This is a genomic window from Kitasatospora sp. NPDC086791, assembly GCF_040685975.1.
Classification (GTDB): domain Bacteria; phylum Actinomycetota; class Actinomycetes; order Streptomycetales; family Streptomycetaceae; genus Kitasatospora.
In genome coordinates this window covers 1-57671 of the sequence record NZ_JBFBOC010000001.1, presented here as the reverse complement: position 1 = coordinate 57671, position 57671 = coordinate 1, and the positions used below count along the sequence as shown (strand labels likewise).

Here is a 57671-nt window from a genome sequence, read left to right as displayed (position 1 = left end):
AGCTGATGTCGCTCGTGATCACCGCCGGCCAGCGCGGCGACTCCCCGCAGTTCCAGGTCGTCCAGGGCCGCATCCGCGTGCCACGCCTTGGGCCGGGACGGCCGCGCACCCGGCCGGACAACGTCCGCGCCGACAAGGCCTACGGCTCCCGCGCCAATCGCCTCTACCTGCGCCGACGCCGCATCGGCTGCACGATCCGGCGATCGCCCACGGCTTCCTCGCCGGATCGGGCGGATCGGGCGGGCCGGGTGGGTCGGGCGACCTCGCGGCCCTGCTCGGCCGCCCGCCGCGCCCGGCGCTGGAGGTCATCACCGGCGGGCGTTGAGCGGGCGGACCCGGCCGAGGGCGGTCGGCCGGAGCCGGTGAATCCCTGTCAAGGGGGTTGTCTCGCCGGGTGGTTTCACTGAATACGGAACGGCATTCCGGGCACTATTCAGTGAATGGCTACACGCGTTGATTCCATGTCATCAGTGACGCTTGACCTGCTTCGACTCGCTTCTTAATCGGTCCTTACCCTTTTCCGTTGACCGGTGTTCATCAGCTCTGCTTTCCTTCTTGCCCAGCAGGCGGCGAGAGGCCGACGGACAGTCAATTCCGGTTGTACGAATGAATTCGACCGGAGCCGGCTCCCGACGGAATCCGCCGTCCGCCCACCCCCACGAAGGGATCGTCCCCGGCCGCCCTCAGGGCCGCGGGGCGATCGGCAGAAGAGAGGCACCCTCACCCATGGGTCACTCCCCCAGGACCGGACGCGCGAAGTACGCGGCGCTCACCGGCATCGCGTCGCTCGCGCTCGCCGCCGCAGGACTGGCCGGCGCCGCCGGTCCGGCCTCCGCGCAGGACATCTCCAGCTCGCAGAGCAGCACCGCCAACGAGTTCAACCCCTGGAGCCCGCAGAACGGCCACCCCTACCGGCACGGCGCGGTCCCCGGCATGTCCCAGCACGAGAGCTACAAGAAGTGGCTGGCCGCCCACAACCAGGCCGCGGCGACCGGCCAGCAGACGCTGTCCTACGGCGGCGGCGTCGACGGCATCGGCGTGCAGAGCGGGCACTCCAAGGTCTACCTGGTGTTCTACGGCACCCAGTGGGGCACCCAGAGCACCGACGCCAACGGGAACGCCAAGTTCTCTGGCGACTCGGCCGGTGCGGCCGGTGCCACCCAGCAGATGTTCAAGGGCATCGGCACCAACGGCGAGACCTGGTCCGCCGACCTCACCCAGTGGTGCGACGGCCCCAACGTCGCGACCGGGGCCGTGAGCTGCCCGTCCAACGCCAACTTCATCCCGTACCAGAGCGGCGGCGTGCTGTCCGGCGTCTGGTACGACAACGCGGGCGCCTCGCCGAGCCAGGCCACCGGCAACCAGCTCGCCCAGGAGGCGGTCAAGGCCGCCGGCCACTTCGGCAACACCACCGCCGCCGCCAACCGGGACGCGTACTACATCATCCTGTCGCCGCACGGCACCAACCCGGACGACTACCAGAACCCCACCACCGGGTACTGCGCCTGGCACGACTGGAACGGCGACACCACCCTCACCGGTGGTGCGGCGAGCTCGCCCTACGGCGACATCGCGTTCTCCAACCAGCCGTACAACATCGACGCCGGCTCCAACTGCGGCGTCGGCTTCGTCAACTCGCCCGGCACGCTGGACGGCTGGACGATGACCCTCGGCCACGAGTGGCACGAGATGATGTCCGACCAGAACCCGGCCGGCGGCTGGACCAACCACGTCTCCGGCAGCAGCTACAACGGCCAGGAGAACTCCGACGAGTGCGCCTGGATCCAGCCCGGCAGCACCGGCGGCGCCGCCAACATCTCCTTCGGCACCTTCGGCAGCTACGCCGAGCAGGCCAGCTGGTCGAACGACACCAACTCCTGCGCGATCTCGCACAGCATCCTGACCCACGGAAACACGGTCACGGTCACCAACCCGGGCAACCAGAGCGGCACCGTCGGCACCGCGGCGAGCCTGCAGATCAGCGCCACCGACTCGGCCTCCGGCCAGACCCTCAGCTACTCGGCCACCGGCCTGCCCGCCGGCCTGTCGATCAACTCCTCGACCGGCCTGATCTCCGGCACCCCGACCGCCGCCGGCACCTCCAGCGTCACGGTCACCGCGACCGACACCACCGGCGCCGTCGGCAGCACCGGCTTCAGCTGGACCGAGTCCACCGGCGGAGGCGGCGGCAGCGCCGTCACCAACGGCACCTTCGAGACCGGCAACCTGACCGGCTGGACCGCCGCCGGCTCCACCTCCGCCCCGTCCTCCGCCGCCCACACCGGCAGCTACGGCGCCATGGTCGGCTCCACCAGCCCGACCGGGGACTCCTCGATCGCCCAGACCTTCACCGCGCCGACCGGCTCCAGCAAGCTGTCCTTCTGGTACAGCAACACCTGTGACGACACCGTCACCTACGACTGGGCCACCGCCACCCTGAAGGACAACACCACCGGCACGACCACCACGGTCCTCGCCAAGACCTGCACCACCACCGGCACCTGGACCAACAAGACGGCGGCCGTCACCCCGGGCCACTCCTACACCCTCACCCTGAGCAACCACGACGACAACTACCCGGGTGACCCGACCTACACCTACTACGACGACGTGACCGTCTCCTGACGATCACCGCGCCGAACGCACCGGGGTGGGCCCAGCGCCCGCCCCGGTGCCGTTTTCCCGTACCGGTGCCGTTTACCGCCCCCGGTGTCGTTTCTGCCCCGAAGCCGTTTTCCTTCCCCGGGGGGGGGATCCGATCGGGCCGTCAATACGTCGAACCGGCACCACTCGCACCTCGGCAGAAGGAACCACCGTGAACCTGAGCAGACCCGCCGCCCTGGCCCTGGCCGCCGCCCTGATCACCCTCACCGGCTGCGCCTCCACCGGGACGGGCCCCTCGGCGACCGCCCCCGCCCCGGGCGCCCCGAGCCCGGCGGCCGTCACGGTGGACGAGCACGCCGACCGCACCACCGTGAAGGTCGCCGTCGGCACGACCGTCACGCTCGCCCTCCACAGCACCTACTGGTCCGCCGCGACCAGCTCCACCCCCGACGTCGCCACCCCGGACGGCACCCCGACCACCGTCCCGTCCCCGTCCTGCCGCCCCGGCGGCGGCTGCGGCACCGTCAGCACCTCCTTCACCGCCCACGCCCCCGGCACCGCCCGCCTCACCGCCACCCGCACCACCTGCGGCGAGGCCCGCGAGTGCCCGCCCGAGCAGCGCAGCTACCAGGTCACCGTCGAGGTCACCGGCTGAGCGTTGGTCAAGGCGGCCACTGCGAAGGCCTCTCGAACTCGGCCCCCGCGCTGGACGGTACTGCGACGCAACGGCCTCGGTACCGAACCGCTGGGCGCGATCGCCGCGCCGAGCCGGGCCCGGGCGGGGTGATCAGCGCTCCGCCCGGGGACGGGAAGCCGGCGGCGGTGGCCCGGGCGGGCCTTGCGGAGGCGGCCCACCTCGGCCGCGCTCCCCGCCTGCCCCTGGAGGTCATCACCGCCGGGCGATGACCGGTGGGTGCGACGGCACACCTGCGCTTGTCCGCAGTGTGATTGTCGACACGTTCACAAAGTGGTCGTCAAGTGATCAATTCAAAGCACCTGTGCGCAAAAGCCGTGCACGGCGCGTAAGTGATCAAGAAGTCCGAGTTTTATCAAGTTCAGATAAACAAGCGCCGTATTCTCTGATCAACATCTAGTCAAGGCATGTACATGTAGGGGAGATTCAACGTCGCCCTTGTGCGCACGAACCTCTCCAGGAGCAGACATGCCCCGCCGTCACGGCAGCTCGCGTCGGCACCACCTCTTCTCGTCCCGCCGACGCTGGGCGCGAGCAGTCGCGCTCGCCGTGCTGACCTCGATCGCCCTGCTGCTCACCACCGAGTCGGCGATGGCCCAGGGCGCGACGCTCCCTGCGCCGTCACTGGCCTCCGTGCGCGCCTGGTTCGCGGACCTGTGGTCGGACAAGCCCGCTCCGGACTGGGGGAAGCTGCCGCAGCAGGCCTCGGGGACGGCAGCGGGCAAGAGTCATGACGCCCCGGCGAGCGAGACCAGCAACACAGGTGAGGCCGACGGCCGGCCGGCCGGTCACAGCCCGGGCGAGCTGCCCGCCTACCAGCCCCCGACGGCCAAGGTCCCGGCCGGCGTCAGCGCCGCTGCCGGCGGCTTCGACCCCAAGGCCAGCAAGCGCCGGGCGGACAAGTCCACCGAGACCTCCGACTACTACGAGAACCCGGACGGCTCGTACACCCGCGAGTTCCACCAGAGCGCGGTCAACGTCCGGGAAGCGAATGGCAACTGGCAGAAGCCCGAGCACCAGCTGACCCAGGGACAGGGCGGACGCTGGCAGCAGAAGCCCGCGGGCAACGCCGGAAGCACCGTCGACTTCGCCGGCAACGCCAAGGACGACCACCTCGGCAAGGTCGTCATCGGCGGCGACAAGTCCTTCGCCTTCGGGCTGCAGGGCGCCGCCGACGCCGCCGCGGAGCCCAAGGACGACACCGTCCGCTACCAGCAGGTCGGACCGGACACCGACCTGCACCTGACCGCCCGCCCGAGCGGCCTCAAGGAAGCCATCGTCCTCAAGTCCGCCCAGGCCGGGAACCGCTGGGTCTTCCCGCTGGAGCTGCACGGCCTGACCGCGACCCTGACCAAGGAGGGCGGCGTCGACCTGCGCGGCGGCGACGGCAAGCCCGCCGGCACCATCCCGCCCGGCTACGCCTACGACTCGAAGGTCGACCCCCGCTCCGGCGATCCGGTCACCACCCACGCCGTGCGCTACCAGCTGGAGAGCTCCGGTGGACGCACCTCGCTCGTGGTCACCCTGGACGAGAAGTGGCTGCACGCCCCCGAGCGGGTGTTCCCGGTGACCGTCGACCCGTCCTTCAGCGCTGCCGGCGCCACCACGTACACCGAGACCAACACGCCGGTCGGCGACCACTCCATGGAGCAGGAGATCAAGGTCGGTTCGTACGACGGCGGCACCCACAACTCCACCTCCTTCCTGTCCTTCCCGAACCTCGGGCTGGACGGCTCCGGCGCCACCGTGCAGTCCGCGACGCTCAACCTCTTCATGACCTACGCCGCGAGCTGCACGCCGCAGAGTTTCGACGCGGCGGCGATCACCGTGCCGTGGACCCCCGCTGAGGTCACCAGCGCCCCGGGCCCCGGGTACGGCGCCTCAATCGGCAGCGTGAGCCCGACCCCGTCGGCGGCCTGCGCCAACTCCGCCGGAGACCTGTCCAAGGGTGACCACATCACCGTCCCGCTGGCTCCCGCGACGCTCAACGGCTGGGCCCAGAACGGTGCCCCGGACTACGGCGTGGCGCTCTACGCGGCGACCAACGACACGGCGCACTACAAGAAGTTCGGGTCGATGTACAACCCGGACGGCGCGCCGACCCTGAGCATCACCTACACCGGGGTGCTCCAGCCGCAGGTCCTGGTCCAGTCGCCGCCGAACGGCTACGCCGCGCCGACGCTCACCCCGTTGCTGGCGGCCACCGGGCAGATCGACCAGTCCGGCCGGCCGCTGACCAGCCCGAAGTTCGCCTTCCAGGTGTACTCCACCGACGGCACCAAGGTCGCCGAGTCCGGCACCGTCGACTCCAGCGACTTCCAGGCGAGCTGGGCCGTCCCGGCCGGGAAGCTGAGCTGGGGACAGACCTACTACTGGACCGTCCAGGCCTACGACGGCGTCGGCTACACGCCCAACCCGTCCTGGTACGCGCTGACCACCCAGGTGCCGCAGCCCGTCGTCACCTCCAAGCTGTCGCAGAACACCGACGACCACGGCCTCAACCCCGCGATCGGCAACTACACCACCCGCGCCACCGACGCCAAGATCTCCACCCCCGGCCCGAGCCTGGCCGTCGAGCGCGACTACAACTCGCTCGACCCGCGCACCACCGGGGCGTTCGGCACCGGTTGGTCGAGCGTGTTGGACGCCAAGGTCACCGAACAATACGACCCCGCCGGCACCCAGACCGGTGCGGTGGTGACCTACCCGGACGGTTCGGCGGTCGGCTTCGGTCGCAACGCGGACGGCACCTTCGCCCCGTCGCAGGGACGCTTCGCCACCCTCGCCCGCGCCACCGCCCCGGCCACCGGCTACACGCTCACCGACAAGAGCGCCACCGTCTACACCTTCGCCCAGCCGCTGACCGCCGGCGGCCTCGGCCTCACCGCGATCACCGACGCCAACGGGCGTGCGCTCAACCTGACCTGGGCCTCGGGCCGCATCACCACGATGACCTCGGCCGCCTCCGGCCGCAGCCTCGCGCTCACCTGGTCCACCCCGAGTGGCGCCGCCAACCCGCACGTCACCCAGGTCACCACGGACCCGGTCACCGCGGGCGACGCCACCACCGACCAGGTGTGGACGTACGGCTACACCGGTGACCAGCTCACCCAGGCCTGCTCCCCGGCGAGCGCCACGCAGTGCACCACCTACGGCTACACCGCCGCCTCCCAGTACCGTAGCCTCTCCCTCGACCAGGACCCGGCCTCCTTCTGGCCGCTCACCGAGACCAGCGGCACCACCGCGCCCAGCGCCGTGATCGCCCGGCAGGGCAACGACAACGCCACCTACCACGGCGTCACCCTCGGCAAGCCCGGCCCGCTGGCCGGCACCACGGCCACCGCGGCCGGCTTCGACGGAGCCACCTCGTACGTTCAGCTGCCCAAGCTCGGACTGGGCACCACCTCCTCGCAGAGCGTCGCGATGTGGTTCAAGGCCGACGCGGGCTCCGGCCCGGGCGTGCTGTTCTCCTACTCGGACCGCCCGATCGCCGCGACCTCCGACCGCGGGAACTTCACCCCCGCCCTGTACATCGGCGACGACGGCAAGCTCCACGGCATCTTCTGGTACGGCGACACGCCGGCCCCGATCGCCACCGCGGGCAAGGTCAACGACGGCAACTGGCACCATGTCGCACTCACCGGCTCCTGGAACGCCCAGACCCTCTACCTCGACGGCAAGCAGGTGGGCAGCCCCGCCCCGGGCTTCGGCGCCCTTGGCTACACCAACGCCCTGCCGTGGATGTACAACCAGGTCTACCTCGGCACCGGCTACCTCGGCGCCAACTGGCCCAACCAGCCGCACCCCGGGCCCAACCCCAGCACCGTCTACGCCACCTACTTCAAGGGCGCCATCGCGCAGGCCGGCTGGTACACCAAGCCGCTCGACAAGGACGACGTCAACGCGCTCTACCAGGCCGGCACCACGCCGGCCAACCTGCTGAGCTCCGCCCTGCGCCCCTCCGGCAAGACCTTCGCCTCGGTCACCTACGACGCCGCCACCGCGGGCGTCACCAAGCTCGTCGACGAGAACGGCGGCAGCTGGACCCCGGCCGCCCCGACCGTCACCGGCTCCAGCCAGGTCTACCGCGGCGCGGTCATGGGCTCCGCCCCCGCCGCCTACTTCCGGCTGAACGAGGGAGCGGGCGCGGCCGGCGCCGTCAACGAGGTCAATTCCGGTCTGGCCACGTACAACAACGCCGCCCTCGGCGGCGACGGCCCGTTCGCCGACGCCAAGGCGGCCGGGTTCGACGGCACCTCCTCCTTCCTCAAGCTGCCTTCCAGCATCCAGGTGTCGACCGCCAACGACTCGGTCGAGCTGTGGTTCAACATGAACAGCGGCTCCACCGCCGGCGGAGTGCTGTTCGACTACGCCGGCGCTCCGGTCAACGGCAATGACCCGCGCGCCAACAACTGGGTCCCGGCACTGTACGTGGGCACCGACGGCAAGCTGCACGGCAAGTTCTGGGACCAGTACGGCACCAGCTGGCAGTTGGTCAGCCCCGCCACCGTCAACGACGGCAAGTGGCACCACACCGTGCTCGCCGCCAACGCCACCAGCCAGACCCTCTACCTGGACGGCAAGCAGGTCGGCATCACCAACGGCACCCGGAGCGCCTCGGCCTCCGACTACGTGTACATCGGCGCGGGTGAGTCCTACAGCTGGCCCAGCGGTCCGACCAACGTCCTCGGCTACTTCCCCGGCAGAATCGCCGAAGTCGCCTACTACCGAGCTCAGCTGACCGCGGCCCAGGTCGGTGCGCACTGGACGGCGGGCGCCAACTCCGGCGGCCTCGCCCCCGTGCAGACCATCGGCGTCACCGACCCGCGCGGCGGCACCGTCAAGTACGAGCACGACCTGCGCAACGGCAACCGCATGATCGCGCAGACCACCGCGCTCGGTGCCCGTACCACCTACGGCTACGACACCTCCGGCTTCCTGCTCACCGAGACCGACCCCAACGGCAACGTCACCACCACCGGCCACGACGCCCGCGGCAACGTCATCACCAAGACCACCTGCCAGGACCAGGCCCGGCAGAAGTGCTCGACCACCTACTCCTCCTTCCTGCCGGACGCCACCACCACCAAGCTCACCCCGAGCCCGCTCAACGACCTGATATCCAGCGTCCGCGACGGCCGTTCCGCCGACGCCGGCGACACCAGCTACCAGACCTCCTACAGCTACGACGCAGCAGGCAACCAGACCGGCGTGACCACCCCCGCGGTGGCCGGCTTCCCCAACGGCCGCACCACCACGATCGCCTACACCGACGGCACCACCGCCGCCGCCGACTCCGGCCTCGCGCCCAAGGGCCTGCCGTACCGGACCACCTCACCCGGCGGTGCCGTCACCACCATCGCGTACAACCACAACGGCGACATCGCCTCAGTGACCGCGCCCAGCGGACTGGTCACCCGGTTCACGTACGACAACCTCGGCCAGATCCTCACCAAGACCGCCGTCTCGGACACCTACCCGGCCGGGCTGACCACCAGCTACACCTACAACAAGGCCGGCCAGCAGGACTCCCGGACCGACCCGCCCACCACCAACCGGGTCACCGGCGCGGTGCACCAGGCGAGGACCACCAGCGTCTTCGACGCCGACGGACTGGTCACCTCGCAGACCGTCACCGACCTCAGCGGCGGCGACGCCCCGCGTACCGTCGGCAACACCTACAACGCCTACGACCAGCTGGAGACCACCACCAACGCGGCCGGAGGCGTCACCCGCAACACCTACGACCCCAGCGGCGTCCGGACCAGCGAGACCTCGCCCGGTGGCAACACCACCGCGACCGCCTACGACGCGCTGGGCCGACTGCTGACCCAGACCCTGAAGAACTACACCGGGGACCCGGCCGACCCCTCCCCGGCCAAGGACCTGGTGCAGTCCTCGCGCGCCTACGACCCGGCCGGCCGGCTCGCTTCGCTGACCGACGTCAACGGCAACGTCACCAAGTACACCTACACCGACAACGGGCTCACCGCGACCGTCACGCGCACCGACCCGACCGGCGCCCAGTCGTACGTCCTGCAGTCCAACACCTACGACGCCGCGGGTAACGTCGTCGAACAGCGCACCAACAACGGCGCCACGGTGACCCGCAACGTCTTCGACGCGGCCAACCGCACCACCGCCACCACCGTGGACCCGAACGGCGTCAACCGCACGACCACGCTCAGCTACACGCCGGACGACCACGTCGCCGCCCAGCAACTGCGCGACGCGACCGGCGCCACCCACACCACCACCAGCACCTACGACGCGACCGGCCAGCAGACCAGCCGCTCGGTCCAGTTCGACAGCGCGGGCAACCCGGTCGGCTGGTGGGTCCTGGACCAGGCGGCCGGCGGCACCGTCCCCGACGCCTCCGGCACCGGCAACAACGCGACCACCGCGGGCGCGGTCAGCTGGCCCGGCGGCGCGGCCGGCTTCGACGGCACGGGCGGCACCGTCTCCACCAACGGCCCGGTGCTGAACACCGCCACCTCCTTCACGGTCTCCGCCTGGGTCAACATCGCGGACACCGACACCTGGCACGCCGCCGTGATGCAGGGCGGCACCAACCAGCTCTCCATGCTGCTGGGCTTCGACCGCTGGAGCGGCTGGGCCTTCACCGTCTCCGGCCGGGACGCCGCCAACTCCGGCTTCAGCCAGGCCTCCTCCGGCCTCGCCGCGGTCAAGACCAACACCTGGACCCACCTGGTCGGCGTCTACGACTCCGCCACCGGCGCGATCAGGCTGTACGTCAACGGTGCCCTGGCCGGCTCCGGCACCAACCCAGCCCCGTGGAGCGGCGGCGGCGCACTCGTCATCGGTGCCACCAAGGCCGCCACCGGCCCCGCCCGTGACCTGATGAAGGGCCAGGTCGCCAACGTCCAGGCCTACCAGCGGGCGCTCGGCGACGCCGACGCCTCGGCCCTGTTCACCACTGGACGCGGCGGTGGCACCACCAACGCGCCGCGGCCGGCGGCGGCCGCCTGGAGGCTCGACCAGACCTCCGGGCTCAACGTCCCCGACGGCACGGGCAACGGCTACCCCGGCACCGTACCCAACACCGTCCGCTGGACCGGCGACGCGGCCGCCTTCGACAACAACGGAGCCGTGATCGCCAGCACCGGCCCGGTGCTGAACACCGCCACCTCCTTCACGGCCTCCGCCTGGGTCAACATCGCGGACACCGGCACCTGGCACGCCGCCGTGATGCAGGGCGGCACCAACAACCTCGCGATGCTGCTGGGCTTCGACAAGAACAGCGGCTGGGCCTTCACCATCGCCGGTGCGGACAACCTCAACACCGGCTACAGCCAGGCCTCCTCCGGCCTCGCCGCGGTCAAGACCAACACCTGGACCCACCTGGTCGGCGTCTACGACTCCGCCACCGGCGCGATCAGGCTGTACGTCAACGGCGCCCTGGGCGGCACCGGCACCAACCCGACGCCGTGGAACGCCACAGGCAAGGTCTACCTCGGTGCCACCCAGGCGGCCACCGGCAATGCCCGTGACCTGATGAACGGCCAGATCGCCAACGTCCAGCTGTACCAGCGGGCGATCTCCGACACCGACGCCGGCACCCTGTATTCCGCCGGACGCACCAGCGCCGTCCGGCTCAGCCAGCCCGCCGCCGCCTGGAAGCTCGACCAGACCAACGGTCCCACCGTGCCCGACGCCGGCGGCGCCAACCGTGACGCCACCGCGCTCAAGGCCGTTGGCTGGACCGACTCCTCGGCCACCTTCGACGGCACCGGCGGTGCCGTCAAGACCGCCTCCGTGCTCAACACCACGGCTTCGTACACCGTCTCGGCCTGGGCCAAGGTCTCCGACTTCTCCGACTACCGCAGCATCGTCACCCAGAGCGGATCACAGACCGCAGCCTTCATCCTCCAGTACTCCCCGGCGGTCGGCTGGGCCTTCCACACCACCTCGACCGACGCCTACAACCCGGTGTGGTGCACCGCCTCCTCCGGCACCGCCGCGCCCAAGCTCAACACCTGGACCCACGTGGTCGGCGTCTTCGACGGCCCGACCGGCACCATGCGGCTCTACGTGGACGGCGCCCTGGCCGGCACCGGCACCAACACCACCGCATGGAACGGCACGGCCGGTACCGTCATCGGCGCCACCATGCCGGCCAACGACTGGCCGCGCGACCTGATGAACGGCCAGGTCTCCAACGTCCAGCTCTACCGCTGGGCCCTCCAGGCGGGCGACATCGCCAACCTCACCAAGAACGGCCGCACCGGCGGCACCATCACCTCCACCACCACCCAGCAGGCCACCGTCAGCTGGAAGCTCGACCAGCGCGGCCTGCCGGTCGAGATGACCGACCCGGTCGGCAACAAGACCAGCTACCTCAACGACGAAGCCGGTCACCAGGTGCTCACCAGCGCCCCCACCGTCAACGTCGAGACCGGCGGCGGCACCCCCGTCGCCATGCACCCCACGACCACGGTCGGATACGACACCTTCGGCGACGTCACCGAGACGCAGGACCCGAACGGCAACACCGTCACCACCGCCTACGACGCGGGCGGCCGGGCGACCAGCGTGACCCTGCCCGCCTACACCAAACCGGACGGCAGCGGCACCATCACCGGAGCCAAGTCCACGCGCGAGTACGACCCCGACGGGCACATCACCAAGAGCACCGACGCGCTCCAGCGCGTCACCACCTACCGTTACACCCAGCTCGGTGACCTGGCCGTCACCATCGACCCGAAGAACGGCACCACCCGGACCGTCCGGGACGCGGCCGGCCAGGTGCTCTCGACCATCAGTCGCGGCGGCGCCGAGACCCGGGCCACCTACGACTGGCTCGGCCGGCGGATCACCGCCACCACGCTGGAGCGCTACCCCAGCCCGGTCTCCGCCACCACCACCTACTCCTACGCCCCCTCCGCGAGCAACCCCGGCGGCGCCTTCCCCGCCTCCGTCACCAGCCCCGGCGGCATCACCACCTCCACCGGCTACAACCAGGTCGGCGAGGCCGTCTCCACCACCGACGGCGCAGGCAACATCACCCAGGTCCAGTACGACGCCATGGGCCGGCCCGCCACCAGCAGGGCGCCCGACGGCACCTGGACCAAGCTGACGTACGACCAGCTCGGCAACGTGGTGCAGACCCGCAGGCTCGACCTGGACGGGACCACCGTCCTCGCTGCCAGCACCGCCACCTACGACGCGGGCGGCCGGCTGCTCTCCACCACCAACCCCAATGGCCGCACCGAGCGCTACACCTACGACGCCTCCGGCGCGCTGACCAGCCAGACCGAGCCGATCAGCGACACCTCCTCGATCACCACCGGGTTCGGCTACGATGCGGCCGGCCACCGCACCCGCATCACCGACGGCCGCAACCACAACTGGATCTACGGCTACAACAGTTGGAACCTGCCGGAGAGCGTCACCGAACCGGCGGTCTCCACGGCCGCGTACACCTACACCGCCGACGCCGACCGCACCAGCCGGACCGTCTACGACGCGGCCGGCCGTCCGACCCTGCAGATCGCCCCCGGCGGGGTGCGTCAGCAGCTCGGCTACGACGACCTCGACCAGGTCACCTCCCAGAGCGGCAGCGGGGCCGAAGCCGAGACCGCCACCCGCGCGTTCGACTACGACTCCGACGGTCGGATGACCAGCGCGTCCACCGCCGCCGTGGGCACCACCATCGCGGCCACCTCGGAGACCTTCAGCTACAACGACCGCGGCAGCCTGCTCACCGCGAGCGGCAGCGGGGGGTCCAGCAGCTTCGCGTACAACGTCGACGGCCTGATGACCTCGCGCACCGACGCCGCCGGCACCGCCACCTACGGCTACGACGGCGCGGGCCGACTCAACGCGCTCAAGGACCCGGTCACCGGCACCTCCCTCAGCCTCGGCTACAACGCACTCAACCAGCCGGCCACCATCACCTACGGAACCGGCGGCAACGTCCGCACCTTCGGCTACGACAAGCTGCACCGGCTCACCAACGACACCCTCGCCAAGCCCGGCGGCGGCACCATCGCCGCCATCGGATACGGCTACGACCCCGCCGGCAACCTGACCTCCAAGACCACCCAGGGCTTCGCCGGGCCCACCACCAACACCTACACCTACGACCACGCCAACCGCCTCACCTCCTGGAACAACGGGACCACCACCACGGCCTACGAGTACGACGCCTCCGGCAACCGCATCCGGGTCGGCGGCAACGTCTACACCTACGACGAGCGCAACCAGCTCACCGGTGACGGCAGCGCGATGTACACCTACAGCGCGCGCGGGACCCTGACCAACGTCAAGGCAGGCCTCACCAACGCCGCCAACGGCTCCGACGCCTTCGGCCAGCAGGCCGTGCAGGGCACCCAGCGCTACACCATGGACGCCCTCGGCCGGGTCGTCACCGGCCAGACCACGGGGGCCGGCACCCGGACCTTCAGTTACTCGGGCCAGGGCAATCTGATCGCCTCCGACGGCGCCAGCACGTACGGCCGGGGCGTCGCGGGCGACCTGATCGGCATCGGCACCGTGGGCCAGCCCACCACCAACACGCTCGCGTTCACCGACCAGCACACCGACGTCGTCGCCAACTTCACCGCCACCGGCACCGCCCTCACCGCCTCCGTGGCGTACGACCCCTTCGGTGCCTCGATCGGCGCCAGCGGAGCCTCGATCGGCCAGCTCGGCTACCAGAGCGGCTGGACGGAGCAGTCCACCGGCCGGGTCAACATGGCCGCCCGCTGGTACAACCCCGGCACCGGCCAGTTCATGAACAAGGACACCTGGTCGCTCAGCCCCACGCCCAACTCGGCCGCGGGCAACCCGTTCGCCTACGCCGGCGACAACCCCTTCAGCGGCACCGACCCGAGCGGGCACGGGCTCTGGGGCAGCATCAAGAGCTTCGCCGGAAAGGCCGTCAACAAGGTCGTCAGCGTGGCCAGTTCCGCCTGGAACGCGGTGACCAGTGCGGCCAGTTCGACGTGGCACGCCGTCACCGAGACCTACCACGCCGCCACCAGCTGGGTCGCCGACCGTGCCAGGGACGCCTACAACTTCGTCGTCGACACCTACCACGACGCGGTGAAGGCGGCCGTCCGGCAGGCCGAACGCATCCACCGGGCGCTCGAACAGGACATCGCCCGGATCAAGGACAACATCGCCAGACTCCAACGACAGACGGCCGCCTACGTCAGCCAGGCCCGGCAGCAGATCGCCCAGGCGTACCACGCCACCGAGCAGTTCGTGGCCACCGCGCGCGACACCGTGGTCGAGACGGCCAAGGGCGTCACCCAGTACGTCAAGGACCACGCCGCCACCATCGCCTCGTTCGCCGTCTCGGCCGCCGTCTTCATGGGCTGCGAAGCCGTGGTGACGGTCGCTACCGGCGGCACCATGTCCATCCCCGGTGCCATGGCCTGCGGCGCCCTCGCCGGCGCGGCCGGCGGGGCCGTCGACCAGGGCGCCAAATGCCTCGGCGGCCAGCAGGGCGCCTGCTCCATCGGGAACTTCGCGATGGCCGCCGGCCTCGGCGCCCTCGGCGGAGCCGTCGGCGGCGGCATCGGCGGAGCCCTCGGCGGCAAGCTCGCCCAGACCGTGGTGGGCAAGGTCCTGCCCCGGGCCGTCACCACCGTCCTGGAGGAGACCGCCATCGGCGGCTTCTCAGGAGCCGCCACCGGCGCCCTCAACTACGGCGTCACCTGCGGCTCCGCCCAGGCCGGCTGCAGCTGGTCCGGCGCGGGAAACGCCACCGTCAGCGGAGCCATCGACGGAGCCGTCGGCGGGGCGGCCGGCGGTTCCTTCGGCGCCGGCGCCCGCGCCGCCAAGGAGCGCTCCGGCTCGGGGTCGGGCGGCCGACGGGCGGAGGCCTGCGAGACGCACAGCTTCACCGGCGCCACCCCGGTCCTGATGGCCGACGGCAGCACCAAGCCGATCGCGCAGATCAAGGAAGGCGACGAGATCGGCAACTCCGTCCCGGGTACGGAGGGTACGGAGACGCACAGGGTCGACAAGGTCATCGTCACCACGACCGATCACGACTACGTCGACGTCACCGTCACCCCCGACACTCCTGACACCCCCGACACCCGCGGAGTCGCTCCCGAGGCCGGCGGAACCCGCCGGTCCGGGGCGCTGAAGCGCCTCGCCCTCGGCCTCGCCGCCGCGGTCGCGGCCTTCACCACCCTGTCGGCCACTCCCGGCGTCGCCCCCGAGGCCTCCGCCGCCACGGCCACCGCACCCGCCGCGTCGACCCTGACCACCACCGACAACCACCCCTTCTACGACGTCACCCGGAACGCCTTCGTCCCCGCGAAGGAGCTCCGCCCCGGCGACCGCCTCCAGACCCCCACCGGCACCGCCACCGTCCGGGGCACCCGCCGCTACGAGGCCGGTGCCACCACCTACGACCTGACGGTCGACGGCCTCCACACCTATTACGTCCTCGCCGGCACCACCCCGCTGCTGGTCCACAACTGCGGCGGCGACCACTACGACTGGGACGGGAGCGTCAGGTTCGAGGCCCCGGACGCGCAGGGCCGGCCCGGCACCATGCACGCCTCGGTCAGCAAGCCGATGCTCGACAAGGGAACCGCGGCGGACAGCGCGGAGCTCCCCCCGGGCTGGCGCGGTCACGGCACGAACTGGAACGAGGGGCGCGGCCACCTGCTGGCCAACCGGCTGGGCGGCCCGGGCAAGGGACCCCTCGCCCAGTACAACCTGGTCACCCTGACGCAGAACCCCATCAACACGCCCCTGATGCGCGACCTGATCGAGAAACCGATCTACCAGGCAGTCAAGAACGGTGAAACCGTCCAGTACTCCGTGACCCCGGTCTATGAAGGCGGAAATCCCGCGCCGATCCGCCTGGAATTCTCTGCCTACGGAAACAAGGGGTTCCAGTTGTCCGGATTCCTGGACAATCCGGCCGCCAACCCCGTCACCTCGGGGTTCCGTCTCTGGTGAGACGCTTTCCGGCCCGCGCGCCCCGCGCGGGCCGGAAAGCATGCGCTACAATGACGCGACTTTTGCCACTCCGGAGGCCTGCATTGTCCCGCACCACACCGGCCCGGCCGATGGACATCGAAGCGCTCTTTCCCGGGCTTCGACACCACGCGACCACCGCCACCCGCCTCCACCCGCGACCGGGTGACCCAAAGGCGTCCGACAGCTCCGTCGGAGGCATGCTGCTGTGGCCTTCGAACGAGGTCTGGCCCACCTGCACCGCCGTACACCGGAAGTCCAGGGGTGAACTCGTGGAAAACATCCGGAAGTCCAGGCGATTGCTGGCCGAAGCTTGGAGCCGACTCGACTCCGAAGGCCGGCCCACCGGGCCCACCGACGACGAGCGCCTGGAATTGAAGGCCCTCGCCAAACGCGGGAAATACGCGCCGGAACTCTCGGATGATTCCCCGATCCCGCTGCTTCCGGTACTCCAGATCTTCCGTTCGGATGCGCCGACCCTGGGATTCCCGGAGGGAACGGACCTGCTGCAGCTCCTCTGGTGCCCGTTCGACGCGCACGGGGAAGACCACAAAATAGACGTCCGACTGATCTGGCGGAACTCCGCGGAGGTCACCGACCCGCTTCGGGAACCTCCCCGTCTGACGGTCGTCGGCACGGACGGCTACCTTCCGGAGCCATGCCTGGCGCATCCGGAGCAGGTCACCGAGTACCCGGACATCGAACTGCTCCCCGAGGCGCTGCGGGCATCCGTCCGCAGCTGGGAGGAGCAGCGCGGCCGGAGCTTCCCCCGGTACCAGTACGACCTGTCCATCGCTCCGGGCTGGAAGGCCGGTGGCTTCGCCTCGTGGCACCTGACCGGCTACAGCCCGATGGTGTGCGAGTGCGGCGCGGCGATGCGCCTGCTGGTCACCGCCGCCACCACGGAGTGGGACGGCGGAAACATCAGCTGGCGTCCCGTCGAGGAGGCGGACGACCTCACTGACGGACTGAACACCCCGACCCAGGTCGTCATGGGGCGGGACGGCTCGCTCCGGGTGTTCGTCTGCACCGTGAACCCCGAGCACCCGCACCGGCTCAATGAGCAGTAGGTTTTGGAAGGCCGGGAAGCGGCGGACCGTCTCCGCGGCCCTGGCCGGCGCCTGCCTGGTCGGGACCGTCGGTGTGGCCGTCTGGCTGGCCCCGGACGAGGCGGCGGAACCGCCGGCGCGGGCCCGGCAGTACGCGGTCACACAGGCCTGCCTGCTGACCGACCAGCAGGGGGTCGCGGCGGCGGAGGCAGCCGTGGTGTGGGGAGCCATGCAGGACAGCTCGGCGGCCACGGCGGCCAAGGTGTCGAGCCTGCCGGTGATCGGGGACCAGTCCGTCGGCAACGCCGTGCCGTACGCGAACACGCTGGTGGCGCGGAAGTGCGACGTCGTACTGGCCGTCGGGAGCACCCAGGTCGCGGCGGTGACGCAGATCGCCCCGGCGAACCCCGCGGTGCGGTTCCTGGTGGTCGGCGACACCGAGGCGAGCGGGAACGTGACCGTGATCGCCCCGGGCGCGCAGACCCGGGCCAAGGTGTCCGAGGCGCTCGCCGCGGCGTTCGGCGGCAGGAAGTAGTTCTTCACCAGGGCGTGCTTGAGCGTCGGCGCCGGGATCCGCCAGCCCGACGCGTTCCGCGTGATGAACGGTGGCACCCGGGCGCTCGTAGGGCGCCGCGTCATCGTCCGGGACGGCGTACCCGCACTGATCGAGGTGGACGCGTGCCCCCGCCGGCCGCCCGACCCGACGCTGCGGCAGGTGCTCGACTCGATTCGGATGGCCGGGAACGGCAGCACGCCGGCGAAGGCCCCCCGCGGCCGATCCGGCCCCTTTCCCTCACCCCTGACGTCCTTCTCCCGGAGCTTCTTCCCGAAGCTCCTTCCCCGAAGGCCGAACCGCCGTGTCCCGACCCCGTCGCGCCCTCGCCGGGTCGGCTCTGTTCCTGGTGAGCTGCCCCCGCGTGGGCGCCTGCGGACCGGACCGCAGGTTGCCGGACCGTCAGGCAGCGCCCTCGGCCTCGGCGACCCAGTCGGGCAGGGCTTCGCGGCAGGCCAGCCACTCCGCCGGCACCTGCGCAAGGCCGGTGCGGGCGGCGACCACGCCGCCGGTGATGGCGCAGGTGGTGTCCACGTCGCCGAGGCCCTCGGCGGTGGTCCAGAGGGCGTCGGTCAGGCTGTCCACGTGGTGCGCGGCGGACCACAGGGCGAAGGGCACGGTGTCGCTCGCCCGGACCCGCTGCCCGTTGCCGAGCAGGTCGGCCGCCCGCCACGGCTCGGTGGCCGGGGACAGCCCGGCGGCCTGCCGCAGCCCGTCGCGGACGGCGCCGGCCGGGGTACGGTCGGCGACCTCGGTCAGCAGTTCCGCGCCGACGGGCGCGGGCCCGGAGCGGCCGCGGGCGGCGAACGCCGCCGCCAGGGCGACGGCCACCGCCCCGGCCACGCCCTCGGGGTGCGCGTGGGTGACCTCGGCGGACAGCGACGCCTGCTCCGCGGCCTCGTCCAGGTCGGTGTGGAACCAGGCGCCCAGCGGGGCCACCCGCATCGCCGCGCCGTTGCCGAGGCTGCCCTGGCCGTCGAACAGCTCCCGGGCCCTGGTGCGCCAACTCGCGGGCTGCGCGGCCAGTTCGGGCAGCAGCAGGTGCATGCCGCGCCCGTAGCCGCGGCCCGCGTCCGCCCGGTAGGTGGCCCCGAAGGCCTGGGCGAGCCGCTCCTGGTGCACCGCGTCGAAGGCGGTCAGGATCCCGTACACCGACAGCGCCATCGCGGTGTCGTCGGTCCAGTGCCAGGGGCCCTCCTCCGGCGTGCGCCGGTCCCGGATCTGCGCGAACGCGTCCTGGGGCGACCGGAACAGGGGGAACCAGCGCTCCCCGAATCCGTCCCCGAGGGCCAGGCCCTCCAACGAGTCGCGAGCGGCGGAAAAGGATGTCATCCCGGCATCCTGACAGCGGTGACGGGCCCGGCGCACCCGGTTTCGGTCAGCGGTCACCGGTCCTGCCGCCCCCGGTTTCCCGGAGCCCGCAGGACCGGTGACGGTCAGTCGCCGAGGACGGCGATCCGCCCGGTGCTCAGCCCGTCGGCGACCCGCCGGACCGCCTCCGCGGCCCCCGCCAACGGCACCCGGTCGCTCACCAGGGGCCGGACCGTGCCCTGGTCGGCGAGCTTCGTCAGCTCCTCGTGCGCGGCCCGGACGGCACGCGGGTCATGGGTGTTGTACAGGCCCCAGTGCAGGCCGAGGACGGCGTAGTTCTTCACCAGGGCGTGGTTGAGCGCCGGCGCCGGGATCCGCCCGGAGGCGAAGCCGACCACCACGATCCGGCCCTCGAAGGCGACGCACCGCGCGGAGCCCGTGTAGGCGTCACCGCCGACCGGGTCGAAGACCACGTCCGCGCCGCGCCCGCCGGTGGCCTCCTTGACGGCGGCGACGAAGTCCTCGGCCCGCCGGTCCACCACCAGGTCGGCGCCGAGCGCGCGGGCCGCCGCGGCCTTGGCCGGGCCGCCGACCACCGCGATCACCCGGGCCCCGGCGGCCCGGCCGAGCTGGACCGCCGCGCTGCCGACCCCGCCGGCCGCCGCGTGCACCAGCAGGGTCTCGCCGGCGCGCACCCGGGCCCGGCGGTGCAGCGCGAACCACGCGGTCTGGTAGCCGATGTGCAGTGCCGCGGCCTCGGCGTCGTCCAGTGCCCCGGGCGCCGCGAACGCGGCCGCGGCGTCCAGCAGCGCGTACTCGGCGAACGCGCCGTGCGGCAGCACCGGGTTGCCGATCAGCCGCTCGCCCCGCCGCGGCCCCTCCGCGACCTCGCCGCACAGCTCCACCCCGGGCGTGAACGGCAGCGGCGGCCGGACCTGGTACTGCCCGCGCACCATCAGCGCGTCCGGGAAGTTGACGGCGGCGGCCCGCACCCGGACCAGCAGCTGCCCCGGGCCGGGCACCGGCCGCGGCACGTCCTCGGCGAGCCGCATGACCGCGGCCGGCTCGCCGAGCTCTCCCACCTGCCAGGCCCTCACAGTACCTCGCTCCGTTCCAGCCCCTGCTGGAGCCGGTTCATCCCGGCGATCCAGCGGTCCGGCTCGGTGGCCCGGACCCGGTAGTACTCGGCGACCTCGGGGTGCGGCAGGATCAGGAAGCGGTCCTCGCGCAGCCCGGCCAGCGCCGCCTCGGCGACGTCCGCCGGGTCCAGCGCGGTCGGCGCGAGCAGGGCCTCGCCGACGGCGCCGGTGGCGGCGAGCATGTCGGTGCGCACGCCCTGCGGGCAGAGCGCGTGCACCCGTACGCCCCGGTGGCGGTAGGTCGCGGAGAGCCACTCGGCGAAGGCGAGCGCGCCGTGCTTGCTGACCGCGTACGGGGCCGAGCCGAGCATGGTGAGCAGCCCGGCGGCGGAGACGGTGGACAGGAAGCGGCCCTCGCCGCGCTCCAGCCAGCGGGGGAGCAGCAGGTCGGCGGCCCGGACGTGGGCGAGCACGTTGACCTCCCAGGCGCTCGTCCAGGCGGCGGCGGGCGCGTCGGCCCCGCCGACCGGGGCGACGCCCGCGTTGGCGCACCACACGTCGATCTCGCCGAGCGCCGCGCGGGCCCGGTCGACCAGGGTGGCGAGGCCGGCGGCGGAGGCCGCGTCGCCGGGCACGGCGGTGCCGGCGCAGTCCGCGGCGACGGCGTGGGCGGCGTCGGCGTCCAGGTCGTTGACCACGACCCGGGCCCCGGCGGCGGCGAAGGCGCGGGCCAGCGCGGCCCCGATGCCCCGGCCGGCGCCGGTCACCACGACGCCCCGGTCGGCCAGGTCGGCCAGGTCGGCCGGGTCGGCCGGGTCGGCCGTCACAGGCCACCGCCGAGCGTGACCCCGCCGTCGACCAGGAGGGTCTGGCCGGTGATCCAGCCGGCGTCCGGGGAGAGCAGGAAGGCGACCGCGCCCGCGACGTCCTCGGGGACGCCGAGCCGGCCGAGCGGGTAGGCGGCGGCGACCTGCTCCTCGCGGCCCTCGTACAGGGCCTCGGCGAACTTGGTCTTGACCACGGCGGGCGCGACGGCGTTGACCCGGATGCCCTGCGGGCCCAGCTCGGCGGCGAGTTCGACGGTGAGCCGGATCAGCGCGGCCTTGCTGACGCCGTACATGCCGATCCCGGCGGAGGCGCGGATGCCGGCGACCGAGGCGACGTTGACGACCGAGCCGCCGTGCTCGCCCATCCACGCGGCGTGGGCGCGGCGGGTCCAGGCCAGCGGGCCGAGCACGTTGACGGCCAGGATCTTGGCGGCGGCGTCCTCGTCGGTGCCCAGGACCGGTCCGTAGATCGGGTTGATGCCGGTGTTGTTGACCAGGTGGTCGAGCCGGCCGAAGGCCTCCAGGGTGCGGGCGACGGCCTCCTCCTGGTGCGCCGGGTCGTCCGCCTTGCCCGCGACGGCGATGGCGTTCTCCGGGCCGCCCAGGTCCTCGACGGCCCGGGCCAGCGGCTCGGGGTTGCGGGCGGTGAGGCAGACCTTGGCGCCGCGGTCGACCAGTTCGCGCGCGATGCCGAGGCCGATGCCCCGGCTCGATCCGGTGATGACGGCCACCCGGCCCTTGAAGGAGTGCACCACGGAGCGTCCTGCCTTTCCCACGGGGGTCTCGGCCGCGACGGACCCCGGCTGCGACGGGATCCCGGCGGCGACTGCCGAGCGCTAGCTGACTAAGCGCTTGCTCAGCATGGTGTCGGTGCGGGAGCCTGTCAACAGCCTGCCGACCGTCCGCCGGGGCCGTCCGGCGATCGGTGGGAAAACCTGTACGAGTCCCGGTCCGGGTCTCTGGGAGGATGACGCCATGACCAGCACCCCGATGGCCGACCTCTGGCCGACCCTGCCCGGCGCCGATACCCGCCCCGAAGCGGCGTACCGGCTGCTCCAGGCGGCCGTCGAGTCGTTCGCGGAGCGCGGCTTCCACGCCACCACGACCCGGGACATCGCCACCGCCGCCGGGATGAGCCCGGCCGCGCTGTACATCCACTACCAGTCCAAGGCCGCCCTGCTGGCCGAGATCAGCCGGGCCGGGCACGCCGCCACGCTGGCCCTGGTCCGGGACGCGGTGGCCGGCGGGGGCGGCCCGGTGGAGCGGATGCGGCGGCTGGTCGAGCAGTTCACCGCCTGGCACGCCCGGGCCCGGACGGTCGGCCGGGTGGTCAACTACGAGCTGCACGCGCTGCCCGAGGACGCCTACGCGGTGGTCGCGGCGCTGCGGCTGGACATCGAGCGCGAGGTCAGCGCGCTGATCGAGGAGGGCGCGGCGGCCGGCGACTTCCAGGTCTCGGAGGTGCGGACGGCGGCCCGCGCGGTCACCTCGTTGGGCATCGACGTCTCCCGCTGGTACACCGACCGCTCGACCGAGACGCCCGAGGAACTCGGCCGCCGCTACGGTGAGTTGGTGCTGCGGATGCTGGGCGCCCGGGTCTGATCCGGGTCCGGGTCGGGCCTGAGCCGGGTCTGAGGCCGGGTCCGGGCGGTCTGAGCCGGGACGCCGACCGGCCCGCCCTTGACCTGCCCGCGGGGTGCGAGCAGACTCGTATACGACGTACGTGTGCCTCGTAGGCGTACAGCGCGGGGACGGCACGCGCGGTGACACCGCGAGCCCTCCTCGGCGCACTCCCACCGCAGCCCCGACGCTGCGGATCGAAGCAGAACCACCTCCCGCGGCGACCACGCCCCCCGACCGGCGGCGCCGACGGGAGCGACCTCCGACCCGGGCCGGCCCGGCCGGTCGCGCCGCCGCGCAGACGGCGGCGCGGGAACGGCGCGCGCTGTGTCGTGCCGCCGCGCGGCCCGGGCGAGGGGAGAAGGGGAGGTGCAGCGATGCCCTTCCGACAATCGAATCCGGTCCGGCCCCGCTTCTGGCTGGAGACGGCCCTCGGCGGACTGTCCGGACTGCTCTTCCTGCTCACCCTGGTGTGGCCGCAGTGGATCGAGACGCTCCTCGGCCTCGACCCGGACGCCGGCAGCGGCGCGGCGGAGTGGCTGGTGGTCGCGCTGGCGGCCGCCGTCACCGCCGCCTGCCTGCTCGGCGCGCGGATCGAGTGGCGCCGGGCGCACCCGTCCTCGGCCCGCGCCGCGCGGTGACCCGAGAGGAGGATCGTCATGACGGACATGACACCCGGTGTCGCACCCGAGCGGCTGACCGAACTCGTCCGGCGGGCTCCGCTGAGCTTCGTGGGCACGGTCACCCGGGTCGGCGGCACCTCGCTCGCGGCCGTCCCGGCCGAGAGCCGGAACGAACGGACGGCGGTGGTCCGGGTGGACCAGGTGCTGCACGCGCCGGAGGCCTTCCGGCAGCTCGCGGGCAGCGAGGTCACCGTCCAACTGGCGGCCGACGCCGAGCTGATGGGGGTCGGCGACCGGGCCGCGTTCTTCACCCAGGGAATGGTGTACGGGGAGGCCCTGGGCGTCACCGAGGTGGGCCGGCTGCCGGCCGAGGCAGTCCAACCGCACGTGTCGCTCGCCGCCACCACGGCCGACGAGCTGCCGTTCACCTCGGTGCAGCGGGAGATCCGCCACCAGGACCTGGCCGCGCACGCCGCCGAGGCGGACGCCGTGGTCGTCGGCACGGTGGTCGGCCTGGAACGGGCCGGTGGTGCCGGTGGTGCCGGTGGTACCGGTGGCGTCGGCAGTGCCGACCGCTGGTCCGAGCACGCGCCGGACTGGTGGCGGGCGACGATCGGCATCACCCAGGTCGAGCGCGGCCCGGTGACCGGTGCGACCGTCGCCGTGCTGTACCCCAACAGCCGGGACGCCCACCACTTCCGGGTGCCCAAGCCCAAGGCCGGCCAGCAGGGGCTGTGGCTCCTGCACGCCACCCAGGACGACCTGCGCGAGCTCGCCCCGTACGAACTGATCCACCCCGAGGACTACCAGCCGGCGCACGAGCTCGCCGTGCTGCGCGAACGGAGGTGAGCCGACATGCCCACCCTCAAGGTCGTCAACATCACCCCGAAGGCGCTGAGCGGCACCGCGACCCAGGACGCCGAACCGTTCCTGGCGGTCGACCCGGAACAGCCCACCGCGATGGTGGCGACCGCCTTCACCCCCGACCCGATGGAGGGCCCGCTCGCGCCGGTCTACGTGTCCACCGACGGAGGCGACAGCTGGGCGCTGCACACCATCGTGCCCGGTGCCGCGCCGGGGCTCGGCACCGCCGACATCACGGTCGCCTTCGCGGCCCGGGGCGGTGCCCTGTACGCGGGCATCCTGAACGGCAGGGCCGCGCTGCACCGGCCGCCGATCACCAGGATGCAGATCCTGCGGGCGCCGGGCATCGGCTCGACCGCGCCCATGGAGCTCCTGGTCAGCCGGGACCGCGAGGACCAGCCGTGGATCATCGCCGACACGGTGACGGCCGACGGCGCCGACCACGACCGGGTCTACGTCGGGAACAACGGTCCGGGGCCGCGGACCGCCATCGTGGATGTCTCGGGCGACGCCCGGACGGCGCCCGCACCGGCGGGATTCCTTCCCACGGTGATCGAACACCGTGATCCGGCGGGCCAGGACGGGCCGCCGGTGCGCCTCGCCGTGCACCCCGACGGCACGGTCTACGCGGCGTTCGAGAGCTGGCGGACCAATGACGGCGGCAACCCGGTCACCGATGTCACCTTCGACATCGTGGTGACCCGGGACGACGGCGGAGGCCTCGGCGCCGACACCTTCCAGGACCTCAAGGACGCCACCGACAGCGCGCCTGGCCAGCGGGTCGCGACCGACCGCTTCGTCGCGTTCAACTCGACCATGGGCCAGGAGCGGCTCGGCGGCGACCTGACGATCGCGGTGGACCCCACGAACGCCGACCGGGTCTGGATCGCCTGGTGCGACCGTGCCGGCGGTCCGGACGGCGTCGACAACACCCTGCACGTCCGGCACTCCGGCGACCGAGGACAGACCTGGCAGCAGGTGCGTGACGACGTCACCGACGCCAAGAACCCGTCGCTGGCCGTCAATTCGGACGGGCTGGTCGGTCTGGTGTACCAGCGGTTCGCCCGGAACCAGTGGACGACGCTCCTTGAGGTCACCGCCGACAACTGGCGGACCGCGCCGGAGTCCGACGTGCTGCACCAGGCACCGGCGAACGTCCCGATTGCCCAGGGGCTGCCCTTCCTGGGCGACTACCTCCGGATGCTCGCGATCGGGAAGGACTTCTACGGGGTCTTCGCCGGCAACAACACCCCGGACCGGGCCAACTTCCCGGTCGGCGTGACCTATCAGCGCAACGCCGACTTCACCACCCACCAACTGCTCAGCACGGACGGCGTGACCCGGGTGCCGCCGTCCATCGACCCGTTCTTCTTCCACCGGGCCGCCTGAGCACCCGCCGAGCACGCGATCACGCGCCAGGGCGCCCGCCACGAACGGTCGTGGCGGGCGCCCTGCTGTCGGGCACTGTGGCTCGGGCTCGGGGTGCGTCAGGCGGTGACCGGGTCAGGCGGTGGCCAGGCAGAACTGCACCAGCCCGGCGTCCACGTCGAGGATGATCTCCTGCATCTCCGCCCAGCGCGGGTGGAACTCGGTGCCCCACTCGACGGTGAAGCCGAGCACCTTGCCCTGGTCGGGGTCGGCGAAGGCGCGGGAGTAGACGTAGTCGTCGCTGGTCCCGCTGGTCGGGTACAGGTGAAAGCCGGTCATCGGCTTGTAGGACAGGCCGCGTACGCCGTTGACGCCCTTGCAGAACGCCTCGGCGAGCAGCACGGCGGCGTCCTCGTCGTCCTTGGGGATGTACTCGGAGTACGCCGGGTCGCCGGGCAGGCCGCGCTTGCCGTCGTACTCGGAGTTGCGGAAGTTCATGTCGGGGTCGACCGACTGGTTGTCGTCGTCGCCCCAGTTGTAGAGCATGTCCTGCGAGTAGCTGTGCACGTCGACGAACCACCGGGTCAGCGGGAGCTGGTCCAGCAGCCACTGGACGTTGCGGGTCTCCGGCTCGGAGAACGGGCTCGGGCCGGCGTAGACCTGCTGGTCGCACGGGTCGGTCGAGACCTGGGGGGTGGCCTTCGGGTCGAAGGCGGTGACGAAGTCGAAGAGGAAGTCGTAGTTGCGGTTGAGGTCGACGCCGACGCAGTCCGGGTTCGGGTTGCCACCGGCGTTGACCGGGTTGCGGTTCTTGCGCCACATCGGCCGGACGGTCTGGCTGTAGTGCCGGCCGTCCGGGTTGACCAGCGGGTAGATCGCCAGGTCGACTCGCTGGAGCAGGCCGCTGACCTGGCCGGCGGTGAAGCGGGTGCCGCCGTAGCCGAGGCCGGTGCCGTCGCGGTGGGCCTCCAGCAGGTCGGCGGCCAGGTGGACGAGGATCTCGCAGCTGCCCCACTCGCGGGCGTGCACGCCGCCGATCATCATCACGCACGGCTTGGGGGTCGGCGAGGGTTCGCCGATCACCAGGGCGTGGGCGGTGCGGCCTTCGAAGGTGGGCTCGGGCAGGGTGACGAGCTGGGTGAGGTCGGGGTAGGCGGCGGCCAGGCTGGTCACGGCTGACTCGACCTCGGTGACGTTCAGGTACGTCATGACGGGCCTCCCGGGTCAGTCGGTGAGCTTGGCGGCCAGGCCGCGCGGGACGGCGTCGTCGGGGGCGAACCGGTCGCCGCCGCCGACCTCGGCCTGGGCGGCGCGCCCGGCCTCGCTGGCGTTGCCGGTCCGGGTGATCGTCACGCCTTCGCGTTCGAGGTCCGGGATCCGGTCGGCCGTGGTGTAGACGTCGATGCCGATGCGGCCGTCCGCCTCGACGTGCGGGCGTCCGCCGACGTCGGGGCGGTTCTCGCGCAGCAGCGCGCGCAGGGCCTCCGGGTCCTTGGCGGTGACGTGGAGGCGCAGGATGTCGTCGTGGGGTGATGCGTTCGGAACGGCGGACATGGGGGACTTCTTCCGGGCGCCGCGGGAGCGTGGCCGGACCGTTGCGGGAACCATTGCCGGAACCGTCGCGGGAACTGCGGCCGGAACTGCGGCCGGAGCCATGGCCGGCGGCTCGCTCGGTGGCGCCGATATCGGCGGATATGTCCGACGTGTACCTCGTATCCTCAGGATGCGTCGCCGTCGTAGAACGCGTCAAGGGGTGGCTGCGGCATCGCGTCGAGCAGGCTGTCGAGGCCGGTCAGCATCTCGGCCTCGTCGTCGAACTCGGCGAAGCGGGTCGCGAGGGCGCGCAGCCGGGGGTACTCGGCGGCGGGCAGCCGGTGCAGCCCGAGCCGCAGGACCGGCTCCGGCTCGTCCGGGTTGTCGACCACCTGGCGCTTGCCCACCAGCAGGAAGCCGAGGTTCCAGGCGACGAAGGTGCGGTAGACGGCCAGCGCGGTGGCGTCGTCGAAGCCGGCCCGGCCGAGCACCGCGAGGATGTGCTCGGTGAGTTCGAGCACCGGCGCCGGCCGGCGGGCCAGCGGGACGGTCAGCGGCCGCGTCGCGACCAGCGGCAGGATCTCGGGGTGGGCGTGCGCGGCGACGGCGAAGGACCGGGCGATCCGGCGCAGTTCCAGGCGCCACCCGGGCCGGCGCCGTTCGGACTCGTGCGGGCCGGCCGCGGCGCTGGTCCGCAGCCGGGCGTTGACCTCGGTGAAGAAGGACTCGATCAGGCCGTCGAGCAGGCCCTCCTTGCCCGGGGTGTAGCGGTACAGGGCCATCGACTCGACGCCCAGCTCGGTGGCCAGTCGGCGCATGGTCAGTGCGGCCAGGCCCTCGCGGTCGACCAGCGCCACGGCGGCGGCGAGCACCAGCGGGCGGTTCAGCCGCCCCCGCTTCTCGGTGCCGTCCCGTTCGGCCATGTCCGCACTCCTCAACTCCCGACGGTGTCGCCCCGCGGAGGTCACGCAACGGATACAGAACCAGGATACAAGGTATGAATCGGACGTAAACGGGCGCGCTGGAAGTGAGCGGCGGGCCAGACGATTCCGCTGGTCAGCCGACCGGTGGTCGGACGGCGGGCGGGCGGCGGACCCGGTGGGCCCGGCGACCGGGGCGGAGGGGGCGAGTGCGGTGAGTAGTCGGCCGCGCGGGCCGGTCGGCGCGGTGGCCGCCGTTCCGTCGGGTCCGGTAGGCCCTGGTCGGCAGTATGATCAGCCGCCGGAACCGGTGCGATGGGGGAGAGTCAGTGGACCAGATACTCAGCATGTGGTGGGTGCTGCCCGTCGTCCTGTACGGCAGCGGGTGGATCGTGAAGGACGCCCGGCAGGCGCTGAAGGTGCGGCACGAGCGGAAGATGGAACTGCTCGCCGCCACCGAGCGCCGGCACGCGGCCCTGGAGGCGGCCAACCGTCCGCCGGAGCCGATCTGCGGCTGCACCCACCACCTGGCCAAGCACGACAAGCAGGGCCGCTGTCACGAGGAAGTCGAGGCCCCGACCGCCTGGGACGCCGACCGCCGCCCGCTGCAGTTCGAGGCGCGGCCCTGCAACTGCCAGCAGTACATCGGGCCGGAGCCGCTCGGTACGGTCTTCGCCCAGGAGCTGGTCGACCCGCGCTGACCCTCCGGTCGGCCGCCTGGCCGGGCGCTGCTCCGCGGCCGGTGCTCGGTGGTCCGTTCAGCCCGTAGTCGGTGGTCCGTAGTCCGTTCTCCGCGGTGCCCGGTGCCCGGTGGGTGCCGGCCGCTTTGTGTCATGCGCCTTTCAAAGATGCGGGTTTGCTGTCACGCTGCTGCTCCCGGCCCGCTCCCCACGAGAGGTTCCGATGAGAAGACTCCTGCATGCCCTGACCGGCGCCGCCCTGTTCGCGGCCACCGGCCTCGCGGCGCTCGCCACCCCCAATGTGGCGAGCGCCGCGGACTGCACACCCGCCCAGGTGGTGGCCAACGGCGGTTTCGAGTCCGGCAGTTCACCCTGGACGGCGCCGAGCGGCGCGATCACCGCCGACAGTGGCCAGAGTGCGCACTCCGGCAGCTCCTACGCCTGGCTCGACGGCTACGGCTCGACCCACACCGACACGCTCTCGCAGTCCGTCACCCTCCCCGCCGGGTGCGGAACGGCGACGCTCGGGTTCTGGCTGCACGTCGACACCGCCGAGACCACCACCAGCACCGCCTACGACAAACTGACCGTCAAGCTCGGCTCCACCACCCTGGCCACCTACTCCAACCTGGACGCCCAGGACGGGTACGCGCACAAGACCGTCGACGTCTCCGCGTTCGCGGGGCAGACCGTGACGCTCGCCTTCACCGGGGTCGAGGACTCCAGCCTGCAGACCAGCTTCGTGCTGGACGACATCACCCTGGACGCCTCCGGCGGCACCACCCCGCCCCAGCCCGGTGACCCGACCCGCACCCCGGCCTCGCCCGGGTACACCGTCGACCTCACCAGCGACGCCTCCGGCGGCAGTTGGACCGGGCACGAGAGCGTGAGCTTCACCAACGCCTCGCCCGCCCCGCTGAACGAGGTGTACCTGCGGCTGTGGGACAACGCCCACGGAAGCTGCCCCAGCACCCCGATCACGGTGACCAACGTGACCGGGGGCACGCCCGCCCCACTCTCGGTGGACTGCACCGCGCTCAAGGTCACCCTGCCGGCACCGCTCGCCCAGGGGCAGAGCGGCACCGTCGGCTTCGACCTCGGCATCACCGTGCCGAGCGGCGCGGACCGCTTCGGCCACGACGGCGCGTACAACTTCCTCGGCAACGCCCTGCCCGTGCTGGCGATCCGGGACGCGGCCGGCTGGCACCTCGACCCGTACACCAACAACGGCGAGTCCTTCTACTCGGTGGCCTCCGACTTCACCGTCACCCTGGACCACCCGTCCGGCCTGCTGGTGCCCGCGACCGGCACCTCGGTGGACACCCCCGGTGCGGCGGGGCGGACCGTCACCAAGGCGACCGCGAGCAAGGTGCGCGACTTCGCCTGGGGCGCCGGGCCGTTCAGCAGGATCTCCGGCACCTCCGCGGCCGGCGTGAAGGTCAACGTCTACTCGGTGGCCGGGATCAGCGCGGCCGACGCCAAGTCGATGCTCTCCACCGCGACCTCGGCGGTCGACGCGCACGCCCAGCGCTTCGGGGCCTACCCGTACGGCGAACTGGACGCGGTGATCGACAACAGCTTCTGGTTCGGCGGGATGGAGTACCCGGGCTTCGTGCTCGACCTGGTCAGCACCACGGCGCTCACCCACGAGATCGGCCACCAGTGGTGGTACGGCATCGTGGGCGACGACGAGTACAACGGCCCCTGGCTGGACGAGGCCTTCACCGACTACGCCACCGACCTCGCTCTCGGCAAGACCGGCAACGGCTGCTGGAGCGGCGTCTCCTGGGCCTCGCCCGCGGAGAGGATCACCAACTCGATGGCGTACTGGGACGCCAACTCCTCCCGCTACTCCACGGTCGTCTACGGCTACGGCAAGTGCGCCCTGCACGACCTGCGCCGGACGATCGGCGACGGCGCGATGACCACGCTGCTGCGCGGCTACGCGCAGTCGCACTGGTACGGCGTGTCCACCACCGCGGAGTTCAAGGCCGCGGCCCAGGCCGCCACCACCGTGGACCTGACCTCCTTCTGGAGCCAGCACCGCATCGACGGCTGAGCCCGGGCCGTGCACTCCGGTGCCGCCCCCGGTCCTCGGTGCCGCCCCCCGGCCCGCGCCGGGGGCGGCGCCGTTCGGTGTCCTTCGGCGCTGGGCAGGGGCAGCGGGGTGTCGGGCACTGTGCCGTCCGCGGACGGTCGGTCCCCGGCTGGTCCTGCCGATCCCGGGCCCGGGGCCTCCCGGGCTCTGTGACACGATGCCCGCGTGCCGGCCGTCACGGGCGGCACCCAGCACGGAGGAAAGGACCAGCCATGACCGAGACCGCCCACGCCACCGACCGGCCCGTCGGGGAGCCCGTCTTCCGGCCCGCCACGCCCGCCGACGTCCCGGCCCTGGTCGAGCTGGTCGAGTCCGCCTACCGGGGCGACTCCAGCCGGGCCGGGTGGACCACCGAGGCCGACCTGCTGGCCGGGCAGCGGACCGACCCCGAGGGCGTCGCGGCGGCTATCGGCCACGCCGAGGGACTGGTACTGCTGGCCGAGCGCGACGGCGGGCTGGTCGCCTGCTGCCAGCTGGAACGGCGCGGCGAGCGGGCCTACTTCGGGATGTTCTCGGTGCGCCCTGGCCTGCAGGGCGGCGGGGTCGGCCGGGCCGTGCTGGCCGAGGCCGAGCGGCTGGCCGGTGAGGAGTGGGGCGTCGGCGCGATGGAGATGACGGTGATCGAGCAGCGCACCGAGCTGATCGCCTGGTACGAGCGGCGCGGCTTCCGCCGGACCGGCGAGTTCAGCCCGTTCCCGTACGGCGACGAGCGGTTCGGCATCCCGCTGCGGCCGGACCTCCGGTTCGTGCACCTGACCAAGGAGCTGAAGGCCTCCTGACCCGGGCCGTCGGGGCGGTCGGGGCGGTAAGGGCGGCGGGGTCCTCGGGGTCGTCCGGGCGGTGTGGACGACGGCCCGCGCACGGGGTCCGGGTATGGGCCCGCTCGATGTGAATCCGGCAGGTGATGTGGCGTCAAGTCGCTGAGCTGGGGCGATGCGGAGATGTCATACCTCGTTCATGATTGGTCTAGGCCAATGTGAGAGGCTGAGGACGAACGGTCACGTTCCGTCCGCTGCCCAGGGGGGCCATTTCCGCATGCCCGTACTCCATGGCACCGCCATGCCCGCACCCGAGGCCGGTCCGCGCCGGATACCCGCGGACCCCGACCTCCGACTGCCCAGTCCGCCCGACGACGAGGAGCTCTACTGGTACTTCGGCCCGCAGCGCCGCTGGGTGCTGCTGTGTGCCACCCTCTCCTACGCGGGAGCCACCGCCACGCTCGGCCTGTTCGCCCTCAGCAAGCCGCTGCTCTGGCCGTTCCTGGTGCTGACCGTGCTCAACGCGGCCACCTGGCTGCTCTCGCTCGCCGACGGCCAGCGCGCCCGCCGCTTCACCCGCGACTCGCACGACCTGCTGATGCGCGCCTGGCAGCCCGCCCGCCACCCGAGCGTGGACCTGCTGCTGCCCACTGCCGGCGAACCGCTGGCCGTCCTCGACAACGCCTACCGCCACACCGCCGCCGTCCGGTGGCCCGGCGAGCTCACCGTCCTGGTCCTCGACGACGCCGACCGCCCCGAGGTGCGCGAACTCGCCGAGTCCTACGGCTTCGAGTACCGCGCCCGCCCCGACCGGGGCCGCTTCAAGAAGGCCGGCAACCTGAACCACGGCCTGGCCGAGGGCACCGGGGAGATCGTCGCCGTCCTGGACGCCGACTTCTGCCCCCGCCCCGACTTCCTGCACCACCTGGTGCCCTACCTCGACAACCCCGAGGTCGGCATCGTGCAGAGCCCGCAGTGCTTCGACACGGACGCCGACATGTCCTGGCTCGAACGCGCCGCGGGAGCCACCCAGGAGATCTTCTACCGCTGGATCCAGCCCTCCCGGGACGCCCAGGACGGCACCGTCTGCTGCGGCACCAACGCCCTCTACCGCCGGGCCGCCCTGCGGCGGATCGGCGGCTTCGCCGAGATCGACCACAGCGAGGACCTCTACACCGGCCTCGCCCTCGCCCGCGCCGGCTGGGCCACCCGCTACGTGCCCGCGCTGGTCGCCAAGGGCATGTCGCCCACCGGCCTGCCCGCCTTCATCAGCCAGCAGTACCGCTGGTGCCTCGGCTCCCTGGCCCTCGTCCGTGACCCGGACTTCCGCAAGGGACCGCTGCCGCGCTCCGCCCGGCTCTGCTTCTGGAACGGCATCCTCGGCTACCTCACCAGCGCGGTGAACGTGTTCGCCGTGCCGCTGCCCGCCCTGATCATGCTGTACTTCCGGCCCGAGGAGATCCAACCCTGGCAGGTGCTCCCCTTCCTGCCGCCGATCTGGGTCGCCCTCGTCCTGCTGCCCGCGATGTCCCGCACCCGCTGGCGCTTCGAGGTCACCCGGGTCCAACTCCTCGGCGGGCTCTGCCACGTGGTGGCCATCGCGCACGCGCTGCGCCGCCGCTCCGCCGACTGGGTGCCCACCGGCGCCGTGTCGGGCGGCAGTTCGCTCGCCCGGGCGGTCGCCCGGATCGGGGTCGGCTGGCTCGGGATCGTCGTCCTCGCGGGCGCCGCCGGACTGGTCCGGGCCGCGCTGCTGTACGGCTGGCGGCCGTACTGGGCGCTCACCGCACTGCTCGCGCTCACCGCCTACACCATGATTCCGCTGATCCGCTCCCTGTGGCCGCTGCTGAACGGGGGGAACGGTGGCAAGGGCGCCACCGCCGGCGAGGTCGCCGCACCCACCCGGCGCCGCTCCGACCTCGGGTTCGGACAGGCCGAGGCCGTCGCCGTCACCGCCGTGCTGCTGCTCTGCGGGCTGCTGGCCTCGGGCTGGGCGGACCCGCTGATCTTCTGACGCACCGTCAACCCGCTTTCACTGCTCCATCGTTCCACCCCTGATTGTCCTTGCGCGTCGCCCCACCGGCGCGGACACCGCCCGGCCGCCCCATCGACCCGGCGGGCCCGACCATCGCTGCCAGCCCTGCAAGGAGCGCCGCCGTGTCAACGGCCGTCCCGCCTTCGTCCGCACCTTCCGCACCCGTATCCGCCGCACCCGTATCCGCCGCATCCGCGCCCGCACCGGCCGCCGCCGACCTGCTTCCCGAGGTCGTCCGGGTGGACCGGGAACTCGCCGCCCCGAAGGGCGCCACCGTCGTCGAGAGCGGGCCGGCCCGCCGGCGCGCCGCCTTCCGCCCGGACATCGAAGGGCTGCGCGGCATCGCCGTGCTGTCCGTCCTGGCCTTCCACGCCGCCGTACCCGGTCCGACCGGCGGCTACGTCGGCGTCGACATCTTCTTCGTCATCTCCGGCTTCCTGATCACCGGCCTGCTGGTCGGACGCCCGCTCGGCCTGTGGGACTTCGCCGCCCGCCGCGCCCGGCGCATCCTGCCCGCCGCCGCCACCGTCCTGGTCGCCACCGCCGTCGCCGGCGGCGCCCTGCTCGACCCGCTGCGCGGCACCGACCTCGCCCGCGACCTGATCGCCGCCGCCGGCCAGTTCGCCAACTGGCGCTTCGTCGGCCAGCAGACCGACTACCTGGCCGCCGAACACGACCCCAGCCCGCTGCAGCACTTCTGGTCGCTCAGCGTGGAGAACCAGTTCTACCTGCTCTGGGGCGTGCTGCTGCTCGGCCTCGCCCGCTACCTGCACGGGCGCCGCCGCACCCTGGCGATCACCCTCGCCACCCTGGGCATCGGCGGCGTCTCGCTGGTGCTGTGCCTGCGCTGGACGCAGACCTCCGCGCCGCTCGCCTACTTCTCCACCGGCAGCCGGCTCTGGGAGTTCGCGGCCGGCGCCTGCGCGGCCCTGCTCGGCGGCGCGCTCGCCACCCGGACCGAGCGGCCCCCGGTGCGGTGGTCACTGCGACTGGTCGGCTGGCTCGGTCTGGCCGCCGTGGTGGCGTCGATCTTCCTGTACGACCGCAACACGCCGTTCCCCGGCGCCGCCGCGCTGCTGCCCGTCCTCGGCACCGCCGCCCTGCTGCTCGCCGGACACGGCCCGCTCCGCTCCGTCGACGCCGGACGGCTCCTCTCCGCCCGCCCGCTGCGCGCCGCCGGGCGCCTCTCGTACGCCTGGTACCTCTGGCACTGGCCGGTGCTGACCATCGCCCAGGCCCGGTACGGCGCGCTGTCCTGGCCGGTCCTGCTCGCGCTCACCGCGGCCAGCGCGCTGCCCGCCTGGCTCACCCTGCGCCTGGTCGAACAGCCGCTGCGGTACGGCAGCAGCCCGGCACCCCGGCGCGGACTCGCGGTCGGTGCCAGCGCCCTGGTGATCCCGCTGATCGCCGCGCTCACCCTCGGCGGCGGCACCGTCCGCGCCCTCGGCGGGGCCGCCGACGCCCCCGCGGCCGCACCCGCCGGAGCCGCCGACGGGCCCGGCCTGCTCGCCCCCGGCGCCCGGGTGCTCACCCTGACGCCCTCACTGGCCCGCGCCCGGGAGGACTTCCCGCCCGGCAAGGGCTGCGAGATCCCGCTCAACGCCGACAGCAGCCCGCGCTGCCTCTTCGGCGCCGAGCACAGCCCCGACCGGATCGTGCTGCTCGGCGACTCGCACGCCGGGCAGTGGATCTCCGCCGCCCTCGCCATGGCCGAGCAGCGGCACTGGGCGCTGGAGGTCCTGGTCAAGCCCGGTTGCCCGCTGGCCACGCTCACCGTGCGCAACAACGTGCTCGGCCGCACCTTCGAGGAGTGCGACCGCTGGCGCGAGAACACCCTCACCCGGCTCACCTCCGGGCCCAAGCCGCGCCTCGTCCTGATGGCCGGCCTCAACCGCTACGGCAGCCAGGAGGAGCGCACCGAGGGCTGGACCCGCACCCTCGACCGCCTCGCCGCGCTCGGCGCCCCGCTCGCCTACCTCGGCGACACCCCGATGCCGGGCAAGGACATCCCGACCTGCCTGGCGGCCTCGGACGGGCGCTCCGACGCCTGCTTCTTCCCGCGCGACACCGCCTTCGAGCCGGACCCGGTGCTCGACGGCGGCCTCGCCGCCCGCTACGGCGTCCGGACCCTGGACCTCGGCCCGCTGCTCTGCCCGGGCGACGGGCCCTCCTGCCCGGCGGTGCTGGAGGGCGTGGTGCTGTACCGGGACACCGGGCACATCACCGACACGCTGGCGCGGGTGCTGGCCCCCCGGCTGGACAAGGGGCTGCTGGGGGCTCCCGGCGGGTCGACGCCCGCCGGTGGGTCGGCGGTTTCCGGCGAGTCAGGGGGTGCGGGCGGCGTCCCGACGGCTCAGCCGTAGACGCTGCGGCAGAGGCGGGCCTGCTCCGAGCCGGCCGGCCAGCGGCCGACGCGTTCGGCCTGGTCACAGATGGTGCCCGGGCCGGCGCTCGGCAGCATCCCGCCCGACCCCGGCCCGGCCTGGGCGGGCGCGCCCGACGCGCCGTGGGCCGGGCCGGTGGCGTGCGGGCCGCGGCCGGGCTTCGGGCGCGGGCTCGCCGAGGCCTGCGGGGCGTCGGCGGTGGCCGCTGCTGCCGCCGCGCCCGCCGCGGCTGTGGCGCCACCCCCCGGGACCGGCGGCGGCAGCGGCGAGGGCGCCGGTGTGGCCGCCGGCGGGAAGGCCGACAGCAGGCGCGCACCCGGACCCGGGTTCGTTGGATTCGGACCCGGACCCGGACCCGGCCCTGGACCCGGATCCGAGGCTGAGGGCGAGGCCCCCGGCAGCGCCACCACCCGTACGTCCTCGCCCGACCCCGGCCCGCACATCACCAGGACCGAGGCCAGCACGGCGCCCGTCCCGGCCGCCGCGGCCGCCCACACCTTCCGCGAGCGGCGCCTCGGCGCCGCCCGGACGGGCAGCGGAGGCGGGGGAGTCATCGGGACCGGAGGGGGCTGCCACGCGTTCCGTGGCCACTGCCACTGCCCTCCGGTGGGCTGCCCAGTCATCTGCTCGTCCTTCCAGCGGCCCCCCGACGTACCTTTCCGTGCTCAACGAGCGCGCCGACGCAGGGACATGACCCGGAAGAGGGGTCTGAACGGGCGTTGATTGCCACCGCGCCACATGCTTGGGGTCATGGAGACCAACAGCACGACCGCACCCCTGGTCGACGTGGCCGAGTTCCGGACCGACAGCCGTTACCGCCTCGTCCACTTCGAGGGCCACGGCTGGGAGCCGCTCGGGCCGGAGGAGTTCGAGCCGCGCATCCACCAGCTCTTCCCGGACCTCGACCCGCGCGACCCGCAGCGCGTCCACTGGGCCGACCGCCCCTGGGAATGGCCCGCCTGGCACCCCGGCGAGGCCTGAGCCGTCCCCGCGCGGTGGCGGTGTTCCACACGGTGGTCGGGACTTCGTTAGGCTGAGCGGGTGAGTGTGGATCACTTCTGGTGCCGCCTGCCGGGTCCGGCCGTGGACAGCTGTTCGCCGGAGGAACTCGGCGAACTGGTGCCCCGGGACCGCGACGTCCGCTACGACCGGCTGGCCGCCGCCGGGCTCGCCCTCGGGGTCCGGCGCACCGCGGCCCTGATGGAACTCGCCCTCACCGAGAACGGCCTGCACCCCGACCCCGCCGCCCGGCTCCCCGTCTACGGCGGCGGCCGACCCGAGCCGGACGCCGAGACCCTGGTGATGCGCCCCGACCAGGTCGTGGCCGCCTCCACCTTCCTGCGCGACTCCGCCCTCGGCGAACTCGTCCGCCAACAGGACAGCATCCTCGCCCGCACCGTCACGACCCTCGGCTACCCGACCCCCTGGTCCGAGTCCGTCGCCGCCCGAGTCGTCAACGACCTACGCGCCCTACGCGACTTCTTCGCCGACGCAGCCGCCGCCGGTGACGCCGTGATCGTCCGAAAGGCGAACTGACCGACCGGCCGGCCCACAAGTGCCCCCGGGCCCGCAGCCGGGCCGGGGGCAGGTAAGCAGTCGGCCGAGCCGACTTCTGGTGCGGTCCTACGACTCGGTCCACGATCGCTGACGGGCGGGTGGGCGACGCCGGTTGACGCCACCCGAGTCCGTCGCCGCCCGCGTCGTCCGCGCCCTGCGCGACTTCCTCGCCGGTGACACTGTGATCGTCTTCGTCGGCGCGGCGGTCGCGGGAGATGGCGTGACTGTCCGGGGCTGGGCGATCGGCTCGTACTGGCTCGATGTGGACGAGGCCGTGGGGCAGTGGCGCTTCGTTCCGGACGGGCAGGAGGCGTTCGAGCGGTATCTCGCGTGTCGCTGACCTGCTCCGGATCGGATCGTGGCACGGGACGCGCCGCACGGGTCGGGTCAGGGGGTGCCGAAGCCGTCGGTGACGAGGCGGGTGGCCCAGTGGGTGAGGGCGGGGGTGAGGGGTGGGTGGGTGAGGCCGGCCGCGGTGGCGAGGTGGTCGGCGGAGGCGGTGTCGTACTGGTCCTCGGAGAGGAAAGTGAGGGTCTCCGGGTCGGCGCCGGTGAGGGCGCGGGGGAGGCGGCGGACCAGGGGGACGGGGATCAGGCCGCGGGGTGGGCGGACGTGGAGGTGGGTGGCGAGGAGGGTGATCAGGTCGGGGAGGAAGGGGGTCGCGGGGTCGAGGACGGTGTGGGCCTGGAGCGGGGCGCGGTCGTGGTCCGGGACGGCGGCCAGGAAGCGGGCCAGGTGGTCGACGGTGACGACGGGCAGGAAGGTGCGCCGGGTGCCGGGCAGCAGGGGGAGCCGGCCGCGGTGGAGTTGGCGGACCAGTTGGGCCAGACCGAGGTACTGGCCGGCCTCGCCCGTGCGTGAGTGGCCGATGACGCTGCTCGGGTTGACGGTGGTGAGCGGCACGCCGAGGCGGGGTGCGGTGACGCGGACGGCGGCGTCGCCGAGCTGCTTCGAGGCTTCGTACGCGCCGAGCCGGGTGTAGAGCGCGGCGGTGGCGCGGTCCGTGAGCGGGTACTGCGGGTTCGGGTCGCGGCCGACGCGGTAGCCGGAGAGGTGGACCAGGCGGCGCAGCCGGGGCCGGGTGGCGGACCACCGCAGCGCGTGCAGGGCGCCGTGGACGTTGGGGGGTTCGGCCTGGGCGCGGGTGAGGCCGAAGTCGTAGCGGGCGGCGAGGTTGTGGACGTCGCGGACCTCGGTGAGCCGGGCGTCGTCCTCGGGGGTGAGGCCGAGGCCGGGGCGGGTGAGGTCGGCGGTGACGGTGGTCAGGGCGGTGCCGTCGGCGTCGTGTTCGTGCAGCCAGCGGCGGAGGGCGGCGGCGCGGCCGGTGCCGCGGACCGTGACGGCCACGGGTTCGCCGCGGGTGAGGAGTTCGAGGACCAGCCAGCGGCCGAGGAAGCCGGTGGCGCCGAGGACGAGCGTGCGGGGCGGCGGGGCGGGTGTCATGGTGCGCTCCAGGCGGTTGGGGATTGGTGGGGAAGGAATCAGTAGACCGGTCTGCATATTTTTTGGGCAGGCGGAAGGACGGGGGGCAGGGAGGGCGCGGGAGGGGGAGGTGCGGCGCGGCGGTCGGCTACGCGCTGCCGAGCAGGTGCCGGACGGCGTGGCGGGCGTGGTCCAGCGGTTCGCGGCTGCGCCGGACGGAGGCGAGCAGGACCGCGCCCTCCAGCAGGGCGAGTGCCTGGCCGGCAGCGGTGTCGGCCTCGTCCGGGCCGAAGCCGTCGGCCGCGAGCCGGTCGGCCAGCACCTGCTGCCAGCCCGCGTACACCTCGGCGCAGACGGTCCGCAGCGGCTCGTTGGTGCCCGCTGTCTCCAGGGCGACGGTCGCGATCGGGCAGCCGCTGGTGTAGTCGGAGCGCGCCAGGCGCTCGGCGAAGGCGTCGATCAGCTGCTCGGCGAGGGTGGCGGTGTCCGCGCCGCCGGAGGCGAGTGCGGCGAGCAGCGCCTCGACCTCCTGGCCGGCCTCGGTGAGCGCGGCCGCCACCAACTGGTCCTTGCCGCCGGGGAAGTGGAAGTAGAGCGAGCCGCGCGGCGCACCGGTGGCGGCCACGATCTGATTGAGGCCGGTCCCGAAGTAGCCCTTCGCCTCGATCAGTTCCCTGGTGCCGGCGATCAGCCGGGCCCGGGTCTCCTCGCCCTTGACTCCCATGCGGCGATAGTAGACCGGTCTGCATATTTCTGTCTACGGGGGGATCGGTAGCCGGTCGGATGGCCCGGACGGCGGTGCGGTTCGGGCAGTCCTGCGGATCAGCTGGTGCGGGCCGCGTCGGCGCCGGCTGCTTCCGCGTGGGCCGCGTCGAGCAGCGTCAGTTCCTCGGCCGACAGCCGCAGTGCTCCGGCGGCGAGGTTGTCCTCCAGGTGCGCCGGGTCGCCGGTGCCCGGGATGGCCAGGACGTGCGGGCCGCGGTGCAGCGTCCAGGCCAGGCGCACCTGTGCGGCGCTCACCCCGCGCGCCTCGGCCACCGCCCGCACCTGGGCGGGCTCGGCCTGGCCCGCGCCGTGCTGCCGCCCCGCGCCCGCGATCGCGTAGAAGGGGACGAAGGCGATGCCCTGCTCGCCGCAGAGGCGCAGCAGCTCGTCCTGCGCGGCCGAGGCGCCGATGCCGTACGGGTTCTGCACGCAGACCACGGGCGCGATGGACTGCGCCTCGGCCAGCTGGTGCGGGTGGACGTTGGAGAGCCCGAGCCGGCGGATCAGCCCGGCCTGCCGCAACTCGGCCAGCGCGCCGAAGCGTTCGGCGACGGAGTCGGTGCCGAGGATCCGCAGGTTGACCAGGTCGAGGTGGTCGCGGCCGAGCTGGCGCAGGTTCTGCTCGACCTGGGCGCGCAGCCGCTCGGGGGTGCGGGCGTGCTCCACCCAGTGGCCGTCGGGGCCGCGGCCCGGGCCGACCTTGGTGGCGATCACCAGGTCGTCGGAGTACGGCGCGAGTGCCCGGTTGATCAGCTCGTTGGCCGAACGCAGCGGGGAGAAGTAGAAGGCGGCGGTGTCGATGTGGTCGACGCCGAGTTCGACCGCGCGGCGCAGCACCCGCAGGGCCTGCTCACGGTCGCGCGGCACGGCGTGCGGGACCAGCGCCGGGCCGGTCTGCGGCAGCCGCATCGCGCCGAAGCCGATCCGGTGGACGGCGCGGTCGCCGAGCATCCAGGTGCCGGAGGCGGCGGCGGTCACGGGGGCGGCAGTGGATACGGGTGCGGTGTGGGCAGTGGTCTCCGAAGTCATGCCGGTCATGATCGTTGGTGCACTAGCCTGACCGCCAAAGATTCGAACATGTCTGAATCCACGGGGGGTGGGGGCTTGGCGGCCGAGCTGCTGTTCACGGCGCGCGACCTGGCGCGGACGCGCTTCGCGGTCTCCCCGATGTGGGAGGTCGGCCCGAGCCTGCGGCTGCTGCGCTCCGGGCTCGCCCACCCCGTCCACCGCCCCTGGGCGGAGCAGGTGCGACCCCGGCTGGCGGCGCTCGGCCCGGCGTACGCGCTGCCGGCCGAACTCGTCCCGCCCGCCGGGTGCGTGCCGGACTTCATCAACCCGACCCCCGCCGGGCCCGCCCCCACCCCGGCGGAGGAGCCGGCGGCGATCCGGGCCACCCCGGCCGAACGGGTCCGCCGCGACCTCGACCGGCTGCGGGACGACCGGGGCCGGCCGGGCCCCGGCTGCGCGCGCTCTACGGCGACCCGGCGGGCGGACTGGGCCGGCTCACCGAGGCGGTCGAGGCGTACTGGGAGCTCGCGCTCGCCCCGTACTGGGCGCGGATCCGCGCCGTGCTGGACGCGGACGTGCTGCACCGCGCCCGACAGGCCGCCGAGCGCGGCGCGGCGCGGGTCCTGAACGACCTGCACGCCGAACTCCGCTGGACGGAGGACACCCTGCGGCTGCGCCACCGCACCCGCCCGCTGCCGGGCCGGACGGCCGGGGCGGCTCTGCTGCTGATCCCCTCCGCCTTCACCGGTCCGGCGCTCTACACCCGCCTCGCCCCGCCGGACCCGTTGCAGCTCGCCTACCCGGCGCGCGGGACCGGCACCCTGTGGGCGACCGCACCGGCGGCCGGCACCGAGGCCCTGGCCGCCGTCCTCGGCCTCTCCCGCACCAGGCTGCTGACGGAGCTGGCGGCCCCGGCGTCGACCACCGAGCTCGCGCGACGGACGGGGCTGTCGCCCTCCTCGGTGTCCCAGTACCTGACGGCCCTGCGGGACGCCCGACTCGTCACCGCCCATCGGGTCGGGCGGTCGGTGCCGTATGCGCGGACGGCGTCGGCGGAGGTGTTGTTGGCTCCGCTGGGGGAGGGGTGACGTCCGGCCGCCGGGTCACCCGGGTGTCCCGGTGTCGGGGCAGCGGATCCGCCCCGGCGCCCGTAGCGTGCGGGACATGACACCCAAGCGGCACCCGCGGTACGTCCTGCACCCCCGCCGTCGCCAGGCCGGCCTGCTCGCCGGGCTGCTCGGGGCCGCGCTCGGCGCGGTGGCGCTCACCGGAGCGCCTGTCGCGCCGGCCGTCGGGCCCGCCGCCCCGCCCGCCCCGGCGACCGACGCCCGGCCCCGTCCGCCCGGCGCGCCGCCGACCGTGTACGCGCACCGCGGTGCCTCCGCCGCCGCGCCCGAGAACACCCTGGTGTCCGACGAGGTGGCCCGGCGGGCGGGTGCCGAGTGGATCGAGGACGACGTCCAGCCCAGCAAGGACGGTGTCCCGTACGTGCTGCACGACGACACCGTCGACCGCACCACCGACGGCACCGGCCGGATCCGCGACCTGACCGCCGCCCAGCTGGACGCGCTGGACGCCGGATCCTGGTTCGCCCCGGCCTACGCGGGCACCCGGCTGCCGACCCTCGCCGCCCAGCTGGAGGACCTGCGCGCCAGGGGCGGCAAGCTGCTGCTGGAGATCAAGGGGCCGCACACCCGCGACGAGGTCGCCCGGATCGTCCGGGAGGTGCGCGACCACGGCATGACCGACCGGGTCGTCGTCCAGAGCTTCGAGGTGGACGCCCTGCGTCACGCCCGCGAGCTGGCCCCCGAACTGCCGCTCGGCCTGCTCCGCTCCACCCTGGACGCCGACCCGGTCGCCACCGCCCGCGAACTCGGCCTGGCCGCCTACAACCCCTCGGACGACGCGCTCGCCACCCGCCCCGGTGTGGTCCGGGACCTGCACGCCGCCGGGGTCGCGGTCAACGTCTGGACGGTCGACCGGCCGGACCGCTGGAAGGCCCTCGCGGCGGCGGGCGTGGACGGCATCATCACCAACCGCCCGGCGGAACTGGCCGGTTGGACCGCGGCCTGGCCGCCGCCCGGCGCCGCCGGTTAGGTTGCCGGGTGTGGCGCGCGAGGACGTGACGGGTGCTCGGCCGGTGGACGGCCGGAGTCCGGCCCCGGAGCGGCTCGGGGGCGACCGTGAGGGCTCCGAAGACCGCCTGGGCGGTGACTGAGCAGAGCCGTGGCTTCGACGGGAGTCGGTGCGCCGGGCACCGGACGGCGTCCGGCGAGCGCGGGGACGACGCGACGGTTGCACGACAGCCGCACCACAACTACCGGCGCTGCCACGGCGAGGCGGCGCCGGGCGTCGTGGGTGCCTCCGTCGCGTACGAGGCCCCGGGTCGCATACTGACCGCATGACCGACCCGATTCCGGACCTGACGACGGACCCGATGCCGGGCCCCGTGACCGACCGCAGGGCGGCACGCGGGGCGGAGCGCCGGACGACCGGCGACGGCAGCCGGGGCACCGACCGGCGCGCGGTGCTGCGGGCGGGTGCGGCGGCGGCGCTGGTGCTGGGTGGTGCGGCGGGGTGCACGAGCGGGGGCAAGTCGCAGGCCGCGGGGTCGAGTTCGAGCGCGACGGCGTCCCCCGCGACACCCTCCGTGGCATCCACCGCGACACCCACCGCGACGTCCGCTGCGCCGACCGGATCGCCGGCCGGTTCGCCGACCGCGGCACCCACCCCGATCCCGACGCCCACCCCGCTGCCCCAGCCGCCGCTCTGGCGGCCCGGTCCGTCCGAGATCCAGCCCGACGTGAAGCTCCGCGCCGTCGAGCTGGTCGCCGCGCTCGGCGCCTGGCCGCCCGGCGGTCAGGGCGTGGAGGCGGCCCGGGCCCGGGTGGCGGCGCTCGGCCTGCCGCCCGCGCTGGCCGACCAGGCGGGCCCGCTGGCCCCGCCGGCGGTCGAGGCGAGCCTGGAGGTGATCGTCGCCCAGTACGGCGGGATCCTCACCGACTCGGCGAGCGTGCTGGTGGTCTGCCGCCAGTGGACCCGGGGCGCGGACGGTTCGGTGGCCGAGGGCGGCACGACGGTGGACGTCCGGCTGAGCCGGGCCGCGCCGCGCTGGACCGTCACCGAGCTGCACCCGGGCGTCGCCGGCCCGGCCGTCACCCCGCCGCCCCCGGCGGTGGCCCGGGTGCTGGCCGAGCCGAGGATCGAGCTGCCGCCCGAAGCGGCGGCCGACCTGCGCAGCGGCACCGTCCACGACAGCGTGCCGGAGGCGATGCTGCGGCTGGCCGGCCCGTACACGCTGTCGGTGAGCGTGGTGCGGACCGGCCATCCGCTGGACGTCTTCGGGACGACCCGGCCCAGCGACCATCCGCCGGGCCGGGCCTTCGACGTCTGGCGGATCGACGGCATGGCCGTGGTGGATCCGGCCACGCCCCGGCGGCTGATCGAGTCCTTCATGCGGGACGCGGCCGCCGCCGGTTCGTACAACGTGGGCGGTCCGGTGGTGATCCCGGGCGCCGGCAACCAGTTCTTCACCGACGACACCCACCACGACCACTGCCACATCGGGTTCGACCATTAGCCGCGGACCGCCGGACACCGAACCGTCCTACGCCGGGCGTCAGTTGACGTTGACGCCGCTCCAGGCCGCCGCGACGGCCTTGTACTCGGTGCTGTTGAGTCCGTAGAGGTCCTTGGCCGCGCTCAGCGAGGCGGTGCGGGCGCCCTTGTAGTTGGTGGTGGACGTCATGTAGACGGTCAGCGCGCGGTACCAGATCTTGGCGACCTTCTGGTTGCCGATGCCGGTCACCGTGGAGCTGTTGCAGGTGGGGCTGTTGTAGGTGAAGCCGTTGATGGTCTTGCTGCCGCTGCCCTCACTGGCCAGGTAGAACCAGTGGTTGCCGACGCCCGAGGAGTTGTGCACGTCCAGCTTGCCGACCGAGCTGCTCCAGCAGTCGGCCGAGCGGCCGTCCAGCGAGGGCTTGTCGAAGCGGCGCAGCCACGGCGGGGTGGACTGGTCGCTGAACAGGTAGTCGGGGGTGTCGACCTTGTTGTTGGCGTACCACTCGACCATGGTGCCGAAGATGTCGCTGGTGGACTCGTTGAGGCCGCCGGACTCGCCGCTGTAGCGCAGGTTGGCGGTGGCGCTGGTGACGCCGTGGGTCATCTCGTGGCCCATGGTGTCGAGGTCGACCTGCTCGGGGTCGTGGGTGCCGTCGCCGTCGCCGGTCATCATGCAGAAGCAGCTGTCGGACCACTGGGCGTTGTCCCAGTTGGTGCCGACGTGCACGAAGACGGTGGCGCCCTTGCCGTCGTTCTTGATGCCGTTCCGGCCGAAGGTGTTCTTGTAGTAGTCGTACGTCCAGGCGGTGTTGGCGTGGGCGTCGACGGCCGCGGTGGAGCGGTCGGTGGAGAACTTCCTGCCGTCGCCCCAGACGTTGGTGGTGCTGGTGAACGCGGTGCCCGAGGAGGCCTTGATCGAGCTCGACGAGAGGTTGTGGGCGTCCTTGGTGACGTGGCCGCGGACCGGGTCGGTGAGGGTGTAGCCGCCGCTGACCGGAGTGGTGTCGACGGTGACCGTGCCGGTGTACTCCGAGTTGCCGGTGCCGGAGGCCTCGTGCTCGGCGTCGTAGGACTCGATCTGCTCGCCGGTGGTGGCATCGGTGACGACCACCTTGCCGGCCGGCTGGCCGTGCTCGCCGGTGCCCTCGACGGTGGTGCGCCAGGCGAGGCGGGGGGCGCCGTCGGCGGCCCAGACGATCAGCTCGGGGGTGCTGACGGCGTCCCGGACGCCCGGGGCGGCGGAGAGCGCGTCGGCGGCGCCGGACTGCGCGGGCACCTTGGGGGTGGTCGACTTCACGGCGGCGTCGTGGGCGGCCGCGCGCGAGGTGTCCTTCAGCCTGCCCCTGGCGTCCTGGTGGACGACCAGGTCGCCGCCGACGACGGGCAGGCCCTGGTAGGTGCGGTCGAAGCGGACGTGCGAGGTGCCGTCGGCGTCGAGCACGACGTCCTTGAGCACGAGGTCCTGGCCGGTGCCGAAGCCGAAGACCGTCGCGTTGTGGGCGACGTTGGCGCGGGCCTGGGATATCGCGGCCGCGCGCGGGTCGGCCGCGGCGGAGGCCGTGGCGGCGGGGACGGTCGCACCGGCGAGGGCGGCGACGACCGCGATGGCTGCGGCCACGCGGGCACGGCGGAAGGAGGACGTGGGGGTCACTCTGACTCCAGTGGGGGTTAGCTGCAGGGATAGGAGCTGGGTCAGAGATTGACGGCGAGCAGTCAGGTTCAGCTAGAGGGAAGGTCATAACTTTGCCAAGCTGTGTCCTTGGACAGTCAAAAATGATCAGAAGTTAACAAGCTCTCCACAGTGCCGTCGTGACGGTCGACTACCTGCGGCCTCGCCCGGGAAAGCCCTAGGCTGCCGACCATGGACGGATGGGTGGGGGCCTGGACCGGCGGCCGGGCGGCGGTCCACGTGGGCGACGTCGCGGACTTCAACGCGCAGTTCTTCGGCTCCGGCATGGCGGCCGCCCAACGCCTGCGACGGCTGCGGCAGGCGCACCACTACGCCTGTCTGGCCGTCGGCTACAGCCCCGAACCGGCGCTGCTGGTGCTGCCCGCCGAGGTCGCCCCGGAGTGGACCGACTGGCTGGCCCGGGAGTTGGCCTGGGGCCCGGTCGAGGTGCACAGCGGCGTGGCGCCGGACCGCACGCTCGCCGAGGCGCTCGCCGCCCGCCCGGCCCTGGCCGCGCGGATCGCCGACTCGGGCCACCCGGTGGTGGGTTGGGGGCACGCGGTGGCCCGGGGCGAGTCCGGGGAGCCGGCCGTCGTGCGCCGCTACGAGTCCAAGGCCGCCGCGCACGACCTGTTCGCCGCCCTGGCCCCCGGGCACCCCGGCATCCGCCTGCCGCGCCAGGAACGCCCGGACGGCCGGCGCCGGGCCGCCCGGCTGCTGACCGCCCGCGCCGCCCGGGGGCGGACCACCGTGCTGAAGAGCCCCTACGGCGTCGGCGGCTACGGGACCGTCGTGGTCGAGCCCGCCGTCCTGTTCGCCGCGGGCGGCGGCGCAGCCCTGCTGCGGCGCCTGGTCCGCACCGAACTCCTGCCCTCCGACGGCGCGTTGCTGCTGGAGGAGCACATCGACCCGGGCCCGGCCGCCCGGCTGCGCGACCTCACCCACGACGCCGTGATCGGCCCGGACGGCATCGTCCACCCGGTCGGCGCGGGCGCCATGGACGTGGCCGGCACCCGCTACCAGGGCGTCACCGTCGGCCCCGGCGCGGTGCCACAGGGCGCCGCCGCGACCGCCCGTCGGTTCGCCCTGGCAGTGGGGGAGCGGCTCGCCGCCGAGGGCTACCGCGGCTGGTTCGACGTCGACTTCGTCACCGACCGGGAGCGCCGGCTCGCCCCCACCGAGATCAACCTGCGGCTCACCGGCCCGGCCGTCGCCTTCGTGCTGGCCGCCCGCCTCGACCGGGTGCGCGGCCCGGGCCACCTGGTCCGCACCCTGGACGGGATGCCGCTCGGCGCCCGGCTCGCCCAGGCTGCGCTGCACGACCACCTGGAACGGCTGCGGCCGCGTTGCGCCCGGCTCGGCGTCACCCTGCTCCCGCTGATCCCGACCGCCTGCCAGGAGCCCGAACCCACCGTCGGCCTCGCCCTCGCCGGGCCGGACGCCGAGGCGCTGGACGCGGCCGAGGCGCTGGTCGCCGCCGCGAACCACGGGCTGGCCGGGATGTTCGAGGCGCTCAGGTGAGGAGGCGTCAGCCCATCCCGGCCGGGGTGAGGGGACGTCACCCCTTCCCGGCCGGCGGACGCCAGACGACGAAGCGGACCAGCACCAGCGCCGCGAGCATCAGCGGGATGTTGAACGCGAACACCAGCGCCGCCTCGCGCGGCCAGTCGGTGGCCCTGGTGAGCCGGTAGAGGTTGTCCTGCGGACACCAGTTGACCAGCAGCCAGGTGATCGACAGGTGGGTCAGCACCGACAGCCGGTAGGGCCGGCCCAGCCGCAGGACCGCCTCGAACCCGGCGGCGAGGTAGACCACCCCGGTGCCGAACGCCAGGTCCTCGCACAGGTACAGCAGCCGGAACAGGTCGTCGTACGGGGCGGGGACACCGCTGACGTCGGTCGAGCCGGGGAAGAGCGCATCGGACACCGCCCAGGCGCCCGCGGCGAAAATCAGGACGCAGACGACCGCCGCACAGCCGTTCACGAAGCCCGAGCCGCCGGAGCCTCCGCCCCCGGCCTTGCCACCGCCCTTGCCGCCGCCGCGTCCGCCCGCCTTGGCCGAGCGCGGCGCGGTGTGCTCCGGCGGGGCCGGCAGCGGCAGCGCCGCGCGGTCCAGCTTGCCCGCCCGGGTGCGCGGCAGCTCCGGCACCGGGACGACGGCGACGGGCACCGGGGAGTCCGTCAGCTCCGCCTTCAGGTACTGCGAGAGCGACCAGCCGTCCGCGCCGCCCGCCCCGTCCGCGTCGTCCGAGCCGCCCGCACTGCCCGTGCCGCCCGAACCGCCCGCCGCCCCCGGGGCGGTCACCGCGTAGCCGACCAGCAGCCGCTTGCCCCGCTCCGGCTCCACCTCGACGACGGCCGCCTCCCGGACCGCGGGATGCCCGCGCAGCACCGCCTCGGCCCGCGCCGCCGCCCGGACCCGGTTCAGCACCGTGGTCGCGCGCTGCGTGCCGAGCGGCCCGACCACGGTCGCGGCCCGGGCGGTGAACTCCAGTACGCCGTCGGCCCGCAGTACCCCGAGGTCGCCGGTCAGCAGCACCCGCCCGTCCGGGTCGAAGTCCGCCCGGACGAAGCGGCGGGCGGTGTCCGCCGGCCGGTTGAGGTAGCCGCGGACCAGGCCGGTGCCGGCGATCGCGATCTCACCGAGCCTCCCGCGCGGTGCCGGGGTGCCGTCCGGGCCCAGCACGTACACCCGGGTGCCCGGGAACGGGCGGCCGACCAGCGAGGCCCGCTCGGCGCCGTCGGCGACGGCCGTGCCCTGCGCGTCGAAGTACGTGCTGTCCACGGTGGCCTCGGCCAGGCCGTAGACGTTCAGCACCCTGGTCCGCTCGCCGAGCAGCCGCTGCAGGCCCAACTGCTCGTCCAGGTACCACTTCTCGGCGCCGACGGTGAGCAGTCGCACCCCGGGCAGCGCCGTGCCCGTCCGCGCCAGCAGCGCGGTGAGCCGGCGCGCGGTGCGGACGTTCAGCTCCAGGACGGTGATCCGCTCGGCGGCCACCAGGGCCGGCAGCGCGCCGAGGTCGGCGGTGCGGTCCAGGGTGAGGTTGAACGGGGTGACCACCAGGGTCGCGCCGGTGCCCAGCGCGCGCACCCAGTCGGCGGTGAAGACGTCGAACTCCAGGCTCGCCGTCTGCAGGATCCGGTCCTCGGCGGTCAGCCCGTACACCTCGCGCCAGCCCTCGTACGCGGCCAGCAGGTTGCGGTGCTCGACCAGCGCGCCGGTCGGCAGGCCGGTGGAACCGGAGGTGTAGAACACGCAGGCGAGGTCCTCCGGCGCGACCTCCGGCGGCTCGAAGGGGGCCGCCGAGGGGGCCACCGCGGGCCCGGCCGTGTCGACGCAGACCAGCGGCGCCCCGCTCGCGTCCGCCAGCCGGACCCGGTGCACCTCCTCGGTCACCACCAGGTCCGGCGCGGCGTCGGCCAGCACGTGCCGCAGCAGCGCGTCGGGCGCGCTCGGCTCCAACGGCACGTACGCGGCGCCCGCCTTCAGCACCGCCAGCAGCGCCACGTACACCCCGGTGCCCCGGCCCAGCGCGACCGCCGCCCGCCCGCCCGGCGCCAGGCCGCGCTCCGCCAGCAGGGCGGCCAGCCGCTCCGCCCGGCCGTCCAGCTCCCCGTACGTCAGCTCGTGCTCGCCGCAGCGCACGGCCACCGCCGCCGGCGCCCGGTGGGCCCGCTGCGCGACCAGCCCGTGCAGTGTCCCGGCCCGCTCGGTGTCCACGCGCATCCCGCTTCCCCCTCGTCCCCTCAGAGGCACGATCCTCCTCCCAACTGCCCTCTGGCAACAGGGTTGTGGCGCGTCCACGGTTCGGACGGCCCGGCTCCGCCCCGGCCGACGGTTGTACTCTGCACGCGGACGGACGGCGCCGGTCCGTCCGGTGCGGCGCCCCGCGTCCGCGCCTGCGCCCGCACCCCTGCCAACGCCCCTGCCCGGCGCCGGGAACGGAGACCCACCCCATGAGCCCGAGCACCGACGGACCGCTGCTGCGCACCCGGGACGTGGACGTCGTGCGCGACGGCCGCCACCTGCTGCGCGGCATCACCCTCGACATCCGGCCCGGCGAGCACTGGGCGCTGCTCGGCCCCAACGGGGCGGGCAAGTCCACCCTGCTCGCCCTGCTCGGCGCGGTCTCCCACCCCACCCGGGGCGAGGTGGACGTGCTCGGCCACCGGCTCGGCCGGGTCGACATCCGCGAGCTGCGCTCCCACCTCGGACACGTCAACCCGCGCCACCCGCTGCGCTCGCCGCTGACCGTCCGCGAGGTGGTGCTCACCGGGCACACCAACACCATCGAGCCGGAGCCGCACCGCAAGCCGGCCCCGGAGGTGCTGGAGCGGGCCGAGCTGCTGATCGGGACGCTCGGCATGAGCGCGATGGCCGAGGCGCCGTGGACCACCCTCTCCCAGGGCGAGCGCGGCCGGGCCCTGATCGCCCGCGCCCTGATGCCCAGCCCGCGCCTGCTGCTGCTCGACGAACCCGCCACCGGGCTGGACCTCACCGCCCGCGAGCTGCTGCTCGACAGTCTGGACCTGCTGCGCCACCAGCACCCGGAGCTGGCCAGCGTGCTGGTCACCCACCACCTGGAGGAGCTGCCGGAGAGCACCACCCACGCCCTGCTGCTGCGCGGGGGCGCGTGCGTGGCGGCCGGGCCGGTGGACGAGGTGATGACCACCGAACTGATCAGCGAGACCTTCGGCCACCCGATCCGGATCAGCCGCCACGAGGGCCGCTGGACCGCCCGGGCCGCCGCCCGCCGCACTCCGGGAAGGTAACGGTTCAGGGGGTGGGTGTAGACGCTGGGACATCCATAGCTAAGGTATGCCTTAGCTAACGACGGGGTCCGCCCCGCCGACCCCGCACTGCCTCGGCACCCCCATGCCCTTTTCCGTTGGAGCACGCATGTCCGCCCGTCGCCGTTCCACCGCCGCCACGTTGCTCACCCTCGCCGTGGCGACCGCAACCCTGGCCGGCTGCTCGTCCAAGACGGACGACAAGGCGGGCTCCTCCGACGCGGTCAAGGTGAACGCGAGCGACACCGCGTGCGAGGTGTCCAAGACCACCTTCCCGGCCGGTCACGTCGTGCTGGACATCAGCAACAAGGGCTCCAAGACCACCGAGGTCTACGTCTACGGCGACGGTGACAAGATCATCACCGAGCGCGAGAACATCGGTCCCGGCACCAAGGCCAGCATCAACGCCGAGATCAAGGCCGGCTCGTACGAGATCGCCTGCAAGCCCGGCATGGTCGGCGACGGCATCCGCCAGAAGATCACCGTCTCCGGCGACGGCGGCAGCGCCAAGCCGACCGACCCGCGCCTGACCGCCGCCGTCGACGCCTACCGCACGTACGCGCAGGAGCAGGCCGACGCCACCATCCCGGCCGTCGAGGCCTTCGTCGCCGCCATCAAGGCGGACGACCTGGAGAAGGCCAAGTCGCTGTACGCGGCCTCGCGCACCGGCTGGGAGCGCACCGAGCCGGTCGCCGAGAGCTTCGGCGACGTCGACCCCAAGACCGACACCCGCGAGGACAAGGTCGAGGCCGGCCAGCAGTGGACCGGCTGGCACAAGCTGGAGAAGTCGCTCTGGGTCGACGCCAAGACCGGCGACGACGAGAAGAAGCTCGCCGACCAGCTGGTGAACGACCTCAAGGACTGGCAGAAGAAGATCCCCCAGGCCGAGATCACCGCGACCAGCATGGCCAACGGCGCCAAGGAGCTGCTGGACGAGGTCGCCACCAACAAGATCACCGGTGAGGAGGAGCGCTACAGCCACACCGACCTGGCCGACTTCCAGGCCAACGTCGACGGTGCGCAGAAGGCCTACGAGCTGCTGAAGCCGGTCGCCTCCGAGAAGGACCCGGAGCTGGCCAAGACGCTGGACTCCGAGTTCGCCGCCATCAACGCCCTGCTCGCCAAGTACAAGCAGGCCGACGGCACCTTCACCTCCTACGACAAGATCACCGAGGCCGAGCGCAAGACCTTCTCCGACGCGGTCAACTCGCTGGGCGAGCCGCTGTCGAAGCTGGCCGCCGCCGTGGTCGTCAAGTAACCGGCCGCGCACACCCGGCACCACCCACCCCACCGACGCCGTGGCGGCCCGAACCGGCCGTCACGGCATCCGTGAGCCGGCGCACAGCAGTTCGGCACCGGCCGGCACCACCGCACAGCACCGCAGCACCGCAGCACCGCAGCACCGCAGCACCGCACGACACCGCAGCACCCCGAGCAGTTCAGTACCGAGAAGGGCCCGCCCGCCGATGGACGCCGTGAACGAGCAGCAGAACGGGACGCCGGCCACCGCCGCCGCCGCGACCAAGGGCGCGGTGAGCCGGCGCGCCGTCATCGGCTGGGCCGGTGCGGGCGTCGCGCTCGGCGCCGCCGCCGTCGGCTCGGTCGCCGCGGCCACCAGGCAGGACGACCCCGCCCCGGCGGCCGCCGCCCCGGCCGGTGCCGAGGTGCCGTTCTACGGCGACCACCAGTCCGGCATCGCCACCCCGGTCCAGGACCGGCTGCACTTCGCCGCCTTCGACGTCTCCGAGAAGGCCACCCGGGACTCCCTGGTCAAGCTGCTCAAGGACTGGACCAAGGCGGCCGCCGCGATGACCGGCGGCCGCGAGGTCGGCACCGGCGCCGCCACCGGCCTGCCCGAGGCGCCGCCGGACGACACCGGCGAGGCGCTCGGCCTGCCCGCCTCCCGGCTCACCCTCACCATCGGCTTCGGCCCGAGCCTGTTCGAGAAGGACGGCGTCGACCGCTTCGGCCTGAAGGCCCAGCGCCCCGAGGCCCTGATCGACCTGCCGGGCTTCAAGGGCGACAAGCTCGACCCCGCCCGCAGCGGCGGCGACCTCTGCGTCCAGGCCTGCGCCGACGACCCGCAGGTCGCCGTGCACGCGATCCGCAACCTGGCCCGGATCGGCATGGGCACCGTCAACATCCGCTGGTCCCAGCTCGGCTTCGGCAAGACCTCCTCCACCACCCCGGACGCGCAGACCCCGCGCAACCTGATGGGCTTCAAGGACGGCACCCACAACATCGCGGGCACCGACACCGCGAAGCTCGCCGACCACGTCTGGGCCGCCCCCGGCGACGGCCCCGAGTGGATGACCGGGGGCTCCTACCTGGTCGCCCGGCGGATCCGGATGCACATCGAGACCTGGGACCGCACCTCGCTCAAGGAGCAGGAGGACGTCTTCGGCCGCACCAAGGGCGAGGGCGCGCCGTACGGCAAGGCCAAGGAGCACGACGCGCCGGACCTCAAGGCGATGCCCGCCGACTCGCACGTCGCGCTCGCCCACCCGGACGCCAACAGCGGCCTGATGATCCTGCGTCGCGGCTTCTCCTTCACCGACGGCACCGACGGCCTCGGCCGCCTGGACGCCGGCCTGTTCTTCCTCGCCTACCAGCGCGACACCCGCAAGGCCTTCGTGCCGCTGCAGACCCGCCTGGCGTCGAGCGACAAGCTCAACGAGTACATCCAGCACGTCGGTTCCGCCCACTTCGCCTGCCCGGCGGGCGTGCGCAAGCCGGGGGAGTGGTGGGGCCAGGCCCTGTTCGGCTGACCCGCCGCCACCCCCGTACGTACCACCTCCTCACCCCCAGGGAGCCAGCGTGTTCGGCAACTACCTGATCGGTCTGCGCGAAGGCCTCGAAGCCAGCCTGGTCGTCTGCATCCTGATCGCCTACCTGGTCAAGACCGACCGCAAGGACAAGCTGCCGCCGGTGTGGCTTGGCGTCGTCTCCGCCGTGGTGCTCTCGATGGCCTTCGGCGCGGTGCTGCAGTTCGGCTCCTCGCAGCTGACCTTCGAGGCCCAGGAGGCGCTCGGCGGCTCGCTGTCGATCATCTCGGTCGGTCTGGTGACCTGGATGGTGTTCTGGATGCGGCGCACCGCCCGGCACCTGAAGACCGAGCTGCACGGCAAGCTGGACGCGGCGGTCGCGATGGGCACCACGGCCCTGGTGGTCACCTCCTTCCTGGCCGTCGGCCGCGAGGGCCTGGAGACCGCGCTGTTCATCTGGTCGGCCGTGCAGGCCACCGACGACGGCTGGAACCCGCTGGTCGGCGCCGCGCTCGGCCTGCTCACCTCGGCGGTGCTCGGCTGGCTCTTCTACCGCGGCGCGCTGAAGATCAACCTGGCCAAGTTCTTCACCTGGACCGGCGCGATGCTGGTCGTGGTCGCGGCCGGCGTGCTCGCCTACGGCGTGCACGACCTGCAGGAGGCCGGCTGGCTGCCCGGCCTGCACAGCGTGGCCTTCGACATCTCCAGCACCATCCCCAAGGACAGCTGGTACGGCACCCTGCTGAAGGGCGTGTTCAACTTCCAGCCGGACCCGACGGTGCTGCAGCTGGTCGTCTGGCTGCTCTACCTGGTCCCGACGCTGGCGGTCTTCTTCAACGTCGTCGGCGGCGGCAGCAGGACCAAGCCCGCCCAGCCGGTCACCGCCAAGCCGGCCGCCTGACCCGCCGGTTCCGCACCGCACGGCACCTCGACGCACCTCACCGCCCCGCCCCGGCACCCGCCGGGCGGGGCGGTTCCGTGTGCACGGGCCCGGTTCTCCGCCGACCCGGCCGAGGGCCTGACCACCGGCGGCCTGCAGCCCCGCAACCAGGGCGTGGCGTTCGTCCGGCCGTGAGGCGCGAGCCCCCGGGCCGTGACGTGAAGGAGCCCCCCGGGGCGGTTCGACCGAACCGCCCCGGGGGGCTCCTTCGACGTACGCGCCGGGCTACTCGCTCTTGATGGCGCCCAGGATGTCCAGCTTCGCCGCCTGGTAGGCCGGCCAGAGGGCGGCCAGCAGGCCCACCACGGCGGCCGCGACCAGGAAGCCGAGGATCTGCACCGGCGGGACCTCGATGGTCAGGCCCTTGAAGGTGTCCGCCAGGGTGCGCAGGCCCGCCCAGGCGACCACGATGCCGAGCACGACCCCGACCAGTCCGCCGAACAGCGCGATCAGCAGCGACTCCAGCCGGACCATCCGGCGGATGCCGAGCCGGTCCAGGCCGATCGCCCGCAGCATGCCGATCTCCCGGCGGCGCTCGAACACCGACATCGCCATCGTGTTGACCACACCGAGCACCGCGATCACCACGGACATCCCGAGCAGCCCGTACATCATGTTCAGGATGTCGGTGACGATCCGGCGGTTCTCCGCCTTGATGTCCTTCTCGCCCTTGACGGCGATCAGCGGGTTGCCGCCGGTCGCGTCGCGCAGCGCCTGCTTCAGCTTCTCGCTCGGGCCGTCGGTGCCCTTCACCAGGACCCGGTTCGGGCCGGTGCCGGGCGCCGCGTGCGGGCCGACCACGGCCTCGGGGGCGACGATCCCGGCGAGCGCGGTGGTGGACTCCAGGATGCCGCCGACGGTCAGCGAGCCCTTGGTGCCGTCCGGGTAGGTGACGGCGAGGGTGTCGCCGACCTTGTGGCCGCTGTGCTCGGCGGAGCCGGCGCTGACCAGCAGCTTGCCCTGCTTGAGGGCGTCGGCGGCGCCCTCCTTGACCTTGACCGTCGCCAGCTGGTCGATGGTCGTGGCGTCCACCGAGGTCAGCCAGGTGGTGTCCGGCTCGTCCGAGCCGTCCGCACCCGCCGCGCCGTCGGTGCCGGCGGCACCGGACGCACCGGTCGCACCGGACGCGCCGACAGTGACGGGGACGGTGCGCTCCACGCTCATCGCGCTGACCCCGGGCGCCTTGGCGATCTGGGTGGCGACCTCGGGGGAGAGCATCGAGTAGTTCTGCATGGTGACCGTGAAGTCGGCCTTGAGGTCGCTCGCGGTCGCCTTGTCCACGGCCTTGTTCACCGAGGCGCCGACCACGGTCAGCGCGGTGATCAGGGTGACGCCGATGGTCAGCGCCGAGGCGGTGGCGGCGGTGCGGCGCGGGTTGCGGATCGCGTTCTCCTTGGCCAGTCGGCCCGGGGTGCCGTACAGCCCGCCCAGCAGCGGGGCGAACAGCGCGATCAGCGGCCGGGACAGCAGCGGGGTCAGCACGAACACGCCGATCAGCAGCGCGCCCGCGCCGGCGCCGACCAGCTTGACCTCCTTGCCCGCCGCACCCGCCGCCAGGCCGGCCGCACCGGCCAGCGCGAGGACCAGGCCGATGGTGTTGCGGACCACCAGGCTCTTGTGGGTGGCGGGCTGCTCGGCCGAGCTCATCGCCGCCACCGGCGCGATCCGGGAGGCGCGGCGGGCCGGGAGCCAGGCGGCGACCAGGGTCACCAGCACGCCGACCGCGATCGCGGCGACGACCGTGCCCGGGGCGATCACCAGCGGGCCGTCCGGCAGGTTGGCCTCCAGCGGGCCGTTCAGCAGCGCCCGGAGCCCGGCGGCGATCCCGATGCCGGCCACCAGACCGGCCACCGAGGCGGTCAGGCCGACCAGGGCCGCCTCGATCTTGACGGAGCGGGTGATCTGCCGGCGGCTGGCGCCGATGGCCCGCAGCAGTGCGAGCTCCTTGGTGCGCTGGGCGACCAGCATGGTGAAGGTGTTGGCGATGATGAAGACGCCGACGAAGAGCGCGATGCCCGCGAAGACCAGCAGGGCGGTGCTCATGCCCTTGGTGCCCTGCTGGATCATCCGGTCCTGCTCGGCGGCCAGCTCGCGGCCGGTCCTGGCGTCGATGGTGTCACCGTGCGGGACGGCCTGCTTGACGGCGGCGAGCAGCGCGGAGTCGTCGGTGCCCGGCGTGGCCTTGACGTCCAGCTCGCCGAACCGGCCCGGGCTCAGGTAGAGCTGCTGGGCGGTGGCGCTGTCGAAGGCGGCCAGCGAGCCGCCGGCCGTCACGCGCGGGTCGTTGGTGCGCAGGGTGCCGGTGAGCTTGAGCTCCATCACGGGGCCGTTGACGGCCACCCGCACGGTGTCGCCGACCTGGTAGCCGCCCTTCTCGGCGGTCTTGGCGTCCAGCGCGATCTCGCCGGCGCTGCGCGGGCCGCGGCCTTCGACCAGCGGGTAGCGCGGGTCGGTGCCGTCGGCGCCCGGCACGTAGTTGGTGCCGGTGGTGGAGAAGCCGTTGCCGATCAGCGCGCCCTTCTTGTCGGCGATGCCGGCGAAGCCGCTGACGACGCCGCGCACCTCGGCGGCGCCGGGCAGCGCCGCGACGGCCTTGCGGGTGTCCTCGGTGAGGGTCGGGCCGGTGGCGGCCTTCCCGCCGTGGTCGTAGCCGCGGCCGACCGCCTCCCGGTCGCTGACCGTGACGGCGATGTCGGTGTAGCTCTTGGAGTTCTGGGACCTGAGCGCGCTGCCGAGCGTGTCGGTGAAGACGAGCGTGCCGGCCACGAAGGCGGTGCCGAGCATGACGGCGAGCGTCGTCATGAGCAGTCGGCCCTTGTGGGCCAGCACGTTGCGCAATGCGGTGCGGAACATGAGGGGTTGTCAGTCCTGGGGGTAGTCGAGGGGTGGGCGTGCCGCGGGCTGTCGGGCCCTGACCGGTGGTGGCCCTAGCTGGTGCGGCCCTTGGCGTCGAAGCGGCGCATGCGGTCCAGGACGGTGTCGGCGGTGGGGTGGTGGAGTTCGTCGACGATGCGGCCGTCGGCGAGGAAGACGACGCGGTCGGCGTAGGAGGCGGCGACGGGGTCGTGGGTGACCATGACGACGGTCTGGCCGAGTTCGCGGACGGAGTTGCGGAGGAAGGAGAGGATCTCGGCTCCGGAGCGGGAGTCGAGGTTGCCGGTGGGTTCGTCGGCGAAGATGATGTCGGGCTTGCCGGCGAGGGCGCGGGCGCAGGCGACGCGCTGCTGCTG

Annotated in this window: 39 protein-coding genes and 2 pseudogenes (1 of these 41 running past the window's edge); 27 read left to right on the top strand and 14 right to left on the bottom strand. The window is 73.2% G+C overall.

Annotation, left to right across the window (positions count from 1 at the left end):
* The 6 genes and pseudogenes from AB0Q99_RS00205 to AB0Q99_RS00180 all read left to right on the top strand — a co-directional run.
* Nucleotides 1-197: pseudogene (locus AB0Q99_RS00205) on the top strand (IS5 family transposase) (its annotated part extends 470 nt beyond the left edge of the window); the annotation flags it as partial.
* 529 nt (nucleotides 198-726) lie between these two features.
* Nucleotides 727-2625, top strand: a complete 1899-nt coding sequence (locus AB0Q99_RS00200; protein ID WP_363566852.1) for a putative Ig domain-containing protein — start codon at nucleotides 727-729, stop codon at nucleotides 2623-2625.
* A 190-nt stretch (nucleotides 2626-2815) separates the two neighbouring features.
* Nucleotides 2816-3259: a hypothetical protein gene (locus tag AB0Q99_RS00195; RefSeq protein ID WP_363566850.1), complete on the top strand. Its 444-nt coding sequence runs from the start codon at nucleotides 2816-2818 to the stop codon at nucleotides 3257-3259.
* Between the two features lie 507 nt (nucleotides 3260-3766).
* On the top strand, nucleotides 3767-16246 hold the full coding sequence (locus tag AB0Q99_RS00190) for a LamG-like jellyroll fold domain-containing protein (protein ID WP_363566848.1): 12480 nt from the start codon (nucleotides 3767-3769) through the stop codon (nucleotides 16244-16246).
* A 290-nt stretch (nucleotides 16247-16536) separates the two neighbouring features.
* Nucleotides 16537-17334 carry a hypothetical protein gene (locus AB0Q99_RS00185; RefSeq protein WP_363566846.1) on the top strand — a complete coding sequence of 266 codons (798 nt, stop codon included), beginning with the start codon at nucleotides 16537-16539 and terminating at the stop codon, nucleotides 17332-17334.
* Nucleotides 17324-17848, top strand: a complete 525-nt coding sequence (locus AB0Q99_RS00180) for a BMP family ABC transporter substrate-binding protein (protein ID WP_363566844.1) — start codon at nucleotides 17324-17326, stop codon at nucleotides 17846-17848. The genes AB0Q99_RS00185 and AB0Q99_RS00180 overlap by 11 nt, the downstream gene beginning before the upstream one ends.
* Nucleotides 17849-18268: 420 nt before the next feature.
* Here the strand turns inward: AB0Q99_RS00180 and AB0Q99_RS00175 are convergent, their stop codons facing one another.
* The 4 genes from AB0Q99_RS00175 to AB0Q99_RS00160 all read right to left on the bottom strand — a co-directional run bounded on the left by AB0Q99_RS00175 (nucleotide 18269) and on the right by AB0Q99_RS00160 (nucleotide 21838).
* Nucleotides 18269-19198 (bottom strand): ADP-ribosylglycohydrolase family protein, encoded by a 930-nt coding sequence (locus AB0Q99_RS00175; protein ID WP_363566842.1) that lies wholly within the window; start codon nucleotides 19196-19198, stop codon nucleotides 18269-18271.
* A gap of 104 nt (nucleotides 19199-19302) precedes the next feature.
* Nucleotides 19303-20274, bottom strand: coding sequence for an NADPH:quinone oxidoreductase family protein (locus tag AB0Q99_RS00170; RefSeq protein WP_363566840.1), 972 nt, complete (start codon nucleotides 20272-20274; stop codon nucleotides 19303-19305).
* Nucleotides 20271-21083 (bottom strand): SDR family oxidoreductase, encoded by an 813-nt coding sequence (locus tag AB0Q99_RS00165; protein WP_363566838.1) that lies wholly within the window; start codon nucleotides 21081-21083, stop codon nucleotides 20271-20273. The genes AB0Q99_RS00170 and AB0Q99_RS00165 overlap by 4 nt, the downstream gene beginning before the upstream one ends.
* Complete coding sequence (locus AB0Q99_RS00160) at nucleotides 21080-21838, bottom strand: SDR family oxidoreductase (protein WP_363566836.1); 759 nt, start codon at nucleotides 21836-21838, stop codon at nucleotides 21080-21082. The genes AB0Q99_RS00165 and AB0Q99_RS00160 overlap by 4 nt, the downstream gene beginning before the upstream one ends.
* Before the next feature lie 220 nt (nucleotides 21839-22058).
* Here AB0Q99_RS00160 and AB0Q99_RS00155 point away from each other — a divergent pair, with 220 nt between their 5' ends.
* The 4 genes from AB0Q99_RS00155 to AB0Q99_RS00140 all read left to right on the top strand — a co-directional run bounded on the left by AB0Q99_RS00155 (nucleotide 22059) and on the right by AB0Q99_RS00140 (nucleotide 25579).
* Nucleotides 22059-22685: a TetR/AcrR family transcriptional regulator gene (locus tag AB0Q99_RS00155; protein ID WP_363566834.1), complete on the top strand. Its 627-nt coding sequence runs from the start codon at nucleotides 22059-22061 to the stop codon at nucleotides 22683-22685.
* Nucleotides 22686-23080: 395 nt separating this feature from the next.
* Nucleotides 23081-23344, top strand: a complete 264-nt coding sequence (locus AB0Q99_RS00150; protein ID WP_363566832.1) for an ABC transporter permease — start codon at nucleotides 23081-23083, stop codon at nucleotides 23342-23344.
* Nucleotides 23345-23362: 18 nt separating this feature from the next.
* The gene (locus AB0Q99_RS00145) at nucleotides 23363-24175 is read left to right on the top strand and encodes a hypothetical protein (RefSeq protein WP_363566830.1); all 813 of its coding nucleotides are present in this window, start codon (nucleotides 23363-23365) and stop codon (nucleotides 24173-24175) included.
* Nucleotides 24176-24181: 6 nt separating this feature from the next.
* Nucleotides 24182-25579: a hypothetical protein gene (locus AB0Q99_RS00140; protein WP_363566828.1), complete on the top strand. Its 1398-nt coding sequence runs from the start codon at nucleotides 24182-24184 to the stop codon at nucleotides 25577-25579.
* Nucleotides 25580-25693: 114 nt separating this feature from the next.
* On the opposite strand, the gene AB0Q99_RS00135 is transcribed toward AB0Q99_RS00140, so the two are convergent.
* The 3 genes from AB0Q99_RS00135 to AB0Q99_RS00125 form a co-directional block, all read right to left on the bottom strand.
* Nucleotides 25694-26767, bottom strand: coding sequence for a M14 family metallopeptidase (locus AB0Q99_RS00135; protein ID WP_363566826.1), 1074 nt, complete (start codon nucleotides 26765-26767; stop codon nucleotides 25694-25696).
* A 15-nt stretch (nucleotides 26768-26782) separates the two neighbouring features.
* Complete coding sequence (locus AB0Q99_RS00130; protein ID WP_363566823.1) at nucleotides 26783-27112, bottom strand: hypothetical protein; 330 nt, start codon at nucleotides 27110-27112, stop codon at nucleotides 26783-26785.
* A 164-nt stretch (nucleotides 27113-27276) separates the two neighbouring features.
* Complete coding sequence (locus AB0Q99_RS00125) at nucleotides 27277-28014, bottom strand: TetR family transcriptional regulator (RefSeq protein ID WP_363566821.1); 738 nt, start codon at nucleotides 28012-28014, stop codon at nucleotides 27277-27279.
* Nucleotides 28015-28358: 344 nt separating this feature from the next.
* Between AB0Q99_RS00125 and AB0Q99_RS00120 the strand changes: the two genes are divergently transcribed.
* The 8 genes from AB0Q99_RS00120 (at nucleotide 28359) to AB0Q99_RS00085 (ending at nucleotide 37863) form a co-directional block, all read left to right on the top strand.
* Entirely contained in the window at nucleotides 28359-28712 is a 354-nt protein-coding gene (locus AB0Q99_RS00120) for a hypothetical protein (RefSeq protein ID WP_363568144.1), read from the top strand.
* A gap of 202 nt (nucleotides 28713-28914) precedes the next feature.
* A complete protein-coding gene (locus tag AB0Q99_RS00115; RefSeq protein ID WP_363566819.1) occupies nucleotides 28915-30750 on the top strand; it encodes a M1 family aminopeptidase in 1836 nt (611 codons plus the stop codon).
* 251 nt (nucleotides 30751-31001) lie between these two features.
* Entirely contained in the window at nucleotides 31002-31568 is a 567-nt protein-coding gene (locus AB0Q99_RS00110; RefSeq protein WP_363566817.1) for a GNAT family N-acetyltransferase, read from the top strand.
* Nucleotides 31569-31824: 256 nt separating this feature from the next.
* Nucleotides 31825-33561 carry a cellulose synthase catalytic subunit gene (locus AB0Q99_RS00105; RefSeq protein ID WP_363566815.1) on the top strand — a complete coding sequence of 579 codons (1737 nt, stop codon included), beginning with the start codon at nucleotides 31825-31827 and terminating at the stop codon, nucleotides 33559-33561.
* 143 nt (nucleotides 33562-33704) lie between these two features.
* Nucleotides 33705-35945 carry an acyltransferase family protein gene (locus AB0Q99_RS00100; protein WP_363566813.1) on the top strand — a complete coding sequence of 747 codons (2241 nt, stop codon included), beginning with the start codon at nucleotides 33705-33707 and terminating at the stop codon, nucleotides 35943-35945.
* 771 nt (nucleotides 35946-36716) lie between these two features.
* Entirely contained in the window at nucleotides 36717-36947 is a 231-nt protein-coding gene (locus AB0Q99_RS00095; RefSeq protein WP_363566811.1) for a hypothetical protein, read from the top strand.
* A gap of 60 nt (nucleotides 36948-37007) precedes the next feature.
* Nucleotides 37008-37502 (top strand): hypothetical protein, encoded by a 495-nt coding sequence (locus tag AB0Q99_RS00090; RefSeq protein ID WP_363566809.1) that lies wholly within the window; start codon nucleotides 37008-37010, stop codon nucleotides 37500-37502.
* A gap of 133 nt (nucleotides 37503-37635) precedes the next feature.
* Nucleotides 37636-37863 (top strand): hypothetical protein, encoded by a 228-nt coding sequence (locus AB0Q99_RS00085; protein ID WP_363566807.1) that lies wholly within the window; start codon nucleotides 37636-37638, stop codon nucleotides 37861-37863.
* 47 nt (nucleotides 37864-37910) lie between these two features.
* Here the strand turns inward: AB0Q99_RS00085 and AB0Q99_RS00080 are convergent, their stop codons facing one another.
* From AB0Q99_RS00080 to AB0Q99_RS00070, 3 genes are all read right to left on the bottom strand, one after another.
* Complete coding sequence (locus AB0Q99_RS00080; RefSeq protein ID WP_363566805.1) at nucleotides 37911-38966, bottom strand: SDR family oxidoreductase; 1056 nt, start codon at nucleotides 38964-38966, stop codon at nucleotides 37911-37913.
* 127 nt (nucleotides 38967-39093) lie between these two features.
* On the bottom strand, nucleotides 39094-39669 hold the full coding sequence (locus AB0Q99_RS00075; protein WP_363566804.1) for a TetR/AcrR family transcriptional regulator: 576 nt from the start codon (nucleotides 39667-39669) through the stop codon (nucleotides 39094-39096).
* Nucleotides 39670-39767: 98 nt separating this feature from the next.
* Nucleotides 39768-40739, bottom strand: a complete 972-nt coding sequence (locus AB0Q99_RS00070) for an aldo/keto reductase (RefSeq protein ID WP_363566802.1) — start codon at nucleotides 40737-40739, stop codon at nucleotides 39768-39770.
* Nucleotides 40740-40787: 48 nt separating this feature from the next.
* Here AB0Q99_RS00070 and AB0Q99_RS00065 point away from each other — a divergent pair, with 48 nt between their 5' ends.
* The 4 genes from AB0Q99_RS00065 (at nucleotide 40788) to AB0Q99_RS00050 (ending at nucleotide 44298) form a co-directional block, all read left to right on the top strand.
* Nucleotides 40788-41345 carry a hypothetical protein gene (locus tag AB0Q99_RS00065; protein WP_363566800.1) on the top strand — a complete coding sequence of 186 codons (558 nt, stop codon included), beginning with the start codon at nucleotides 40788-40790 and terminating at the stop codon, nucleotides 41343-41345.
* The gene (locus AB0Q99_RS00060) at nucleotides 41279-41806 is read left to right on the top strand and encodes a helix-turn-helix domain-containing protein (RefSeq protein ID WP_363566798.1); all 528 of its coding nucleotides are present in this window, start codon (nucleotides 41279-41281) and stop codon (nucleotides 41804-41806) included. The genes AB0Q99_RS00065 and AB0Q99_RS00060 overlap by 67 nt, the downstream gene beginning before the upstream one ends.
* Before the next feature lie 76 nt (nucleotides 41807-41882).
* Nucleotides 41883-42815, top strand: a complete 933-nt coding sequence (locus AB0Q99_RS00055) for a glycerophosphodiester phosphodiesterase family protein (RefSeq protein WP_363566796.1) — start codon at nucleotides 41883-41885, stop codon at nucleotides 42813-42815.
* A 304-nt stretch (nucleotides 42816-43119) separates the two neighbouring features.
* Nucleotides 43120-44298, top strand: a complete 1179-nt coding sequence (locus tag AB0Q99_RS00050) for a hypothetical protein (RefSeq protein WP_363566794.1) — start codon at nucleotides 43120-43122, stop codon at nucleotides 44296-44298.
* Nucleotides 44299-44337: 39 nt separating this feature from the next.
* On the opposite strand, the gene AB0Q99_RS00045 is transcribed toward AB0Q99_RS00050, so the two are convergent.
* Nucleotides 44338-45897, bottom strand: coding sequence for a M4 family metallopeptidase (locus AB0Q99_RS00045; protein ID WP_363566792.1), 1560 nt, complete (start codon nucleotides 45895-45897; stop codon nucleotides 44338-44340).
* A gap of 243 nt (nucleotides 45898-46140) precedes the next feature.
* Between AB0Q99_RS00045 and AB0Q99_RS00040 the strand changes: the two genes are divergently transcribed.
* A complete protein-coding gene (locus tag AB0Q99_RS00040) occupies nucleotides 46141-47469 on the top strand; it encodes a hypothetical protein (protein ID WP_363566790.1) in 1329 nt (442 codons plus the stop codon).
* A 37-nt stretch (nucleotides 47470-47506) separates the two neighbouring features.
* Here the strand turns inward: AB0Q99_RS00040 and AB0Q99_RS00035 are convergent, their stop codons facing one another.
* Nucleotides 47507-49672, bottom strand: coding sequence for an AMP-binding protein (locus tag AB0Q99_RS00035; RefSeq protein ID WP_363566788.1), 2166 nt, complete (start codon nucleotides 49670-49672; stop codon nucleotides 47507-47509).
* A 230-nt stretch (nucleotides 49673-49902) separates the two neighbouring features.
* On the opposite strand from AB0Q99_RS00035, the gene AB0Q99_RS00030 reads away from it, so the two are divergent.
* The 4 genes from AB0Q99_RS00030 to efeU all read left to right on the top strand — a co-directional run bounded on the left by AB0Q99_RS00030 (nucleotide 49903) and on the right by efeU (nucleotide 54402).
* Entirely contained in the window at nucleotides 49903-50718 is an 816-nt protein-coding gene (locus AB0Q99_RS00030) for an ATP-binding cassette domain-containing protein (protein ID WP_363566786.1), read from the top strand.
* A 127-nt stretch (nucleotides 50719-50845) separates the two neighbouring features.
* On the top strand, nucleotides 50846-51994 hold the full coding sequence (efeO, locus tag AB0Q99_RS00025) for an iron uptake system protein EfeO (RefSeq protein ID WP_363566784.1): 1149 nt from the start codon (nucleotides 50846-50848) through the stop codon (nucleotides 51992-51994).
* A gap of 208 nt (nucleotides 51995-52202) precedes the next feature.
* Nucleotides 52203-53504, top strand: a complete 1302-nt coding sequence (efeB, locus tag AB0Q99_RS00020; RefSeq protein ID WP_363566782.1) for an iron uptake transporter deferrochelatase/peroxidase subunit — start codon at nucleotides 52203-52205, stop codon at nucleotides 53502-53504.
* Between the two features lie 49 nt (nucleotides 53505-53553).
* Nucleotides 53554-54402 (top strand): iron uptake transporter permease EfeU, encoded by an 849-nt coding sequence (gene efeU / locus AB0Q99_RS00015; RefSeq protein ID WP_363566780.1) that lies wholly within the window; start codon nucleotides 53554-53556, stop codon nucleotides 54400-54402.
* 264 nt (nucleotides 54403-54666) lie between these two features.
* Here efeU and AB0Q99_RS00010 read toward each other — a convergent pair whose 3' ends face one another.
* Both AB0Q99_RS00010 and AB0Q99_RS00005 read right to left on the bottom strand, forming a co-directional pair.
* Entirely contained in the window at nucleotides 54667-57294 is a 2628-nt protein-coding gene (locus AB0Q99_RS00010; RefSeq protein WP_363566778.1) for an ABC transporter permease, read from the bottom strand.
* A 74-nt stretch (nucleotides 57295-57368) separates the two neighbouring features.
* Nucleotides 57369-57671, bottom strand: a pseudogene (locus AB0Q99_RS00005) (ABC transporter ATP-binding protein); the annotation flags it as partial.

What these genes read in the sequence shown, in the direction of transcription:
- AB0Q99_RS00200 (WP_363566852.1), top strand. Translation starts at nt 727, where the DNA reads ATGGGTCACTCCCCCAGGACCGGACGCGCGAAGTACGCGGCGCTCACC.
- AB0Q99_RS00190 (WP_363566848.1), top strand. Translation starts at nt 3,767, where the DNA reads ATGCCCCGCCGTCACGGCAGCTCGCGTCGGCACCACCTCTTCTCGTCC.
- AB0Q99_RS00180 (WP_363566844.1), top strand. Translation starts at nt 17,324, where the DNA reads ATGAGCAGTAGGTTTTGGAAGGCCGGGAAGCGGCGGACCGTCTCCGCG.
- AB0Q99_RS00175 (WP_363566842.1), bottom strand. Translation starts at nt 19,198, where the DNA reads ATGACATCCTTTTCCGCCGCTCGCGACTCGTTGGAGGGCCTGGCCCTC.
- AB0Q99_RS00155 (WP_363566834.1), top strand. Translation starts at nt 22,059, where the DNA reads ATGACCAGCACCCCGATGGCCGACCTCTGGCCGACCCTGCCCGGCGCC.
- AB0Q99_RS00150 (WP_363566832.1), top strand. Translation starts at nt 23,081, where the DNA reads ATGCCCTTCCGACAATCGAATCCGGTCCGGCCCCGCTTCTGGCTGGAG.
- AB0Q99_RS00145 (WP_363566830.1), top strand. Translation starts at nt 23,363, where the DNA reads ATGACGGACATGACACCCGGTGTCGCACCCGAGCGGCTGACCGAACTC.
- AB0Q99_RS00140 (WP_363566828.1), top strand. Translation starts at nt 24,182, where the DNA reads ATGCCCACCCTCAAGGTCGTCAACATCACCCCGAAGGCGCTGAGCGGC.
- AB0Q99_RS00135 (WP_363566826.1), bottom strand. Translation starts at nt 26,767, where the DNA reads ATGACGTACCTGAACGTCACCGAGGTCGAGTCAGCCGTGACCAGCCTG.
- AB0Q99_RS00130 (WP_363566823.1), bottom strand. Translation starts at nt 27,112, where the DNA reads ATGTCCGCCGTTCCGAACGCATCACCCCACGACGACATCCTGCGCCTC.
- AB0Q99_RS00125 (WP_363566821.1), bottom strand. Translation starts at nt 28,014, where the DNA reads ATGGCCGAACGGGACGGCACCGAGAAGCGGGGGCGGCTGAACCGCCCG.
- AB0Q99_RS00120 (WP_363568144.1), top strand. Translation starts at nt 28,359, where the DNA reads ATGTGGTGGGTGCTGCCCGTCGTCCTGTACGGCAGCGGGTGGATCGTG.
- AB0Q99_RS00115 (WP_363566819.1), top strand. Translation starts at nt 28,915, where the DNA reads ATGAGAAGACTCCTGCATGCCCTGACCGGCGCCGCCCTGTTCGCGGCC.
- AB0Q99_RS00110 (WP_363566817.1), top strand. Translation starts at nt 31,002, where the DNA reads ATGACCGAGACCGCCCACGCCACCGACCGGCCCGTCGGGGAGCCCGTC.
- AB0Q99_RS00105 (WP_363566815.1), top strand. Translation starts at nt 31,825, where the DNA reads ATGCCCGTACTCCATGGCACCGCCATGCCCGCACCCGAGGCCGGTCCG.
- AB0Q99_RS00095 (WP_363566811.1), top strand. Translation starts at nt 36,717, where the DNA reads ATGGAGACCAACAGCACGACCGCACCCCTGGTCGACGTGGCCGAGTTC.
- AB0Q99_RS00080 (WP_363566805.1), bottom strand. Translation starts at nt 38,966, where the DNA reads ATGACACCCGCCCCGCCGCCCCGCACGCTCGTCCTCGGCGCCACCGGC.
- AB0Q99_RS00075 (WP_363566804.1), bottom strand. Translation starts at nt 39,669, where the DNA reads ATGGGAGTCAAGGGCGAGGAGACCCGGGCCCGGCTGATCGCCGGCACC.
- AB0Q99_RS00070 (WP_363566802.1), bottom strand. Translation starts at nt 40,739, where the DNA reads ATGACTTCGGAGACCACTGCCCACACCGCACCCGTATCCACTGCCGCC.
- AB0Q99_RS00065 (WP_363566800.1), top strand. Translation starts at nt 40,788, where the DNA reads ATGTCTGAATCCACGGGGGGTGGGGGCTTGGCGGCCGAGCTGCTGTTC.
- AB0Q99_RS00055 (WP_363566796.1), top strand. Translation starts at nt 41,883, where the DNA reads ATGACACCCAAGCGGCACCCGCGGTACGTCCTGCACCCCCGCCGTCGC.
- AB0Q99_RS00050 (WP_363566794.1), top strand. Translation starts at nt 43,120, where the DNA reads ATGACCGACCCGATTCCGGACCTGACGACGGACCCGATGCCGGGCCCC.
- AB0Q99_RS00040 (WP_363566790.1), top strand. Translation starts at nt 46,141, where the DNA reads ATGGACGGATGGGTGGGGGCCTGGACCGGCGGCCGGGCGGCGGTCCAC.
- AB0Q99_RS00035 (WP_363566788.1), bottom strand. Translation starts at nt 49,672, where the DNA reads ATGCGCGTGGACACCGAGCGGGCCGGGACACTGCACGGGCTGGTCGCG.
- AB0Q99_RS00030 (WP_363566786.1), top strand. Translation starts at nt 49,903, where the DNA reads ATGAGCCCGAGCACCGACGGACCGCTGCTGCGCACCCGGGACGTGGAC.
- efeO (WP_363566784.1), top strand. Translation starts at nt 50,846, where the DNA reads ATGTCCGCCCGTCGCCGTTCCACCGCCGCCACGTTGCTCACCCTCGCC.
- efeB (WP_363566782.1), top strand. Translation starts at nt 52,203, where the DNA reads ATGGACGCCGTGAACGAGCAGCAGAACGGGACGCCGGCCACCGCCGCC.
- AB0Q99_RS00010 (WP_363566778.1), bottom strand. Translation starts at nt 57,294, where the DNA reads ATGTTCCGCACCGCATTGCGCAACGTGCTGGCCCACAAGGGCCGACTG.